General features: G+C 71.5%; 51 protein-coding genes and 1 tRNA gene (1 of these 52 running past the window's edge). 18 read left to right on the top strand and 34 right to left on the bottom strand.

Annotated elements, in window-relative coordinates; translation table 11 throughout:
* Positions 1–926 carry the 3' portion of an alpha/beta hydrolase family protein gene (locus AWQ68_RS30520; protein WP_066947017.1) on the top strand. The gene continues 280 nt to the left of window position 1, outside the view, so only the last 926 of its 1,206 coding nucleotides appear in the window; its start codon lies beyond the left edge, outside the window; the stop codon is at positions 924–926.
* An 82-nt stretch (positions 927–1,008) separates the two neighbouring features.
* Here the strand turns inward: AWQ68_RS30520 and AWQ68_RS30515 are convergent, their stop codons facing one another.
* From AWQ68_RS30515 to AWQ68_RS30505, 3 genes are all read right to left on the bottom strand, one after another.
* The gene (locus AWQ68_RS30515; protein ID WP_066946905.1) at positions 1,009–1,764 is read right to left on the bottom strand and encodes a lysophospholipid acyltransferase family protein; all 756 of its coding nucleotides are present in this window, start codon (positions 1,762–1,764) and stop codon (positions 1,009–1,011) included.
* Positions 1,765–1,847: 83 nt separating this feature from the next.
* A complete protein-coding gene (locus AWQ68_RS30510) occupies positions 1,848–3,620 on the bottom strand; it encodes a thiamine pyrophosphate-binding protein (protein WP_066946902.1) in 1,773 nt (590 codons plus the stop codon).
* Positions 3,617–4,390, bottom strand: coding sequence for a cyclase family protein (locus tag AWQ68_RS30505; RefSeq protein WP_066946900.1), 774 nt, complete (start codon positions 4,388–4,390; stop codon positions 3,617–3,619). Before AWQ68_RS30505 ends, AWQ68_RS30510 begins: the two co-directional genes overlap by 4 nt.
* Before the next feature lie 173 nt (positions 4,391–4,563).
* On the opposite strand from AWQ68_RS30505, the gene dhaK reads away from it, so the two are divergent.
* From dhaK to AWQ68_RS30490, 3 genes are all read left to right on the top strand, one after another.
* The gene (gene dhaK / locus AWQ68_RS30500; RefSeq protein ID WP_066946897.1) at positions 4,564–5,556 is read left to right on the top strand and encodes a dihydroxyacetone kinase subunit DhaK; all 993 of its coding nucleotides are present in this window, start codon (positions 4,564–4,566) and stop codon (positions 5,554–5,556) included.
* A 27-nt stretch (positions 5,557–5,583) separates the two neighbouring features.
* Positions 5,584–6,237, top strand: a complete 654-nt coding sequence (gene dhaL / locus AWQ68_RS30495) for a dihydroxyacetone kinase subunit DhaL (RefSeq protein ID WP_245656225.1) — start codon at positions 5,584–5,586, stop codon at positions 6,235–6,237.
* Positions 6,238–6,300: 63 nt separating this feature from the next.
* Entirely contained in the window at positions 6,301–6,675 is a 375-nt protein-coding gene (locus tag AWQ68_RS30490) for a PTS-dependent dihydroxyacetone kinase phosphotransferase subunit DhaM (RefSeq protein ID WP_066946895.1), read from the top strand.
* Between the two features lie 94 nt (positions 6,676–6,769).
* On the opposite strand, the gene AWQ68_RS30485 is transcribed toward AWQ68_RS30490, so the two are convergent.
* Both AWQ68_RS30485 and AWQ68_RS30480 read right to left on the bottom strand, forming a co-directional pair.
* Positions 6,770–7,273, bottom strand: coding sequence for a hypothetical protein (locus tag AWQ68_RS30485; RefSeq protein WP_066946891.1), 504 nt, complete (start codon positions 7,271–7,273; stop codon positions 6,770–6,772).
* Positions 7,274–7,842: 569 nt separating this feature from the next.
* Positions 7,843–8,097, bottom strand: a complete 255-nt coding sequence (locus tag AWQ68_RS30480; protein ID WP_066946890.1) for a Smr/MutS family protein — start codon at positions 8,095–8,097, stop codon at positions 7,843–7,845.
* A 243-nt stretch (positions 8,098–8,340) separates the two neighbouring features.
* Here AWQ68_RS30480 and AWQ68_RS30475 point away from each other — a divergent pair, with 243 nt between their 5' ends.
* Entirely contained in the window at positions 8,341–11,682 is a 3,342-nt protein-coding gene (locus AWQ68_RS30475; protein ID WP_245656223.1) for a S8 family serine peptidase, read from the top strand.
* Positions 11,683–11,833: 151 nt separating this feature from the next.
* On the opposite strand, the gene AWQ68_RS30470 is transcribed toward AWQ68_RS30475, so the two are convergent.
* Positions 11,834–12,262, bottom strand: coding sequence for a CBS domain-containing protein (locus AWQ68_RS30470; RefSeq protein WP_066947009.1), 429 nt, complete (start codon positions 12,260–12,262; stop codon positions 11,834–11,836).
* 211 nt (positions 12,263–12,473) lie between these two features.
* Between AWQ68_RS30470 and AWQ68_RS30465 the strand changes: the two genes are divergently transcribed.
* The 6 genes from AWQ68_RS30465 to AWQ68_RS30440 all read left to right on the top strand — a co-directional run bounded on the left by AWQ68_RS30465 (position 12,474) and on the right by AWQ68_RS30440 (position 18,175).
* Positions 12,474–13,865 (top strand): aminopeptidase P family protein, encoded by a 1,392-nt coding sequence (locus tag AWQ68_RS30465; RefSeq protein WP_066946887.1) that lies wholly within the window; start codon positions 12,474–12,476, stop codon positions 13,863–13,865.
* A 149-nt stretch (positions 13,866–14,014) separates the two neighbouring features.
* Positions 14,015–14,677: a 4'-phosphopantetheinyl transferase family protein gene (locus tag AWQ68_RS30460; protein ID WP_066946885.1), complete on the top strand. Its 663-nt coding sequence runs from the start codon at positions 14,015–14,017 to the stop codon at positions 14,675–14,677.
* Between the two features lie 77 nt (positions 14,678–14,754).
* Positions 14,755–15,228 (top strand): MarR family winged helix-turn-helix transcriptional regulator, encoded by a 474-nt coding sequence (locus tag AWQ68_RS30455; RefSeq protein ID WP_157545933.1) that lies wholly within the window; start codon positions 14,755–14,757, stop codon positions 15,226–15,228.
* A gap of 121 nt (positions 15,229–15,349) precedes the next feature.
* The gene (locus AWQ68_RS30450; RefSeq protein ID WP_245656221.1) at positions 15,350–16,021 is read left to right on the top strand and encodes an LppX_LprAFG lipoprotein; all 672 of its coding nucleotides are present in this window, start codon (positions 15,350–15,352) and stop codon (positions 16,019–16,021) included.
* 4 nt (positions 16,022–16,025) lie between these two features.
* Entirely contained in the window at positions 16,026–17,579 is a 1,554-nt protein-coding gene (locus AWQ68_RS30445; RefSeq protein WP_066946879.1) for an MFS transporter, read from the top strand.
* Positions 17,580–17,719: 140 nt separating this feature from the next.
* Positions 17,720–18,175, top strand: coding sequence for a DUF6220 domain-containing protein (locus AWQ68_RS30440; protein ID WP_066946876.1), 456 nt, complete (start codon positions 17,720–17,722; stop codon positions 18,173–18,175).
* Between the two features lie 6 nt (positions 18,176–18,181).
* Here the strand turns inward: AWQ68_RS30440 and AWQ68_RS30435 are convergent, their stop codons facing one another.
* The 13 genes from AWQ68_RS30435 to pyrG all read right to left on the bottom strand — a co-directional run bounded on the left by AWQ68_RS30435 (position 18,182) and on the right by pyrG (position 31,559).
* Positions 18,182–18,829: a response regulator gene (locus AWQ68_RS30435; RefSeq protein WP_066946873.1), complete on the bottom strand. Its 648-nt coding sequence runs from the start codon at positions 18,827–18,829 to the stop codon at positions 18,182–18,184.
* Complete coding sequence (locus tag AWQ68_RS30430; RefSeq protein ID WP_066946870.1) at positions 18,820–20,067, bottom strand: sensor histidine kinase; 1,248 nt, start codon at positions 20,065–20,067, stop codon at positions 18,820–18,822. Before AWQ68_RS30430 ends, AWQ68_RS30435 begins: the two co-directional genes overlap by 10 nt.
* A gap of 126 nt (positions 20,068–20,193) precedes the next feature.
* The gene (gene der / locus AWQ68_RS30425) at positions 20,194–21,615 is read right to left on the bottom strand and encodes a ribosome biogenesis GTPase Der (RefSeq protein ID WP_066946868.1); all 1,422 of its coding nucleotides are present in this window, start codon (positions 21,613–21,615) and stop codon (positions 20,194–20,196) included.
* An 85-nt stretch (positions 21,616–21,700) separates the two neighbouring features.
* Positions 21,701–22,348 (bottom strand): (d)CMP kinase, encoded by a 648-nt coding sequence (gene cmk / locus AWQ68_RS30420; protein WP_066947005.1) that lies wholly within the window; start codon positions 22,346–22,348, stop codon positions 21,701–21,703.
* Between the two features lie 167 nt (positions 22,349–22,515).
* The gene (locus AWQ68_RS30415; protein ID WP_066946865.1) at positions 22,516–23,607 is read right to left on the bottom strand and encodes a prephenate dehydrogenase; all 1,092 of its coding nucleotides are present in this window, start codon (positions 23,605–23,607) and stop codon (positions 22,516–22,518) included.
* A 206-nt stretch (positions 23,608–23,813) separates the two neighbouring features.
* Positions 23,814–24,173, bottom strand: a complete 360-nt coding sequence (gene aroH, locus AWQ68_RS30410) for a chorismate mutase (RefSeq protein ID WP_066946862.1) — start codon at positions 24,171–24,173, stop codon at positions 23,814–23,816.
* Between the two features lie 71 nt (positions 24,174–24,244).
* A complete protein-coding gene (locus AWQ68_RS41425) occupies positions 24,245–25,873 on the bottom strand; it encodes a pseudouridine synthase (protein WP_084464571.1) in 1,629 nt (542 codons plus the stop codon).
* Complete coding sequence (scpB, locus tag AWQ68_RS30400) at positions 25,873–26,460, bottom strand: SMC-Scp complex subunit ScpB (RefSeq protein WP_066946860.1); 588 nt, start codon at positions 26,458–26,460, stop codon at positions 25,873–25,875. The genes AWQ68_RS41425 and scpB overlap by 1 nt, the downstream gene beginning before the upstream one ends.
* Positions 26,447–27,274, bottom strand: a complete 828-nt coding sequence (locus AWQ68_RS30395; protein WP_218007104.1) for a segregation and condensation protein A — start codon at positions 27,272–27,274, stop codon at positions 26,447–26,449. The genes scpB and AWQ68_RS30395 overlap by 14 nt, the downstream gene beginning before the upstream one ends.
* Before the next feature lie 64 nt (positions 27,275–27,338).
* Positions 27,339–28,181, bottom strand: coding sequence for a ParA family protein (locus AWQ68_RS30390; RefSeq protein ID WP_281217791.1), 843 nt, complete (start codon positions 28,179–28,181; stop codon positions 27,339–27,341).
* Positions 28,182–28,333: 152 nt separating this feature from the next.
* Positions 28,334–29,245: a site-specific tyrosine recombinase XerD gene (gene xerD / locus AWQ68_RS30385; protein ID WP_245656218.1), complete on the bottom strand. Its 912-nt coding sequence runs from the start codon at positions 29,243–29,245 to the stop codon at positions 28,334–28,336.
* Positions 29,246–29,280: 35 nt separating this feature from the next.
* The gene (locus AWQ68_RS30380) at positions 29,281–29,892 is read right to left on the bottom strand and encodes an NUDIX domain-containing protein (protein WP_066946848.1); all 612 of its coding nucleotides are present in this window, start codon (positions 29,890–29,892) and stop codon (positions 29,281–29,283) included.
* On the bottom strand, positions 29,889–31,559 hold the full coding sequence (pyrG, locus tag AWQ68_RS30375) for a CTP synthase (RefSeq protein ID WP_066946845.1): 1,671 nt from the start codon (positions 31,557–31,559) through the stop codon (positions 29,889–29,891). The genes AWQ68_RS30380 and pyrG overlap by 4 nt, the downstream gene beginning before the upstream one ends.
* Positions 31,560–31,703: 144 nt before the next feature.
* Between pyrG and AWQ68_RS30370 the strand changes: the two genes are divergently transcribed.
* Positions 31,704–32,384 (top strand): acyltransferase, encoded by a 681-nt coding sequence (locus AWQ68_RS30370; protein WP_066946842.1) that lies wholly within the window; start codon positions 31,704–31,706, stop codon positions 32,382–32,384.
* A gap of 15 nt (positions 32,385–32,399) precedes the next feature.
* Here the strand turns inward: AWQ68_RS30370 and AWQ68_RS30365 are convergent, their stop codons facing one another.
* Entirely contained in the window at positions 32,400–34,001 is a 1,602-nt protein-coding gene (locus AWQ68_RS30365) for a phosphodiester glycosidase family protein (protein ID WP_066946839.1), read from the bottom strand.
* Positions 34,002–34,333: 332 nt separating this feature from the next.
* Between AWQ68_RS30365 and AWQ68_RS30360 the strand changes: the two genes are divergently transcribed.
* Complete coding sequence (locus AWQ68_RS30360; RefSeq protein WP_066946837.1) at positions 34,334–35,479, top strand: NAD(P)H-dependent flavin oxidoreductase; 1,146 nt, start codon at positions 34,334–34,336, stop codon at positions 35,477–35,479.
* Positions 35,480–35,563: 84 nt separating this feature from the next.
* On the opposite strand, the gene AWQ68_RS30355 is transcribed toward AWQ68_RS30360, so the two are convergent.
* Entirely contained in the window at positions 35,564–36,244 is a 681-nt protein-coding gene (locus AWQ68_RS30355; protein ID WP_157545930.1) for a response regulator transcription factor, read from the bottom strand.
* Positions 36,241–38,205 (bottom strand): sensor histidine kinase, encoded by a 1,965-nt coding sequence (locus AWQ68_RS30350; protein ID WP_066946834.1) that lies wholly within the window; start codon positions 38,203–38,205, stop codon positions 36,241–36,243. The genes AWQ68_RS30355 and AWQ68_RS30350 overlap by 4 nt, the downstream gene beginning before the upstream one ends.
* A 173-nt stretch (positions 38,206–38,378) precedes the next feature.
* Between AWQ68_RS30350 and AWQ68_RS30345 the strand changes: the two genes are divergently transcribed.
* Positions 38,379–39,119: a hypothetical protein gene (locus AWQ68_RS30345; RefSeq protein WP_066946831.1), complete on the top strand. Its 741-nt coding sequence runs from the start codon at positions 38,379–38,381 to the stop codon at positions 39,117–39,119.
* Positions 39,120–39,627: 508 nt separating this feature from the next.
* Positions 39,628–40,233, top strand: a complete 606-nt coding sequence (locus AWQ68_RS30340; protein WP_066946829.1) for a DUF4126 domain-containing protein — start codon at positions 39,628–39,630, stop codon at positions 40,231–40,233.
* 297 nt (positions 40,234–40,530) lie between these two features.
* Here AWQ68_RS30340 and uvrB read toward each other — a convergent pair whose 3' ends face one another.
* From uvrB to polA, 6 genes are all read right to left on the bottom strand, one after another.
* Entirely contained in the window at positions 40,531–42,642 is a 2,112-nt protein-coding gene (gene uvrB / locus AWQ68_RS30335) for an excinuclease ABC subunit UvrB (RefSeq protein ID WP_066946827.1), read from the bottom strand.
* Between the two features lie 60 nt (positions 42,643–42,702).
* Positions 42,703–43,386: a dephospho-CoA kinase gene (coaE, locus tag AWQ68_RS30330; RefSeq protein ID WP_084464570.1), complete on the bottom strand. Its 684-nt coding sequence runs from the start codon at positions 43,384–43,386 to the stop codon at positions 42,703–42,705.
* A gap of 90 nt (positions 43,387–43,476) precedes the next feature.
* The gene (locus tag AWQ68_RS30325) at positions 43,477–44,001 is read right to left on the bottom strand and encodes a GNAT family N-acetyltransferase (RefSeq protein ID WP_066946824.1); all 525 of its coding nucleotides are present in this window, start codon (positions 43,999–44,001) and stop codon (positions 43,477–43,479) included.
* 231 nt (positions 44,002–44,232) lie between these two features.
* Positions 44,233–45,699 carry a 30S ribosomal protein S1 gene (rpsA, locus tag AWQ68_RS30320; RefSeq protein ID WP_066946821.1) on the bottom strand — a complete coding sequence of 489 codons (1,467 nt, stop codon included), beginning with the start codon at positions 45,697–45,699 and terminating at the stop codon, positions 44,233–44,235.
* 181 nt (positions 45,700–45,880) lie between these two features.
* Complete coding sequence (locus AWQ68_RS30315; protein WP_245656216.1) at positions 45,881–46,948, bottom strand: polysaccharide deacetylase family protein; 1,068 nt, start codon at positions 46,946–46,948, stop codon at positions 45,881–45,883.
* A gap of 111 nt (positions 46,949–47,059) precedes the next feature.
* The gene (polA, locus tag AWQ68_RS30310) at positions 47,060–49,738 is read right to left on the bottom strand and encodes a DNA polymerase I (protein WP_066946816.1); all 2,679 of its coding nucleotides are present in this window, start codon (positions 49,736–49,738) and stop codon (positions 47,060–47,062) included.
* A gap of 63 nt (positions 49,739–49,801) precedes the next feature.
* On the opposite strand from polA, the gene AWQ68_RS30305 reads away from it, so the two are divergent.
* A complete protein-coding gene (locus AWQ68_RS30305; RefSeq protein WP_066946814.1) occupies positions 49,802–50,221 on the top strand; it encodes a PaaI family thioesterase in 420 nt (139 codons plus the stop codon).
* A gap of 303 nt (positions 50,222–50,524) precedes the next feature.
* On the top strand, positions 50,525–51,079 hold the full coding sequence (locus AWQ68_RS30300) for a hypothetical protein (RefSeq protein ID WP_066946811.1): 555 nt from the start codon (positions 50,525–50,527) through the stop codon (positions 51,077–51,079).
* A 63-nt stretch (positions 51,080–51,142) separates the two neighbouring features.
* Here the strand turns inward: AWQ68_RS30300 and AWQ68_RS30295 are convergent, their stop codons facing one another.
* From AWQ68_RS30295 to AWQ68_RS30270, 6 genes are all read right to left on the bottom strand, one after another.
* Positions 51,143–51,859, bottom strand: coding sequence for an ABC transporter ATP-binding protein (locus AWQ68_RS30295; RefSeq protein WP_066946808.1), 717 nt, complete (start codon positions 51,857–51,859; stop codon positions 51,143–51,145).
* Positions 51,849–52,589, bottom strand: coding sequence for an ABC transporter ATP-binding protein (locus AWQ68_RS30290; RefSeq protein ID WP_066946994.1), 741 nt, complete (start codon positions 52,587–52,589; stop codon positions 51,849–51,851). Before AWQ68_RS30290 ends, AWQ68_RS30295 begins: the two co-directional genes overlap by 11 nt.
* A 59-nt stretch (positions 52,590–52,648) precedes the next feature.
* Positions 52,649–53,785, bottom strand: a complete 1,137-nt coding sequence (locus tag AWQ68_RS30285; protein ID WP_084464569.1) for a branched-chain amino acid ABC transporter permease — start codon at positions 53,783–53,785, stop codon at positions 52,649–52,651.
* Entirely contained in the window at positions 53,782–54,750 is a 969-nt protein-coding gene (locus AWQ68_RS30280) for a branched-chain amino acid ABC transporter permease (RefSeq protein ID WP_066946806.1), read from the bottom strand. The genes AWQ68_RS30285 and AWQ68_RS30280 overlap by 4 nt, the downstream gene beginning before the upstream one ends.
* Before the next feature lie 102 nt (positions 54,751–54,852).
* Positions 54,853–56,076 carry a branched-chain amino acid ABC transporter substrate-binding protein gene (locus tag AWQ68_RS30275; RefSeq protein WP_084464568.1) on the bottom strand — a complete coding sequence of 408 codons (1,224 nt, stop codon included), beginning with the start codon at positions 56,074–56,076 and terminating at the stop codon, positions 54,853–54,855.
* 288 nt (positions 56,077–56,364) lie between these two features.
* On the bottom strand, positions 56,365–56,946 hold the full coding sequence (locus AWQ68_RS30270) for an ANTAR domain-containing response regulator (RefSeq protein WP_281217781.1): 582 nt from the start codon (positions 56,944–56,946) through the stop codon (positions 56,365–56,367).
* 118 nt (positions 56,947–57,064) lie between these two features.
* Between AWQ68_RS30270 and AWQ68_RS30265 the strand changes: the two genes are divergently transcribed.
* Positions 57,065–57,139: transfer RNA gene (locus AWQ68_RS30265), tRNA-Leu, on the top strand.
* Positions 57,140–57,289 lie beyond the last annotated feature (150 nt).

Raw genomic sequence — 57,289 nt, 5'->3', positions numbered from 1 at the left:
TGTGGTACCCGGCCAGGGCGGCCGGCGGGCGGCGAGCGCCGTACATGACCCGCGAGGAGGCCACCCTGGTGCTGAAGGGGCTGGGGACGCCCGCCCGCCCCGAGGACGCGGCCCGGCTGAGCCGTACGCGCACCAACTCCTTCCTCGACGTCCCGCCCGCCGGCCGCAGGCGCGGGCTCCCCCTCGTCGTGCTGTCGCCCGGCTTCTCGGTACCCCGCTCCTCGCTGACGAGCCTGGCCGAGGACCTGGCGAGCAAGGGGTACGCCGTGGCCGGGATCGACCACGTCAACGAGGCGTTCGGCACGTCGCTCCCCGGCGGGCGCACCGCGACCTGCGCCGCCTGCGACCACGAGGACGACGACGACTTCGGCGACAAGACCACCCGCGGCCGGGCCGCCGACGTCTCCTTCGTGCTCGACCGGCTGCTCGGCCCGCGCCCGGCCTGGGACGGCGCCGACCTGATCGACCCCTCCCGCATCGCGATGGCGGGCCACTCGATCGGCGGCAACAGCGCCTCGTGGACCATGCTGACCGACCCCCGCGTACGGGCCGGGGTCAACATGGACGGCACCTTCCACGTCCCGATCCCGGACACGGGGCTCGGGCGCCCGTTCCTCATGTTCGGAGCGGGGCGCTTCCACGAGCCCGGCGGCATCGACTTCTCCTGGGACCGCGACTGGCGCCGCATGACCGGGTGGAAGCGCTGGATCACCGTCCGGGGCATGGAGCACGTGTCCCTCTGCGACTACCCGCTGTTCGCGCCGGCGCTCGGCCTGAAGCTGGACGCCACACTGTCCGGGCCGCGCACGGTGAAGATCTTCCGTGCGTACGTCGGCGCCTTCATGGACCTGCACCTTCGCTCGCGGCCGCAGCCGCTGCTCGACGGGCCGTCCCGGCACTATCCCGAGGTGCGTTTCTGGCGGTGACGCGCCCGCCTGGTGGGCTGTCCGCCGGCGGGGACCGCGGGTTCCTTCCGGCGACGTGACCGACCCGGCCGAGCTTCGCCCGCTAGACGTCCGCGCCGGGCTTTGCGCGGCGGGTCCTGGCGGAGGCGTCGAGGGCGGCGGCCTCCTCGGGGGTGGGCGCGGAGCCGCCGAGGTGGGCGGGCTGCCACCAGACGCCCGGCGGGATCTCGGGATAGGTCCGCTGGGCCCGGTCGAGCAGCTCCGCCATGCGCCGCCGCAGCTCGGTGGTGAGGTCGGCGAGCGGCGCGTCCGGCCCGGGGAGCATCGGCTCGCCGACCAGGATCGTGACGGGCACGTGCCGCTGGAGCAGCCTGCGCGGGCGGCCCTTGGTCCACAGCCGGTGCGGCCCCCACACCGCGACCGGGATCAGCGGGACGTCCGCGTCGGCCGCCATCCGGACCGGGCCGTTTTTGATCTCCTTGACGGTGAACGACCGGCTGATCGTGGCCTCGGCGAAGTTCCCCACGATCTCGCCGTCCCGCAGGGCGCGGACCGCCGCGCCGTACGCGCCCGCCCCGGCGGAGCGGTCCACCGGGATGTGGTGCATCCCACGCATCAGCGGCCCGGCCACCGGGTTGGCGAAAACCTCCTTCTTCGCCATGAACCGGACGAGCCGCCTCGAGGGCCACGCGGCGAGCCCGGCGAAGATGAAGTCGAGGTAGCTCACGTGGTTGCTGGCCAGCACCGCGCCGCCGGTTCTGGGCACGCGCTCGGCGCCCTCGATGCGGATCTTGAGATCCAGCGCCTTGAAGAGCACGAGCGCAGTGCGGATCACCGGGGGATACACGATCTCAGCCATGACCGAACGGTAACCTACGCCACCGTAACCTCTCGATCCGGCCCCTTACGACGGCCCCGTCCGCCGGGGCGGGGCCGTACGGATCAGTGCGCGCGGAACGCCTCCTCCAGCCACCACGCGCCCCGCTCGCGGGTCACCTTGGCATGCACCACCAGGGGTGCCTCGCGCGGTCCCTTCAGCCACTCGGCGACCCCCGCCAGGTCGGCCCGCTCGCGTACGGTCACCGCCTGGCAGCCGAAACCCCTGGCGATGGCCGCGATGTCGGCGGCCGGGAAGGTGACGGTGTCCAGCGGGTGCCCCTCCGGCCCGAAGTGGTGGACCTCCGCGCCATACGCCTCGTCGTCGTAGACCACGACGATCATCGGCAGGCCGAGCCGTACCACGGTCTCCAGCTCGGCGACGCCCATCAGGGCTCCGCCGTCGCCCAGCGCGGCCACCGGCAGGCGGTCCGGGCGTGCGAGCGCGGCGCCGATCGCGGTGGCCAGGCCGAGGCCGATCGACTGGAACGCCTGGGTGAAGCAGAAGCCGTTCGCGTCCGGGACCGACAGGAACATCGTCGGATATCCCATGAAGTTCCCGGAGTCCACGGAGACGATCCGCTCGGCCGGCAGCAGATCGTCCAGCTCGATCGTGAGCGTGCGCGGGTCGATGCGCCCGCCCCCGCTCTCGTCCTGGTACGGAACGTCCCGCCAGCGGATCTCCCGTGCGATCCGCGCGGCGAGCTCGGGGCTCCGGTACCCGTCGCGGGGCGCTCCGAGGGCCTCGGTCACGGCCCGCGCGGTCTCCGCCGCGTCGCCGATCACGCCGAGATCGACCGGCCGGTGCGCGCCGAGCGCGTCCTGATCGATGTCGACCTGGACGACGGTCGCGTCCGGGCCGATCAATGAGCCGTGCCGCGTGGTCCACACGTTCAGGCCGCAGCCCCAGCCCACGACCAGGTCGGCGCCGCGGATCAGCTCGGCCGCCAGCGGAGAGGCGAAGCCGCCGCTCACGTCCAGGTCCCACCGGCTCCCCCGGAACAGCCCGCGCGAGACCGCCGACGTGGCGAGCAGCGCGCCCGACCGCTCGGCGAGCGCCTCGATGTCCCAGCGCGCGCCGCGCGCTCCCCGACCGGCGACGAAGACCGGACGCTGCGCGGCGGCGATCAGGCGGGTCAGTTCGGTCACGGAGTCGGCCGGGGCCGGCCCCGTCTCCGCCGGCTCGGCGTGGTCGGAGAACGCCGGGTCGGACGGCTCGCGCCCCTCCTCCCCGAGGTCGCGCCACGCGCGGTCCCGCAGGTCGCGGACGGCGGCCCAGGCCCGGCTCCCCTGCTCCCCCGCGTCGGCGATCCGGCTCGACCGCAGCTCCCGTACGGCCTGGGCGACGTCGTCGGGCAGGACCGCGCCCTGCACGTCGAGGGGGAGGTTGAGCAGGACGGCGCGGCGGCCGAGCAGCGCGGTGAGGTAGGCCAGGACGGTGTCCTCGACGACGCTCTCGGCCGAGTCGACCCGGGCGGCGAGCGCGCCCACGGCCGACACCAGGCCCGGCTGGTCGATGCGGAAGTTCGACCGCGGCGCGGTCGCCTCCCCGGCCAGCACCAGCAGCGGCGTGCGGCTCTTGGCCGCTTCGGTGATGCCGGTCAGCGCGTTCGTCAGGCCCGGCCCCTGGTGGACGCTGAGCACCGCCACGGTGCCGCTCATCCGCGCGTACGCGTCGGCCATGGTGGCCGCGCCGCCCTCGTGGCGGGCGGCCACGAAGCGCACGCCGTGCTCGGAGAGCGCGTTGGTCACGTGGAAGTTGCCGCTGCCGACGACGCCGAAGGCGGTGTCGACTCCCAGCGAGGCGAGGACCGCGCCCACGGCCTCGGCGACGTTCACCGCTCCACCAGGGCGAGGACGCGGGCGGGGCTGCCGGAGCCGCCGACGATGGGGAGGGGACCGGCGACGACGACAGCCCCCGTCGGGGGCAGCCGGTCGAGGTTGCGGAGCTGGGTCAGGCCGTACTTGCCCGCGCCGAGCATGAACGCGTGGCAGGGGAACGCCGGGTCGAAGGAGTGCGCCGCGCCGGCGTCGGTGCCGACCGTCTCCACCCCGATCCCGATGATCGGCGTGCGCTCGGCCAGGTGGCGGGCGCACTCGACCGAGATGCCGGGGGTGTGCGGGCCGTTCTCGTCGGCGTTGAGGATGCTCTCCTGGTCGTGCGCGCGGGCGTCCCAGCCGGTGCGGTAGAGGAGCCAGCCGCCGTCGGGCAGCGGGCCGTGCTCGGCCTCCCAGGCGGTGACGTGCTCGACCTCCAGCAGGAAGTCGGGGTCCTTGGCGGCCTCGGCGGTGAAGTCGAGAACGGCGGCCGGGGCGAGCAGCCGTCCGGGCGCGACCTGCGCGACGTCCTCGCCGTCCCGGCCGGTGACCCAGTGGACCGGCGCGTCGAAGTGGGTGCCCGTGTGCTCTCCCGTGGTGATGTTGTTCCAGTACCACGCCGGTCCCCGGTCGTCGTACCGGCTGATCTCCTGGAGGCCGAACGGGACGGTGTTGCCGAACGGTTCGGGCAGCATCAGGATCGGCGTCGACTCCGACAGCGGCGCGGTGAGGTCCACCACCTCGATCCCGCCGCCTCTGATGCCCTCCACGAGATCCCGCAACACCGACATGCGCCCCGCCTCCCATCCGTCGCAGATCTCCAGAATCCTCCTACAAGCGCCGTCGTGAGCGCCAGATCACCCGCGCTTCCGCCCGGTCCGTACGGACGGGGGAAATCGAGGCGTGCCGTCCCGTGTGACCGGGCAGGCGTAAAGGGGACGGCCCCCCACACGAGGACGGCGGCATGAAGAAGCTCATCAACGATGTCGGCTCCGTGGTCACCGACACCCTGCGCGGCGTCGCGGCGGCGCACCCCTCGCTCAGGGTGGACATCGAGAACAAGATCATCTTCAGGCGGGACGCGCCCCGGCCGGGCAAGGTCGGCCTGGTCTCCGGAGGCGGCTCGGGCCACGAGCCGCTGCACGGCGGCTACGTCGGCTACGGCATGCTCGACGCCGCCTGTCCCGGCGAGATCTTCACCTCGCCCGTCCCGGACCAGATCGTACGGGCGACGACCGGCGTGAACGGCGGCGCCGGCGTCCTGCACGTCGTCAAGAACTACACAGGCGACGTGCTCAACTTCGAGATGGCGGCCGAGCTCAGCGACGACGAGGGCGTGGAGGTGGCCCGGGTCCTGGTGGACGACGACGTGGCCGTGCGGGACTCGCTCTACACCGCCGGACGCAGGGGCACCGGGGCCGCCGTCTTCGTGGAGAAGATCGCCGGTGCGCTGGCGGAGGCCGGGGCCCCGCTGACCGAGGTGGTCCGGGTCGGCAGGGAGGTGAACGACCGCAGCCGCTCCTTCGGCGTCGCGCTGAGCGCCTGCACCACCCCCGCCGCCGGGAGGCCCACGTTCGAGCTGGGCGAGAGGGAGATCGAGCTGGGCATCGGCATCCACGGGGAGCCGGGCCGCACCCGCGCCGCGCACCGGGAGGCGCGCGAGCTCGTCCGCATCGCGATGGACGCGATCGACGACGACCTCCCGCTCTCCGGCGAGACCCTGGTCATGGTCAACGGGATGGGCGGCACGCCGCTCATGGAGCTGTACATCGTCTTCGCCGAGGTGGCCGCGTACCTGAAGGAGAAGGGCGCGACCGCCGCGCGCCGCCTGGTCGGGAACCACGTCACCAGCCTCGACATGCTGGGCTTCTCGGTGACCACGTGCGCGCTGACCGACGAACTCACCCGGCTGTGGGACGCTCCGGTGGAGACGCCGGCGCTGCGCTGGGGCCGCTGACCGACACCCGACCCTCAGGAGTCCCCCTTGGACACGCGGTTCTTCGTCATCTGGATGGAGGAGATCACGGCCGCCGTACGGGCCGGTCGCGACCATCTCACCCGGTTGGACGCCGCCATCGGCGACGCCGACCACGGGACCAACCTCGACCGGGGCTTCGCCGCCGTCGCCGAGGCGCTGGCCGCCCGTCCGCCGGACACGCCGGGCGGCGTGCTCGTCCTGGCCGGGTCCACGCTGATCCGCAAGGTCGGCGGGGCCTCCGGCCCCCTGTACGGCACCGCCTTCCGCGATATGGGCAAGGCGCTCGGCGACGCCGCCGACGTGTCGGCCGCCGAGCTCGCGTCCGCGTTGGAGGCGGGGCTCGCGGGCGTACGCAGGCTGGGCGGCGCGGAGGAGGGCGACAAGACGATGGTGGACGCGCTGGCCCCGGCCGCCCGGGCGATGGCCCGGACCGTGGACGCGGGCGGCGATCCGGAGGAGGCGTTCGCGGCCGCCGCGGCGGCGGCCGAGGAGGGCGCGAAGGCGACGGTCCCGCTCGTGGCGCGCAAGGGGCGGGCCAGCTATCTCGGGGCACGCAGCGCCGGGCACGAGGACCCGGGGGCGGCCTCGACGGCGCTCATCGTCGGCGCGCTCAGGGCCGTCGCGACCCGCCGCTCGCCGCGCTCGGAGAGTCGCCCCTGAACGGGAGATCACGACCGTGGGGCAGACTCACGGGAACACGGAAGGAGCGCACAGGAGACCGCGATGGTGGGCATCGTTCTCATTTCACACAGCGGCGGCCTGGCCTCAGAGGCGGCCGAGCTGGCCAGGAGCATCTGCGGCGTGGACGTGCCGGTGGCGGCGGCGGGAGGCGCGGACGACGGCGGGGTCGGCACGAGCGTGGACAAGGTCATGGCGGCCGTCGCCAAGGTGGACCAGGGGGACGGCGTGGTCCTGATCCCGGATCTCGGCAGCTCCGTGCTGACCGCGCGGCTCCTGGAGAGCCCCGGTTCCGTCGTGATCGCGGACGTGCCGTTCGTCGAGGGGGCGATCTCGGCGGCGGTCGCGGCGGCGGGCGGCGCCCCACTGGAGGGCGTGCTCGCCGCCGCGGCCGAGGCCCGGTCCTTCCGCAAGCTGTGACCCCGGACCTACCGGCGCCCGCCGCGAACCGTTCCAACGCGCGGAACATGCCTCCGCGCGGTCACCGCCCGGGCGCATTCGGCGTGGAGCCGGTTCAACCGACGTTCTTGGCGACGACCACCGCGATCTTGGCCGCGGTGTCCTCACTGACGCCACCTGAGGTCACCACGAGGGCCGAGACGTCCCCCTTGCTCGCGACACAGATCGCCGTCGCATCCGTGTCATGGATGCACTTGGCGCCGTTGACGTTCTTCGGCTCCGCCCCACCACCGACGTTGGAGAGCATCGAGGACCAGGTCATGTCGAAGGCCTCGCCCCTGCCCGCGAGAGCCATGGCGAACCCATTGCCCTCCTCCGCGACATAGCAGTACGAACCGATGCTGCCGGCCTCGGAAACGTCGTTCATCGCGCCCCCTCCGAGGCTGCACGCGAACCCGGTCACACCACCCTTGCTGAGGGTGAGACCGTCGATCGTCTGCGGCAGCTTGTCGGATCCGGGCGAGCCCTGACCTGCGACATCGTTGACCTTGTTCGCCAGGAACAGGCCACCGGCGACGACGCCCGCGATACCCAGGACCGCGATGATTCCGACCACCACAAGCGAGATCAGGCAGCCCTTGGACAGGCCGCTCTTCGGACTCGCCGCCGGTGGCGGCCCCCAGCCGTGCTGGACGGGCCCCGGTTGTCCCGGTTGCTGACCCCACACGTGCTGGGCAGGTCCGGGCTGCCCCGGCGGCGGCCCCCATACCTGGTCAGCAGGTCCGGGCTGGCCCGGTGGCGGTCCCCAAACCTGCTGGTCAGGTCCCGGCTGACCCGGTGACGGTCCCCAAACCTGCTCACCAGGTCCCGGCTGACCCGGTGACGGTCCCCAAACCTGCTCACCAGGTCCCGGCTGACCCGGCTGCTGACCCCAGACGGGAGACGGGCCGCCGTCCGCACCGTCCGACCGACCCGTCGGTTGCTCGCTCATCCGTCTCTCCGCCCTTCGCGTAAGGAAAGGCCGCCCCCTCGGCAAGGCCGAGTATGGCAAGACGCCCACACGGCGAGCAATGTCGCCGACACCCCTTGGCCCGGCGTCCCGGATGCGGGCCCACACCGGGCTCCGTTGCGGGCAGCCGCAACGGGACATCCGAGGTAAGCGTTACGCCTGGTAGGCGCCGCGAGCGCTCATTTCCACTGGAAGTACACGAACAGCCGGCCGTGGTTCTTCGCGTCCTTGTCGATGCGGTGATAAAGCGCCTTGATCTCCTTCTGCTCCAGGAACCGCAGCACCTTCTTCTTGAGCTGGCCCGATCCCTTTCCGGGGATGATCTCCACCTGCGTCGCCTTGATCCGTACCGCCTCCTGGATCACTCCGCGCAGCGCCCGGTCGATCTCGCGGCTGTTGTTGTAGATGTCATGGAGATCAAGCTTGAGCTTCACGAGATCGAGTGTACGGCTTGGCAACTTCCACCCAAAGAGCCACATAAAGTCGGCATAAATAGTGATCTATACCTATTTTTGATCTCTAGTTAGACTCCCAGTCAGGTCCAGTCGCCTTACGGGGCGGCCGGCCACTCGTCGCCCAGGGGGAGGGTCGTGTGCCTTCCCGCGCGTTCAGGGCGGCGGTGCACGACACCCACCTTCCGGGCGGCGATCAGCGCAGCGCCCTCATGGGAGGTGTTCGTGTCAAGGAAGACCCCGTCCACCTACTTACGCCTGGCCGCCGTCGCGAGCGGTCTCACTCTCGTCGCGGCGACGATCCCCGCGGCATCCGCGACGGCGGAGCCGACCCCCGACCCCACCGGATCCTGGTCGGCCACCGCGCTCAACGCGGATGATCGCGTCCAGGGAGCCAAGTCGCCGAGCGGGCGGCTGGCCAAGAGCGACGCGCAACTGCTGGAGTCACGCTCGTCGGCGCCGGTGAACGTCGTCGTGAAGCTGGACTACGACTCGCTCGCGGCGTACCGGGGCGACCTGCCGGGCCTGCCCGGCACGAGCCCGTCGGTCACCGGAAAGTCCCTCGACCTCAAGAGCGCCGACGCGGCCAAGTACGGCAAGCACATCGAGGAGGTCGAGAACGCCTTCCTCGGCGAGCTGTCCAAGAAGATCCCCGACGCGAAGGTGGGCCAGCGGCTCCACACCGTGTACGGCGGCGTGGCGCTCACCCTGCCCGGCGAGAAGGCCGCCGAGCTGTTGAAGCTCCCCGGGGTCGCGGCGGTGCAACAGGACAAGCTGGAGCAGCCGCTCACCGACTCCAGCGCCTCGTTCATGGGCGCCGACGCGATATACAGCCGGCTCGGCGGGACGAACTCGTCCGGCAAGGGCGTGATCGTCGGCATCCTCGACTCTGGCGTCTGGCCCGAGCACCCGTCGTTCGCCGACCCGGGCAACCTGCCCTCTCCCCCGCCGAAGGCCGACGGCACCCCGCGTACCTGCTCCTTCGGGGACAACCCGCTGACCCCGGCGACCGACGTCTTCGTCTGCAACAACAAGCTGATCTCCGGCCAGCCCTTCCTCGCGACGTACAACGCGCTGGTGGGCGGCGAGGTCTACCCCGACAGCGCCCGCGACTCCAACGGCCACGGGACGCACACCGCCACCACCTCGGCCGGCGGCCCGGTCGAGCACGCGAACCCGCTCGGCATCGACCGCGGCGCGATCCACGGCGTGGCGCCGGCCGCCCACGTGGCGGCGTACAAGGTGTGCGGCGCCGGGGGCTGCTACCAGTCCGACTCCGCGGCCGCGGTGGCCCAGGCGATCGCGGACGGCGTCCGGGTGATCAACTTCTCGATCTCCGGCGGGTCGGACCCCTACAGCGACCCGGTCGAGCTGGCGTTCCTCGACGCGTACGCGGCGGGCGTCTTCGTGGCCGCCTCGGCCGGTAACGCCGGCCCGGGCGCGAACACGACCGACCACCGCAGCCCGTGGGTCACGACGGTGGCCGCCTCGACCCAGTCGCGCACCTTCCAGTCGACGATCACCCTCTCCGGCGGCGGCGCGACCGCCACGATCAAGGGCGCGTCGATCACCTCGGGCGCTGCGACGCCGCTGCCGATCGTGCTCGCCTCGGCCCCGCCGTACAGCGACGCGCTGTGCGTGCGCACGCCTCCGGCCGGGCTGTTCACCGGGAAGATCGTCGCCTGTGAGCGGGGCCCGAACCGGGTGCTCAAGAGCGCCACGGTCAAGAAGGGCGGCGCCGCGGGGATGATCCTCTACAACTCCTCGCCGCTCGACGTGATGACGGACAACCACTGGGTGCCCACCGTCCACATCGACAAGCCGGAGACCGACGCGCTGCTGGCCTTCGTCGCCGCCCACCCGGGCGCGACGGCGAGCTTCACGCAGGGCGAGAAGGCGACGTGGCAGGGCGACGCCATGACCACGTTCTCCTCGCGCGGCCCCGGCGGCGACTTCCTCAAGCCGGACGTGACCGCGCCCGGCCTGCACATCCTCGCCGGCCAGACGCCGACGCCGGAATCGGAGGTTGAGGGTCCGCCCGGCAACCTGTACCAGGTCATCGCCGGCACGTCGATGTCGTCGCCGCACGTGGCGGGCGCCGGGGCGCTGATGGCGGCCCTGCACCCGGACTGGACGCCCGGCCAGATCAAGTCGGCGCTGGAGACGACGGCCACGACGAAGGTCACCAAGCAGGACCGGACCACCCCCGCCGACCCGTTCGACTACGGAGGCGGCCGCGTCGACCTGTCCAAGGCCGCCGACACCGGGCTGACCCTGGACGAGACCGCGGGCAACTACGCGGCCTCGGCGACCGACCCGATGAGCCGGATCGACCTCAACCTGCCCTCGGTGAACGCGCCGATCATGCCCGGTGTGATCACCACGAAGCGCACGCTCGTCAACGCGACGAACAAGACGGTCGTCTACCGCGCGAGCGGCACCACCGTCAGCGGGGCGAGCATCACGGTGTCCCCGTCGGTGTTCAACGTCAAGCCCGGCAAGAGCGCCACGATCACCATCGTCATCGCCGCGCCGGACCTGCCCGAGGGGCAGTACTTCGGCCAGGTGGACCTCAAGCAGGTCAACGGCGACCGGGCGCAGCACCTGCCGGTCGCGTTCTACCGCCAGCAGGGCGCGGTGCCGATCGACCAGACCTGCGCGCCCGACACGATCGCGAAGAACACCGGCGTCTCCACCTGCACCGTGTCCGTGAAGAACAACACCCTGCAGGACGCCGAGGTCACCGCGGTCAGCACGCTCAACACGAAGCTGAAGGCCACCGGGGCCACCGGCGCCACCCTGACCGGGAACCGCCTCGTCACCGCGAAGACCACCCTCGCGGGACGGCAGCCCGACCGGCCGGTCATCGCTCCGGGGACCAACCCGGCGGGCGGCTGGCTCCCGCTGGCGAGCCTCGGCATCACACCGACGCCGATCGGCGACGAGGAGGCGATCAACTTCACCGTCCCGGCCTTCGTCTACGCCGGCAAGACGTACACGCGGCTCGGGGTCGTCTCGAACGGCTACACGGTCGCGGGCGGCACGACCGGCGCGGCGGACATCGCGTACGTTCCGCAGACGCTGCCCGACCGGACCCCGCCCAACAACGTGCTCGCGCCGTACTGGACCGACCTGGACGGCCGCGGGGCGCCGGGCGTGTACGCGGGGACGCTGACGGACGGCGTCCACCGCTGGGTGGTCATCGAGTGGCGCGTCCGCCTGTACGGGGACAGCACCGTACGGGCCTTCCAGCAGTGGATCGGGGTCAACGGCACCGAGGACATCAGCTTCGCCTACAACCCGGCCGCGCGGCCGCCCTACCCGGGCGACGACTCCGGCCTGACGGTCGGGGCGGAGAACGCCGACGGCACGGCGGGCAGCCAGATCACCGGCGCGCCGACGAGCGACTACCGGATCACCAGCACGCCGGGCGCGCCCGGCGGCACCCTGACCTACTCGTTCACGGTCCAGGGCTCGTCCGCCGGCACCGGCGAGGTGACGACGGCGACCTCGACCCCGCAGGTACGCGGCATCACCGTGGAGGTGGACAAGATCACCATCAAATGAGGCCGGCTCGCGGTCCGGCCGCCCGGCCGGACCGCGAGGCGGGAGGCGAGGACGGTCCGGGGGCGTCCGCGAGACGCCCCCGGTTCCCGTCCGGTGAGACGAGGAGGGGCCCGGCGCGTGCCGGGCCCCTTCCCCTTTCCGATCGGGGCGGTCAGCCGCGGATGTAGCCGACCAGGGCCTCGTTCTCCGTCTCCAGTTCGTCGATGCTGCTCTTGACGACGTCGCCGATGCTGACGATGCCGACGAGCCGCCCCTCCCGTACGACCGGGACGTGCCGGACGCGGTGGTTCGTCATGGTGCGGCGGAGCTCGTCCACGTTCGCCTCGGGGGTGCAGGTGTGGACCACAGACGTCATGATCGCGGAGACGGGGAGGTCGAGGACCGCGGCGCCGCGGTCGGCCAGCCGGCGCACGACGTCGCGTTCGGAGACGATGCCGGTGATGGTCAGGCCGTCCTCCGAGACGACCACCGCCCCGATGTTCCGCTCCCCCAGGACGGCCAGCAGTTCGGTGACCGTGGCGTCCGGCCGCACGGTCACCACGTCCGTACCCTTGCGCCGCAGAACTGTTCTGATCAGCATCGGCACCACCTCGGCTCCGGCCCGGCATGTTTTCCCTCACCATTGCCCTGGACGGGCTCCCCCTATGCGCGTCGTGGATCAGGGACGCGCGGATCACGGCGGGACGGGGCCCCTGGCGGAGAGCGCCCCGACGTGAGTGGAGGAGAATCGGGTGACCACCCGAATCAGTAATGTGTGAAATACCACTATTGCCCGCCACCCGGAGACAACGATGACGGACAAGCTCAACACCGGAAGCCACGACCTTCCGGTCACCGAGGCCCTCGCGGAGTTCATGACGACCGGCTGGGCCGACACCGCCCGGACCGACGTGCAGCCGCTGCCCCTCGCCGCGTACACCGCCAAGCGCCGGGCCGCGCTGGCCGCGCGCTTCCCCGGGGAGCGGCTGGTCGTCCCCTCCGGGACGCTCAAGGTCCGCAGCAACGACGACGACTACCGGTTCCGCTCGCACAGCGCGTTCACGTATCTGACGGGGGCTCAGGAGCCGGACAACGTGCTGGTGGTCGAGCCGTCCGGCGCGGCGCGGCTCTTCATGAGGCCGAGGTCGCCGCGCTCGGAGGGGCAGGAGTTCTACCGCGACCGCCGGTACGGCGAGTTCTGGGTGGGCCGCCGGCCCGACCTCACCGAGGCCGAGGAGCTCTACCAGATCGAGTGCGTCCACATCGACCGCCTGCCCGACGCGCTCTCCGGGCCCGCACGGGTGCTGCGCGGCGGGGACGGCTCGATCGACGCCCTGGTGTCGCCCGGAGAGGGCGACGGCGAGTTCGCCGCGTTCCTGGCCGAGATGCGGCTCATCAAGGACGAGTGGGAGGTCGCGGAGCTGCAGCACGCGGTCGACGCCACCGCCCGCGGCTTCGAGGACGTGGTCCGGGCGCTGCCCGCCGCGATCGCCCACCCGCGCGGCGAGCGGTACATCGAGGGGGTCTTCGGGCTGCGCTCCCGGTTGGAGGGCAACGCGGTCGGCTACCAGTCGATCGTGGCCTCGGGCGCGCACGCCTGCGTGCTGCACTGGATCCGCAACGACGGGCGGTTGAACCCCGACGAGCTGCTGCTCCTGGACGCGGGCGTGGAGAGCGACAACCTCTACACCGCCGACATCACCCGCACGCTGCCGCTGTCCGGCCGGTTCAGCCCGCTGCAGCGGCAGGTGTACGACCTCGTCCTGGCGGCGCAGGACGCGGCGATCGCGACCCTGCGTCCGGGCGTCCGGTTCCGCGAGTTCCACCAGGCCGCGATGCGCGTGATCGCCGAGGGCCTGCACGACTGGGGCGTACTGTCCGACCCCGACCTGGAAAGCGGCCTCTACCGGCGCTACACCCTCTGCAGCAGCGGGCACATGCTCGGCCTGGACGTCCACGACTGCGCGGCGGCGCGGGCGGACGCCTACCTCGACGGCGTGCTGGAGGAGGGTCAGGTGCTCACCGTGGAACCCGGCCTCTATCTGCAGCCCGACGACCTCACGCTGCCGCCCGAGCTGCGCGGCATCGGTGTGCGCATCGAGGACGACCTCGTCATCACCGCCGACGGCGCGCGTCTCATGTCGGTGGGCCTGCCCAGGCGCGCGGACGAGATCGAGGCGTGGATGGGCGGGCTGCTCGGCTGACCCCTCCGGCCCGGCCGGAAGCGGCCCCCGCAACCACCTGGCCGGCACGGGACCGGTCCGCTCCCGTGCCTGCCGGGCCGACGACCTCGGGCGGCCACAGGAGGCCTACGATTTACGCGTTGGTCACAATGCTCGAATAAGGTGAGGCCGTGCGCTCCCCCCTGATCTTCGCCGGCCACACCGACGAGGTCCTCGACATGGTCGGGGGGACGCTCACCGACGCCGAGCGCGCCCGGGCCGACCGCTTCACCCGCGAGCGGGACCGGCTCGACTTCGTCGCCGCCCACCTCCTCGTACGGCACTGCGCGGCCGAGTTCCTCGGCACCCGCGCCTGCCTGCTCACGCTGGTGCAGAGCTGCGAGCAGTGCGGCGGGCCGCACGGCCGGCCGCGGTTCGCGGAGGAGCCGGACCTGTCCGTGAGCATGTCCCACACCAGGGGGTACGTGTGCGCCGCGGTGGGACACGGCCGGGTCGGCGTGGACGCCGAGCACGCCACGGAGGGGCCGGCCGACCAGAGCCTGGCCTCCATCGCGCTCACCCCCGCCGAGGCCCGCCTGGTGGGACAGGACAACCGCAAGCTCATCCGGCAGTGGGTGCGCAAGGAGGCCCTGGTGAAGCGGGGCGAGCTCACCCTCGACCGACTGCGGGAGACCGACCTGTCCGGCCTGCCGCTCGACGACGGCGCCGCCCTGGAGTGGGAGGGCCGGCACCTGCTCGAATGGACGGCGGGCAGCGTCATCGCGGGCGCGATCACCGACAGCCCCGCCCGGCTGCGGCTCCTCGGCGGCCGGGCCGCCGCCGCCCGGGTGTGACCCCCACGCCCCGGGTCGCACCGCGTGCGCCGTCGTCGCAGGACACGCCGCGGCGGCGTGATCTTATGCTGGTCGGCATGGACGACCCTCGCTGGCTCAGCTCTCAGGAGCAGCGGGCCTGGCGCGCGCACCTGACCGTTCACCGGCTGCTGTCCCACCAGCTCGACCGCGAGCTCCATGAGGCCGGTCTGTCGCTGAACGACTACGAGATCCTGGTCAACCTCTCGGAGAGCCCCCGGCACCGGATGCGCATGAGCGACCTCGCCGACGCCACCGTGCAGTCGCGCAGCAGGCTCTCGCACCAGATTTCGCGCATGGAGGCGGCCGGGCTGGTGACCAGGGAGCACTGCGAGGACGACCGGCGCGGCATGTTCGCCGTGCTCACCGGTCTGGGCTGGGAGACCATCCAGCGGGTCGCGTGGGACCACGTGGCGAGCGTGCGCCACCACTTCATCGACCGGCTCACCGCCGACCAGGTCACCGCCCTGGAGACGATCTACGCCCCGATCGTGGACCACCTCCAGCGGGTCCGCGCCGGAAAGGCCTCCTGACCTCTGCCGCCCGCCCGGCGTGTGCCATACGCCGGAAATGCCCGGCCGCCCTGGGTCATGGTGCCAAACCGATACGTCGCGACGCTGCGCCGGGCGGGGCCCCGATCGCTACGATCCGCCTGTGACAAGACTCCTGACACGACGCCTGGCAGGCGCCGTCTGGCTCGCCCTCGCCGTCCTCCTGGTGCCGGCGTGCGGCGGGTCGGCGGAGGCCGGCCTGCCCGCCGGACCCGACCTGATGAAGAAGGCCGCCACGGCGATGGCGGCGGTCAAGACCGTCGGGTTCACCATCGAGACCGAGGGCAAGCCGTCCGTATCGGTCAAGCACGCCGAGGGCAGCCTCACCAAGGAGGGCGACGCGAAGGGCACCCTCCAGATCGACATCATGGGCTCACTCCAGGAGCTGGAGTTCGTCCTGGTCGGGGACGCGGTCCACTTCAAGGGCCCGACCGGCGGCTTCCAGCGGATGACCCGCGAGGAGCTCGCCGCGATCTACGACCCCTCCGCCGTGCTGACCGGGCTTCCCGCGCTGCTGTCCGGCGCCACCGACGCGCGGACCGAGGGCGTCGAGAAGATCGCGGGCACGGAGGCCTACCGCGTCCCGGTCACGCTCTCCCAGCAGATCCTGGCCAAGCTGATCCCCGGCATCGCGCAGGGCGTCAACGGCACCGTCTGGCTCGACAAGGCCACCGGACGGCTGCTCAAGATGGACCTCCCGCTCACCGGAGGCAAGGTCGTCGTGAACCTCGCCGACTACGACGCGCCGGTGACGATCAAGCCGCCGGTGTCCTGACCACATGACCGCCTCCCCCTCGCCGGACGCCGTGCCCGCCGCCGCCCCCGCGTCCGCCGCCCGCAGGATCGCGCTCGGTGTCGGCGGCACCGCCGTGCTGCTCGCCGCGCTCGACGCGTACGTCGTGGTCACCGTGCTCATCGACGTCGCCAGGGACGCCGGGGTCCCGCTGAACCACCTGGAGCGGGCCACGCCGATCGTGACCGGGTTCCTGCTCGGCTACGTCGCCGCGATGCCGCTGCTCGGCGGGCTGTCCGACCGGTACGGCAGGCGGCCCCTCATCCACGCCTGCCTGGCCGGGTTCGCCGCCGGCTCGCTGGTCACCGCGCTGGCCGGGGACGTGCCCATGCTGGTGGCGGGCCGCGGGCTCCAGGGCGTCGCGGGAGGCGCGCTGCTCCCGATCACGATGGCGCTCATCGGCGACCTGTGGGAGGAGCGCTCCCGCCCCGTGGCGCTGGGCGCGGTGGGCGCCGCGCAGGAGCTCGGCAGCGTCCTCGGCCCCCTGTACGGCGTGGCCCTCGCCTCGCTGATCCCCGCCGGTACGGCCTGGCTGGGCCTGCCGACCGGCGGGTGGCGGCTCATCTTCTGGGTCAACATCCCGCTGGCCGCGCTCGCCGCGGTGGCCGTCCAGCGCGGCGTCCCCGGCGGGCGGGCGCCGTACGGCGGGGCCAGGGTCGACGTCACCGGCGGTCTGCTCCTCGCCGCGGCCCTCGGGCTGCTCGTCGCCGGGCTGTACAACCCCTCGCCGGACCGCGGCGTGCTCCCGCCGTGGGGCGTGCCGTGCCTGGTGGCCGGGCTGGTCGCGGCGGCGGCGTTCGCCGTCTGGGAGGCCCGCTCTCCGGTCCGGCTGCTCGACCTGTCGGGGACGGCGCGGCGACCGGTGATCGCGACTCTCGGCGTCAGTTTCCTCGCGGGCGCGGCGCTGCTGGTCACGTTGGTAGACGTGCAGTTCACCGCGCAGACCCTGCTCGGCCTGGACACGGTGGGCGGCGCGCTCGTCCTGACCCGGTTCCTCGTCGCGCTCGCCGTCGCCGCGCTGCTCGGCGGCCTGCTGGCGGGGAGGTTCGGCGAGCGCGCGATCGCCGCGTGCGGCCTCGCCGTCGCCGCCGTCGGCTACGTGCGGATCTCCCAGTGGCCGCTGGACCTCGCCGCGGCGGGCTCGCGCATGGACGTCGACCTGGTCGTCGCGGGGCTTGGGCTCGGCCTGGTCGTCGCGCCGGTGTCCTCGGCGGTGCTGCGGGTCGTGCCGTCCGCGCGGCACGGCGTCGCCTCGGCGGCGGTCGTGGTGGCCCGGATGATGGGCATGCTGCTGGGGGTGGCCGCGCTGTCCGCGTGGGGCTTCCACCGGTTCCAGTCGCTCACCGCCCACCTCGACACGCCGCTCCCGATCGGGGTGGACGCCGCCGAGTACGCCCGGAGGCTCGCCGAGTACACGGCCAAGGTGCACACCGCGCTGCACACGGAGTACAGCGAGATCTTCCTGATCACCGCGGTGCTGTGCGCCGCGGGCGCGCTGTGGGCCCTGCTCCTCCCCGGACGGGCCGCCAGGCGGCCGTAGCGGTCCCGAGACGGCCGGGCGTCCTTCCCGGACCGCAGGGGCGCCGGTCCCGTGCGCACGGGACGCGGCACGGCGCAGGATGAGCGTGATCGCCCCGTCCACAAACCCCCGGGGCCCGTTCCACTCATCCGAGGAGCCCCATGCGCAAGGTCTACTACGGCTTCACGGTGGTTCAGTTGGTCACCGTGCTCGCCCTTTTCTATCTCGTCACGTTCGGCGCGTTCGAGCGGCCCGCACCCCTGCCGGGAACAGAGGGCGCGTTGATCGACTACCACATCATGGTCGGCGAGATGGTCGTCCCGCTGCTGTCCCTGCTGACCACGATCGTCGCGGCGATCGCCCGGGCCGGTGCCCGGCTGGTCACCCTGTCGATCACGCCGTTCGCACTGATCGCGGTCCAGCTCTTCGTCATCTTCTCGCTCGCCGAGATGGCCGGGCACACCGACGAACGGAGCACCACGGGCGGGCTGATCGTCCTCGGGTTCCACTCCCTCGTGGGCGTCACCATCCTCGGCGTCGCCGCCGTCCTGGTCCACCGGGCACGGGCGCTCGCCAAGGGAGCCGTCCGCGCCACGCCCTCGGCCGTACACGCCTGACGCGGCTCAGGAGCGCAGGTAGGCCAGCACCGCCAGGACACGGCGGTGCTGGTCGGTGTCCTCGGCGTACAGGCCGAGCTTCTGGAAGATGCCGCGCACGTGCTTCTCGACCGCGCCCTCGGTGACCACGAGCTGGCGGCTGATCGCCGGGTTGGACCTGCCCTCCGCCATCAGGGCGAGCACCTCGCGCTCGCGCGGGGTGAGCGAGACCAGGGGGTCGTCCCTGCGGCGGCGCACCATGAGCTGGGCGACCACCTGCGGGTCGAAGACGGTGCCGCCCCCGGCGACCCGGCGCAGCCCCTCCATGAACTCCTCGACGTCCACGACCCGGTCCTTCAGCAGGTAGCCGACCGCGCCCCGGGCGTCGGCCAGCAGGTCGTCGGCGTAGGAGACCTCGACGTACTGGGAGAGGATCAGCACCGGCGCGCCGGGCACCTTCTGCCGGGCCTCGACCGCGGCCCGCAGCCCCTCGTCCGTGAAGGACGGCGGCATCCGCACGTCCACGACGGAGACGTCCGGCCGGTGCTCGACGACGGCCCGCACGAGATCCACGCCCGTGCCGACCGCCGCCACCACCTCACAGCCGAACTCCTCCAGAAGGCGGACCAGGCCCTCCCGGATCAGGACGGCGTCATCCGCCACGACTACGCGCACGGCACCTCCGCGACGATCAGCGTCGGCCCACCGGCCGGCGAGTTGACGGTCAGCTCACCCTCGACGACGCGGACCCGGTCGGCCAGGCCGGCCAGGCCGTGCCCCTTGGCGACGTGCGCGCCGCCGACCCCGTCGTCGCCGATGGTGAGCAGCAGCGAGTCCCCGACCCTGGTGAGGGTCACCGAGCAGATGGTGGCCCGGCTGTGCTTGGCCACGTTGGTGAGCGCCTCGGCGGTCAGGAAGTAGACGGTGTTCTCCACCAGCGCCGGGAACCGCTCCTCGACCTGCACGTCCAGCTCCACCGGCACGGTGCAGCGGCTCGCCAGGGCGGCCAGCGCAGGGGCCAGCCCCCGGTCGGCGAGGATCGGCGGGGCGATGCCGCGTGAGAGCGCCCGCAGCTCGTCGAGGGTCTCCCGGGTCGCGGTGATGGCCTGGCCGATGGTCTCGTGCGCCGCGCTCGCGTCCCGCTGCAGCTCCCGCTGCGCCCGGGACAGCTCCATCGCCAGGTGCACCAGGCGCTGCTGCGGCCCGTCGTGGATGTCGCGCTCCAGCCGGCGCAGCGCGTCCGCCTCGGCGTGGACGGCGGCGTTGCGGCCCTGGGTCAGCCCCTCGATGCGCTCCTGCAGCTCCGCCACCCCGCTCAGCAGCGTCCGGCCCAGCGACGCCTGCAGTACGGCGCAGCCCCGCATGACCGGGACGAGGGTGATCGCGAAGACGAGCCCGACGATGACGTAGAAGACGCTGTCGACGGCGTATCCCGTGCCGAACCCGAGCAGCTCGGGGAGCTGGTGGTTGCCCGGGATGCTGGAGGTGATCGAGCCGTAGAGGGGGTACAGCAGGCCGAAAAGCGCGGTCGCCCACCAGACGATGGTCACGACGAACGTCACGATCGCCACAGGGAAGATCAGGAACGCGTGCAGCGCGTCCAGCCAGGACTGGCCGCTCAGGATCGGGTTGGCCGTACGGCGCAGCCAGCCGGCGCCCGCGGGCGCCTCCGGGTAGCGCGGCCGGGACACCGGCTTGCGGAGCACGCCGCTGATCCGCACCCGCTCGATGTCGCCGAAGGTGCGAACCCCGAGCAGGGTGAGGGCGAGCAGCGGGATGCCGATCACCGTCACCGCCATCCCCAGGCCGGCCGAGATTCCGACGATGAGCACGCAGAAGACGGCGACCGCGAGGGGCAAGCCCAGCAGCAGGTAGGCGGAGTCGGCGCCGAGCCGACGCAGAGATCGTCGCATGTCAATAAAACTAGGGATTCCCAGGCCGGCGGACGAACCTGCCCACCGGCGTCCGGTTGGTAGGGCCAGCCCTACCAACCGGCCCGGCACGCCCCGCGGCCGTCGGCCGCGGAGCGCACCGCGGGGTCACTTGCCCTTGCGCTTCTCCCGGATCTTCATCGTGACCTCGATCGGAGATCCGGCGAAGCCGAACTCCTCGCGGAGCCGGCGCTCGATGAACCGGCGGTAGGTCTCCTCCAGGAAGCCGGAAGTGAACAGCACGAACTTCGGCGGCTCGGTGGACGCCTGGGTCGCGAACAGGATCTTGGGCTGCTTGCCGCCGCGCACCGGCGGCGGCGTCGCCTGCACCAGCTCGGTGAGGAACTGGTTGAGCCGCGCGGTGGGCACCCGCGTCCCCCAGGAGTCGAGGGCGCGCTCGATCGCCGGGGTCAGCTTCTCGACGTGCCGGCCCGTCTTGGCGGAGATGTTGACCCGCAGCGCCCACGGCGTGCGGACGAGCTGCCGGTCGATCTCCTTCTCCAGGTAGTAGCGGCGGTCCTCGTCGACCAGGTCCCACTTGTTGAAGGCGATCACCATGCAGCGGCCGGACTCGATCACCAGGCTGATGATGCGCAGGTCCTGCTCGGTCAGCGTGTCCGAGGCGTCGATCAGCACGATCGCCACCTCCGAGCGCTCCAGCGCGGCCCGCGTACGCATCGCCGCGTAGAAGTCGGCGCCCTTGAGCTCGCGGTCACGGCGGCGGATGCCGGCCGTGTCGACGAAGCGGTACGTCCGGCCACCCAGCTCGACCAGTTCGTCCACCGGGTCGCGGGTCGTGCCGGCCATCGGGTCCACCAGGACCCGCTCCTCGCCCGCCACCTTGTTCAGCAGGGACGACTTGCCGACGTTGGGCTTGCCCAGCAGGGCGACCCGGCGCGGGCCGCTCTGCGCGCCGAACGTCTGCGGCGGCGTCTCGGGCAGCGCGTCGAGCACCACGTCGAGCAGGTCGCCGCTGGCCCGGCCGTGCAGCGCCGACACCGGGTACGGCTCGCCCAGGCCGAGCGACCAGAGCCCGGCCGCCTCCAGCTCCATGAGCTGGTTGTCCACCTTGTTGGCGGCCAGCACGACGGGCTTGCCGGAACGCCGCAGCACGGCGCCGACCGCCTCGTCGGAGTCGGTCACGCCGACACTGGCGTCCACCACGAACAGGATCACGTCGGCCAGCTCGGCCGCGATCTGCGCCTGCTCGGCGATGCGGAGCGCCATGCCCGTGGCGTCCGGGTCCCAGCCGCCCGTGTCCACCAGGGTGAACCGGCGCCCCCGCCAGGTCGCCTCGTAGGTGACCCGGTCCCGCGTGACGCCCGGCACGTCCTCGACGACCGCCTCGCGGCGGCCGATGATCCGGTTGACCAGCGTGGATTTGCCCACGTTGGGGCGGCCGACCACGGCCACGACCGGCAGCGGCCCGCTGTCGGGCGCCTCCTCGGTCTCGTCTGCGGCGAGATCGGCGAGCTCGGCCTCGATCCAGCCGGCCTCGTCTCCGTATTCCCCCGTCACGTCCCTGCTCATCGCTTCCTCTCCCGATCCGGAGAGGATCAGGTTCGCTTCGTGCCCTCCTGCCCGTCGGGGCCGGGGATCCCGGCCCTTTCGGCGATCAGGCTCGTTCCTTTACCAGCCGCAGCACCTCGGCGATCACCTCGTCGAGGTCCAGCGGCGTCGTGTCCAGTTCGACGGCGTCCGCCGCCTTGGCCAGCGGGTCCGCCCGCCGGGTGGAGTCCAGCGTGTCCCGCCGCGCCATCTCGGCCTTCTGCGCCTCCACCGTGGTGCCGGTCAGCTCGGCCGTACGGCGGGTGGCGCGGGCCTCGGCGCTGGCGGTCAGGAAGACCTTGACCGCGGCGTCCGGGGCCACCACGGTGCCGATGTCGCGCCCCTCCACGACGATGCCGCCGGAGGCGAGCGTCCCGGCGATGATCTCGCGCTGCAGGGCGACCATTCGCGCGCGCACCTCGGGGACGGCGCTCACCGCGGAGACGGCCCCCGTGACCTCGGCCCCGCGGATCGGGCCGTTCACGTCGACGCCGTCCACGGTGACACCCGGGGCGTCCGGGTCGGTGCTCATGACCAGCCGCGGCTCGGCCGCCCGGCTCGCGATCGCCTCCGGGTCCGCCAGGTCGATCCCCTGCTGGAGCACCCACCAGGTGACCGCGCGGTACATCGCGCCGGTGTCGAGGTAACGCAGCCCCAGCGCCCGCGCGACGCCGCGCGACGCGCTCGACTTACCCGACCCGGAAGGCCCGTCCATCGCGACGACCAGACCCGACACGATCGCTCCTCTGCCTCAAGAGCGCGTCAAGATGCACTCCGACGTTGTCCGCCCCCGAGAGTACCGGCACTCGCCGATCCCCCGCGCATCGGCGGCGATCGCCGGCGATCACGAGACGGCCACGACGCCGGGGCATCGGCCCCGTGTCAGGGCACCTGCCAGCCGCGGGCGCGCAGCTCCTCGGCCAGCCCGGCCGCCGCCTCCGGCTGGACGTACAGCTCGGCGGCGCCGAGAGGCAGCCCCGGCGCGTGCTCCAGCCGGATGTCCTCGATGTTGACCCCGGTCTCGCCCGCGGCCTGCACCAGCCGGGCCAGCTCGCCCGGCCGGTCGCCGATCACGACCTGGACGACCGCATAAGTACGGGCCGGTCCGCCGTGCTTGCCGGGGATCCGCCCGGTGCCCACCACGCCGCGGGTCAGCAGGTCGGTCACCTCGGAGACGGCCGCGCCCTCCCCCGCGTGGCCGCGCAGCGAGCGCGCGGCGGCGGCGAGATCGGCCGCCACGCGTTCGAGCACCTCGGCCACCGGTACGGCGTTGCCGGACAGGATGCCGGTCCACAGCGCGGGGTCGCCCGCCGCGATGCGCGTGACGTCCCGCACGCCCTGCCCGGACAGCCCGAGCGCCGTCTCCGACGCCTCGGCCAGCCGCGCGGCCACGGCCGCCGCGGTCACGTGCGGGGCGTGGGAGATGACGGCCACCGCGCGGTCGTGCTCGGCGGCGTCCACCGTGACGGCGTTCCCGCCGCACAGCGCCACCAGCTCCTGCACGGTCCGTACGGCGTTCGCCGACGTGTCGGGAGTGGGGCACAGCGCCCAGGGGCGGCCCAGGAACAGGTCGGCCCGGGCGGCCGCGGGTCCCGACCGCTCGCGCCCGGCCAGCGGGTGGCCCGGCACGAACGCGGCCAGGTCACACCCGAGCTCGTCCGCCTGGCTCACCGGGAGCGCCTTGACGCTCGCCACGTCGGTGTAGCAGCGGGCGGCGCCGTTCTTCTGCAGGTCGAGCAGCTGCGCGGCGACGAACTGGGGCGGCACGGCGATGACCGCGAGGTCGGCGGTGGCGCCGGGCGTCCACTCCTCGCCCGCGCCGAGCTCCCGCGCCAGCCGTACGGCGGCGGGGTCGCGGTCGGCGAGGTAGACCCGCACGTCGCGCTCGCGCAGCGCCAGCGCGACAGAGGTGCCGATCAAACCGGTGCCGACAACGACGACGCTGCCGATCGTGCCGTCCTGGATGGGAGTCATGATGCTCGCCCTACCGTGCCGTGTCGTAGGGGCCCCGGCTCGCCGGAGGCCCTTCAGGTCCCTGTCGCCAGGTTCCGTCGTACCCGAGGCGCTTTGTGCCGCCCTCTCCGGCTGCGATACCTGGCCCAACTTATGGTGCTCGCTTCACCCGAGCGGCGTGCCCGCCTCTCGGGGGCCCGGGCCGGCCTCGTCGGCCCCCGGACGATCTACTGGGCGATGTCGACCCTGAGGGCGACCGCGCCCCGGAGATAGACGTGCTGGATCTCCTGCCGGGGCCGGTCGGTGGCCACGTGGGCCATCAACCGGACCACGCGCGGCAGGGCACCCGGCACGTCGATCTCGCTCGCGCAGAGCAGCGGCACGTCGTGGAAGCCCAGCTTCCGCGCGGCCAGCGCGGGGAACTCCGCCGTCAGGTCCGGCGTGGCCGTGAAGATCACGCTGATGACGTCGTCGGTGGTGAGCTTGTTGCGCGCCATCACCTCGGTCACCAGCTCGGTCGTCCCGGCCAGGATCGACTCGCGATCGTTGCCGTCGACCTGGATGGCTCCCCGGATCGCCCGCACCATGTCATCCCCTTCTCGTTCCACCGCGCTCCCGCGTCGCCGCTGGGCGCGCCGGCCTCTGTCGTCCGGTCAGGCTACAGGCCGACCGCCGCGTAGAGGTCGCCGACCTCCTGCAGGCTGAGGGTGCGGACCGTGCCCGGCTTCAGCCGGCCCAGCTTGACCGGGCCGAACTCGATGCGGGCCAGGTCGATCACCCGGTGGCCGGTCTCCTCCAGCAGGCGGCGGACGATGTGCTTGCGCCCCTCGTGCAGGACCACCTCGACCAGCGCCTGCTGGCCGTGCTCCTGGACGACGCGGAACTCGTCCACCTTGGCCAGGCCGTCCTCCAGCTCGACGCCCTTGCGCAGCACCCGGTGCAGGTCGCGCGGGACCGGGCCGGGGACCTTCGCCCAGTACTTCTTCTTCACGCCGTAGCTGGGGTGGGTGAGCCGGTGGGCGAGCTCGCCGTCGTTGGTGAACAGCAGCAGGCCCTCGGTCTCGGTGTCCAGCCGCCCGACGTGGAAGAGACGCGGGGCGAGATCCTGCACGAAGTCCTGCAGGCACGGCCGTCCCTCGGGGTCCTCCATCGTGCTCACCACGCCGATCGGCTTGTTGAGCGCGAAGTAGACGAGGTCGGACGCGGTCGGGATGCGCTTGCCGTCCACGTGGATGACCTGCTTGGACGGGTCGACCCGCGCGCCGAAGCGGCGAACGACCTGCCCGTCGACGGTGACGCGGCCGTCGCCGATCATCTCCTCGCAGGCGCGGCGGCTGGCCACGCCCGCCTGGGCGAGGACCTTCTGCAGCCGGGCGCCGCCGGGCACCTCGGTGGTGTCGCGCTCGTCGGTGTAGCCGGGCTCGTAGAAGTCCGGGTCGCGGCGCGGCTGCCTGGCGCTCTTGAACGGGTTCTCGCCCGCGGCGGCCTGGCGGCCGCCGGGCCGCCCGGCCGGCGATCCGGCCCGGGAGTCGGGGCGCCCGCCCTCGCGCAGCTCGCGACGCGAGCTGTCCCTGCCGTAGCGGCCGCGGGAGCCGCCCCGCTCCCCACCGCCGCCGGTGCGGCCGATGGTCTGCACGTCGTCGCGGCGCTCACGGCGTTCGCGGCGCTCGCCCTCGGGGCGGCCGAACCGCCCGCGCGATCCGGACGGGCGCCCGTCGCGCTCGCGGGTGTCGTCGCGCCGGACGTCCCGCGGCTCGCGGTCGCGGAAGTCACGGTCACGGCCGTCCCGGCCGCGGAAGTCACGCTCGCCGAAGTCGCGGCCGCGTGAGCCGCGGTCGCGGTCCCGGAAGTCACGGTCGCGATCGCGGGAGTCGCGGGAGTCGCGGGAGTCGCGGGAGTCGCGAGAGTCGCGGGAGTCGCGGGAGTCGCGATCGCGGAAGTCGCGATCGCGGTCGCCGGCCGGCCGGCCGAACCGCCCCCCGCGGAAGGAGTCCCGCTCGCCCCGGCCGGCCCCGGCGGGGCCGCGGTCGCGGGAGAATCCGCGGGAGCCGTCGCGCTCGCCGCCCCGAGCGGGCTGGCGGTCGTCCGCGCGGAAGGACCCGCCGCGGTTGTCGTCGTACCGGCGCTCACGGTCGCCGTATCTGTCAGAACGGGGTGCCTGGGAACGGAACCCGCCGCCGCTTCCGGCGCGGGACCCACCCTGGGATCCGCCTCGCGCTCCGCCGCGCCCGCCGGTGTTCCGGCTCCGACCGCGTCCATCACCGGACGGGGTACGCCTGCTGTCCACTACTTCTGCTCCTCTAGGGTTTCCACATCGTCGGGGAGGAAGGGGGCGAGCTCCGGCAGTTCGCCGAGGTCCCGCAGGCCCAACCTCTCCAGGAAGTAACTCGTCGTCCGGTAGAGCACGGCCTGGCTCTCCGGATCGGTGCCGGCCTCCTCCACGAGGCCGCGCGCCACCAGGGTCCGCATGACCCCGTCGCTGTTGACGCCGCGGACCGCCGCCACCCTGGCCCGGCTGACGGGCTGGCGGTAGGCGACCACGGCGAGGGTCTCCAGTGCGGCCTGGGTGAGCCGCGCCTGCTGGCCGTCCCGGACGAAGCGCTCCACCACGGGGGCGTAGTCGGCCCGGGTGTAGAAGCGCCAGCCTCCGCCGACCTCCCGAAGGTCGAAACCCCGCCCGGCGGCGGTGTATTCCGCGGAGAGATCGCGCAGGACGGCCGCGACCTCGACGGTCGGGCGCTCCAGGACCTGCGCGAGCGTCACCTCGGCGACCGGCTCGTCCACGACGAGGAGGATGGCCTCGATCGCCGATCGGAGGCCGGGCCCGGCCAGGGCCGTCGCGTCCTCGACGCGCTCGGACTCACTCGGACTCATCGTCGGTCCTCTTGCCCTCGTCGTAGTCGTCGCCGACGGTCACGTCCCCGTCGGCGGCGCCGGTCCAGGTCACGTACAGCTCGCCGAGGGGCTCCAACTGCTCGAAGGAGACAGCGGCCTCCCTGAACAGCTCCAGGACGGCCAGGAAACGCGCGACGACCTCGTACGTGCCCGCGCAGTCGGCGGTCAGCGACCGGAAGGTGGCCGTGCGGGCCAGCCTGAGCCGCTCGACAAGGATAGCGGCCTGTTCGCGGACGCTGGCGAGCGGTTGGTACATGTGGTGCACGGACACCGTCGGCGGCGCCTTGGGCGTGAAGACCTTGACGGCGATCTTGGCCAGCCGTTCCGGGCCGATGCCGAGGATCAGCTCGGGCAGCAGGTTGGCGAACCGCTGCTCCATCGGGACGATCCGGGGGAAACGCAGCGCCTCGTCGGCCATCCGCGCCGAGAAGATCTTCGCGACCTCCTTGTACGCCCGGTACTGCAGGAGCCGGGCGAACAGCAGGTCACGCGCCTCCAGCAGGGCGAGGTCCTCCTCGTCCTCGACCTCACCGGTGGGCAGCAGCCGGGCTGCCTTGAGGTCCAGGAGGGTCGCCGCGACGAGCAGGAAGTGACTCGTCTGGTCGAGGTCCCACTCCGGCCCCCGGGAGCGGATGTAGGAGATGAACTCGTCCGTGACCTTGTGCAGGGACACCTCGGTGATGTCCAGCTTGTGCTTGGAGATCAGCCCGAGCAGCAGGTCGAAGGGGCCCTCGAAGACGTCCAGATGCACCTGGAACGCGTCGGTGGCGGGCTGCTCGGTCACGCCGCCCATTGTCCCGTACGACATCACTCCCCGGGGACGGATCGGCCCGCCGCGCCGGGGTTTCGGGACGGGGTCAGACGCGGGCGGGCCAGCGCGCGAGCAGCTCGCGAGCGAGCTCCCGGTACGCGGTGGCGCCCATGGAGCCGGGGTCGAACTGGGTGATCGGCTCGCCCGCCAGGGTCGCGTCCGGGAAGCGGACGGTCCGGTTGATGACCGTGTGGAAGACCTTGTCGCCGAAGCCCTGCATGATCGTCTGGAGCACTTCCCGGGCGTGCAGCGTGCGCGGGTCGTACATGGTGGCGAGCAGGCCGTCGATCTCCAGGTTCTTGTTGAGCCGCTCCTGGACCTTGCCGATGGACTCCATCAGCAGGGCGACGCCGCGCAGCGCGAAGAACTCGCACTCCAGCGGGATCATCACGCTGTGCGCGCAGGTCAGCGCGTTGACGGTGAGCAGGCCGAGCGACGGCTGGCAGTCGATCAGGCAGATGTCGTAGTGCGGCAGCAGCGGCTCGAGCGACCGCTGCAGGGCGTACTCCCTGGCGACCTCGTTGACGAGCCTGATCTCCGCGCCGGACAGGAAGATGTTGCTCGGCAGCAGATCCATGCCCTCGACCGTGGTGTTGAGCAGGACGTCCTCGGTGGTGACGTCGGGCTCCTCCATGAGGAGGTCGTAGATCGTCATCTCGAGCGGGCGCGGGTCGATGCCGAGGCCGACCGAGAGGGCGCCCTGCGGGTCGAAGTCGACGAGGAGGACCCGCTGCCCGACCTCGGCGAGCGCGGCGCCCAGGTTGATCGTGGTGGTGGTCTTGCCGACGCCGCCCTTCTGGTTCACCATCGCGACGATGCGCGCCGGGCCGTGGGTCTCCGGCGGGCTGGGGTCGGGGAAGACCGGACGCACGCGGCCGGTGGGCCCGATCTCACCGCCCGGGGGTCCCGCGGTCCACGTCGCATCGGTGGTCGCAGTCACCTTGATGAACCTCCCTGACGGTCACGAACTCGACCGAATTTAAAGGCTTGGCACGTATGCGGCAAGGCGCCGCGCCCTTACACGCGATATTCGGCCGCCTTTCAGCGCAGGGCGCGGGGGTGGGCGGCCGCGTAGACTTCGCGGAGCTTGTCGACCGTGACCAAGGTGTACACCTGGGTGGTGGTCACCGAGGCGTGCCCGAGCAACTCCTGCACCACCCTAACGTCAGCCCCTCCGTCAAGGAGGTGGGTTGCGAACGAATGTCGCAACATATGCGGCGAAACCCCGGACAGCCCGGCGCGCTCGGCGGCCTGCTGCAGGACCTCCCAGGCTCCCTGACGGGTCAACCGGCCGCCCCGGGCGTTCAGGAACAGGCCCGAGGTCCCCCGGCCGTGCGCGGCGATCTGGGGCCGCGCCCTGACCATGTACGCGTCGAGCGCCTGGCGGGCGAACCGCCCGAGGGGGACGATCCGCGTGCGTCCCCCCTTGCCGCGCAGCCGGACCTGGTCCTCCGCCCCGGCGCCGAGCGACACGTCGTCCACGGCGAGGCCGACCGCCTCGGAGATGCGCGCGCCGGTGCCGTACAGCACCTCCAGGAGGGCGCGGTTACGGAGGGCGAGCGGCGAGTCCTCGGGGCCGGACGCGGCGATGAGCCGTTCCACCTCGCCGACCGTGATCGCCTTGGGCAGCCTGCGGAGCTGGCGCGGCGGGCGGACCTCGTGCGCCGGGTCGTGGCCGGCCACCCCCTCGCGCAACGCGAACCGGTGCAGGCCGCGCACGGCGGACACGGCCCGCGCGGCCGAACTGGCGACCAGCGCGGGGTGCTCGTCGTCGCCCTCCCGCAGCGCGGTCAGGAAGGCGACGACGTCGGACTCGCCCACGTCGGCGAACGTGTCGAGCCCACGCGACCGGAGATGGTCGACGTAACGCCGCAGGTCACGCCGGTAGGAGGCGAGCGTGTTGGCGGCCAGGCCCCGCTCCACCGCCAGATGGGCGAGGTAGCTGGACAGCACGGCCTCCGTCTCGCTCAGGACGTCCCCCTACGGACTCAGGCCTCCGGCGCGTCGGCGGGGCGGAGCCCCTTGAAACCGTCGGCGGAGGCGGCGTACGCGGCGAGGATACCGGCGATGGCGGGGGAATTGTGGATCATTCCCGTCATCGCCTTCTCCACCGCCTCCCCCAGGGGAACCCACTCCACCGGCATGCCGATCTCCTCGTGCCGGTGGACGTAGTCGTTCTCCTCCTCGGGGATCGGCGACAGGTCGCGGGCGAGGAAGATCCGGATGCGCTCGTCGCACATGCCGGGCGAGGTGTAGATGTCGACCAGCGTGTGCCAGGTGCGCGCCCGGTAGCCCGCCTCCTCGGCCAGCTCGCGGGCGGCGCAGTCCACCAGCGGTTCGCCCGGCACGTCCCTGATCCCGGCGGGCAGCTCCCAGAGCAGGCGCCGCACCGGGTGGCGGTACTGACGGATCATCAGCACCCGGTCGTCCTCGTCGATGGCGAGCACCGCCACCGAGCCCGGGTGGACGACGTAGTCACGGTCGGCCGTCTCGTCGCCCGGCATGCGGACCGTGTCGGTCCGTACGGAGATCACCCGGGCGGTGAAGCGCTCCTTGGAGTCCGTGACCTCCCACGACTCCTGGACGTCCTCGATCCTCACTTGTTCCGGCCCGCCTTCACCGCGGTCCCGCGCGCGTCGGCGTACGCGAGCGCGGCGCCGACCAGCCCCTTGAACAGCGGGTGCGGACGGGTGGGCCGTGACCGGAACTCGGGGTGGGCCTGGGTGCCGATGAAGAACGGGTGCTGGTCGTTGGCGAGCTCGGCGTACTCGACGAGGCGGCCGTCCGGCGAGAGGCCGGAGAACACCATGCCGACCTTCTCCAGGCGCTCGCGGAAGGAGTTGTTCACCTCGTAGCGGTGGCGGTGCCGCTCCTCCACCTTGGCCTTGCCGTAGAGCTGGCGGGCGAGCGAGCCCTCGGCCAGCTTGGCCGGGTAGAGGCCGAGCCGCATCGTGCCGCCCATGTCGCGCTCGCCGGAGACGACGTCCTCCTGGTCGGCCATGGTGGAGATCACCGGGGCGGCGGTCTCCGCGTCGAACTCGGTGCTGCCCGCGCCCTCGACGCCGGCCAGGTTGCGCGCCGCCTCGATCACCATGCACTGCATGCCGAGGCAGATGCCGAGCAGCGGGACGGCGTTCTCGCGGGCGTGCCGGATCGCGCCGACCTTGCCCTCGATGCCGCGCACCCCGAACCCGCCCGGGATCAGCACGCCGTCGACGCCGTCGAGCTCGCGCGCCGCCCCCTCCGGGGACTCGCAGTCGTCGCTCTTGACCCAGCGGATGTTGACCCGCGCGTCGTTGGCGAAGCCGCCGGCCCGCAGCGCCTCCGTGACCGAGAGGTAGGCGTCCGGCAGGTCGATGTACTTGCCGACCAGGGCGATCGTGACCTCCTTGGCCGGGCGGTGCACCCGGCGCAGGAGCTGGTCCCACTGCGTCCAGTCCACGTCGCGGAACGGCAGGCCGAGCCGGCGCACGACGTACGCGTCGAGCCCCTCGGCGTGCAGCACCTTGGGGATGTCGTAGATCGAGGCGGCGTCCACGGCGGAGACGACGGCGTCCTCGTCCACGTCGCACATCAGGCTGATCTTGCGCTTGAGGCTCGTCGTGATCGGCCGGTCGGAGCGGCAGACGATCGCGTCGGGCTGGATGCCGATGCTGCGCAGCGCCGCCACGGAGTGCTGGGTCGGCTTGGTCTTCAGCTCGCCGCTCGGGCCGATGTACGGCAGCAGCGAGACGTGGAGGAAGAAGACGTTGTCACGGCCCACCTCGTGGCGGACCTGCCGGACGGCCTCGAGGAAGGGGAGCGACTCGATGTCCCCGACCGTGCCGCCGACCTCGGTGATGACCACGTCGACGTCCGGGCCGGCCATGCCGCGGATGCGGTCCTTGATCTCGTTCGTGATGTGGGGGATGACCTGGACGGTGTCGCCGAGGTACTCGCCGCGCCGCTCCTTGGCGATCACGTTCGAGTAGACCTGGCCGGTGGTGACGTTGGCCGAGCCGTGCAGCTCGGTGTCGAGGAACCGCTCGTAGTGGCCGACGTCGAGGTCGGTCTCGGCTCCGTCGTCCGTGACGAACACCTCACCGTGCTGGAACGGGTTCATCGTGCCCGGATCCACGTTGAGGTACGGGTCGAGCTTCTGCATCGTGACCCGCAGCCCGCGGAGTTTCAGAAGGCGCCCGAGGCTCGAGGCGGTAAGCCCTTTGCCGAGACTGGAGGCGACGCCGCCGGTGACGAACAGATGCTTGGTGTGTGCGGCGCTGCGCAAAGTGGCTCCCGTGGTCGTTGTGATCCCCGGCCGTCCAGATGGACGGCCGTCATGCCCACGGGCTCTCAGAATAACAAACCTTGTCCACTACGTGCACGAACCCGCCATAGCCCGCACTTCGACCGAGGAGTAACTTGTCCCGTTATGTCGATCGTGAAGCGCGCCGTCGGCCATTTGCTCCACCGCGGGTGGGCGTACGCGAAGGCGGCCGGGGCCGTGAGCCCGCTCTCCCCCGCGGGCTATCGGTTCCGCCGTCTCGGTGACGGAGCGTGCATCTCCTTCCCCCTCGGCGCGATCTTCGGCGAGGCGTGGATCGAGATCGGCGACCACACGCTCGTCGGGGAGCGCGTGTCGATCTCGGCGGGCATGGGACCGGGCGTCGACCTCGGCCCCGACTCCATCGTCAGGATCGGCCGCGGCTGCTCGATCGGCAGGGGCAGCCACATCGTCGGCCACCAGTCGATCGACATCGGCGACGACGTCTTCACCGGGCCGTACGTGTACATCACCGACCAGAACCACGTCTACGACGACCCCGAGACGCCGATCGGGCGGCAGTGGCCGCGCAACAACCCCGTCTCCATCGGCTCGGGCTCCTGGCTCGGCGCGGGAGCGATCATCCTGCCCGGCACCCGGCTCGGCCGCCAGTCGGTGGTCGCCGGGGGCGCGGTGGTGCGCGGCGAGTTCCCCGACCACTCCGTCGTGGCCGGGGTTCCCGCCAAGCTCGTCCGGACGTACACGCCGGATGAGGGCTGGCACGCCCCGCGCGGCCCGGAGGCGGCGCAGGACGAGCCGTCCATGCGCCTCCTGGCCTCGAACGAGTGACCGGCTTCGCCGAGATCAGCGCGTACGCGGCAGGACCTGGATCGTGTCGCCGACGGCACGCTCACCGGTCGCGTCCGAGGGGCGGTTGACCAACTCGCCCTTCACCGCCATCGCGGTGGAGCCGCCGCCGTCCAGGTTCAGCGCCTGCACCGCTCCCAGGGACTTCATGAAGTCCGCCGCCTCGGCGAGGGTGAAGCCCTCGCTGCCGCCGCTCAGCCGGCCGTCCACGGTGACCAGCAGCAGGCGGCCCTGCCGGTCGAGGCCCGCCATCGTCCGAGGCTGGCGGGTGTTCGACCAGGCGTACCCGAAGGACAGGTCGGCCGGGTCGACCGTGCCCTCGGCGGCGGCGTCGATGCTGATCTTTCCGTTCTCCACCAGGGTCGGGGCGCCGCTGACGATGGTGTCGTCCGCGCCGAGCTTGATCTGCCGGCCGTGGGTGTCGCGGACGACCTCCTTCACGGTGATCTTCCCGCCCGTGGCGGCGTGGCCGCTGAGCCAGTCGGCCGCCTGGCCGACGCCCTGGAGCACGGTCTGTCCGGGGGCGACGACGCCGCCCCGGTCGCCGATCGCGACCACACGGCCCTTGGCGTCCAGCGACACCTGCCTGCCGGGACCGGCCGGCAGGGCGCGCCCGTACTCGGAGGTGAACTCGACCAGGTCGTCGGCCATGGTGCAGGTGACGTCCTGGCGCGGCTCAGCGGTGGGGCTTCCGCCGTCCTGACCGCAGTCCCGTACGAGTCCGGGGGTGCGGTTGATGCCCCGGACGGCGTAGGTTGAGCCGCCGACACGGGCGGTGACGGTGGTGGTCAGGTCGGCGATCCGGCTGTGCCGTCCGCCGTCGGTGAGGACCAGCGCGGCGCGCGACCCCACCGCCATCGACGCCAGCCTGCCGTCGTGGGCGCTGACGCCCGCCTGGATGCCCTGCGCTCCGTCCGCGTCGGAGGTGACGAAGAAGCCCCCGTTGACCCCCACCAGCGATCCGAGCTTGGCGGCCACCGAGGAGGTCGTCTCCCGCTGGGCGACGTTGCCGTCGTGGGTGGCGGTGACCGAGCCGTCGAAGGCGCGCGGGTCGATGACGGCGACGTGGATGTTCTCCCGGTCGGCCGGCTGGTCCGCGTCGTAGCCGGTCCACTCGACCGCGGTGCGGAAACCGGCCGCGGTGACCTTCGCCGCCACGCTCTTCGCCTCATCCTGGGTCGGGTGGGAGCCGACCCGGACGCGTACGCCCATCGGGCCGTGCGGCGTGTCGCTGTAGTCCGGCCAGTCGATCCTCGTCAGGTTCGGCTCGAAACCCGCGGCGCGCAGCTTGTCGGCGGTCTGCGCGGCCCACGCCTCCGTGCCGACCGCGGCCCAGGCCTGGGCGCCGGTGAAGCGGGCCGTGACCGGGGCCTGCACCGTGACGGCCCAGCCGGGCGCCGCGGTGGGATCGGTGATGACGCCGGTACGCACCTCCACGCCCGGCGCGACGGTACGCGTCGTCCACTGCGCGGTGGGGGCGGCCTTCGCGGCCGACGTGGAGGGGGCGTCCGCGGCGGCGACCGTGGTCATGGACAGCGGTGCCGCGGCGACCGCCACGGCCGCGACAGCGAGGGCAAGCCGTGCTCGGCGGTAGTTCATTGCACATCCTTGTGACTCGGTGAACGGCCGAAGACCCCAGACATATGGGGGCTTCCGCCCGAAATGACCAAGTCGGGAGTCCACCGTGGCCGGGCGAACGGCAGGATCTGATCACGGGTGCGCACGTGGACGAGTGGATGAACGCTTGGTGGTGGCGACGAGCCGCCCGCCCCTCCCCACGCGGGCTTCGCGTCTCCCGGCCGCACAAGGACCGTGATCGACACACCCGGCAAAGAGCACCGCCGCTCACAGTTGCCGTCTCCCCCGCGTCCCCGGCGCCGGATGACCGCCGGCTCTGGACCGAACATCGTTCTGGGGCGTAGGTTCGCGACATGCGCACCAGGCTCACCGAGCGCTTCGGCGTGGAGTTCCCGCTGTTCGCCTTCAGCCACTGCCGCGACGTCGTGGCCGCGGTGACCAACGCGGGCGGGTTCGGCGTCCTCGGCGCCGTCGCCTACTCGGCCGAGCGGCTGGACGAGGAGCTGACCTGGATCGACGCCCAGGTCGGCGGCCGGCCGTACGGCGTGGACGTGCTGGTCCCCGGGAAGATCGACGCCGCGGCCGCCGTGCCCGGAGCGCGCCTGCCCGACCTCATCCCGGAGGCACACCGCGACTTCGTGGACCACCTGTTCCGCAAGTACGGCGTCGGCGGTCCCGGCGAGACCGGCGTTGTCGGGGCCGGAAGCCCCGAAGACGCGGGAGACGTGGGCCGGAGGGTCACGCACGAAGGCGCGACCAGGCTCATCGACGTCGCGCTCAAGCACCCCATCGACCTGATCGCCAGCGCGCTCGGGCCGCCGCCGCCGGAGATGGTCGAGCGGGCGCGGGCGGCCGGAGTCCCGGTCGCCGCGCTGGTCGGCACGGTCGAGCACGCGGCGCGGCAGGTGGCGGCGGGCGCGGACATCATCGTCGCCCAGGGCACCGAGGCGGGTGGGCACACCGGCGAGGTCTCCACGATGGTCCTGGTCCCCCAGGTCGTGGACGCCGTCGCGCCGGTCCCCGTCCTCGCCGCGGGCGGCATCGCCGACGGCCGCCAGGTCGCCGCGGCGCTCGCCCTCGGCGCGGAGGGCGTGTGGTGCGGGTCGGTGTGGCTCACCACGGACGAGGCCGAGACGCCCCCGGCGGTGAAGCGCAAGATGCTCGCCGCGACGTCGCGCGACACCGTCAGGTCGCGCTCGCGCACCGGCAAGCCCGCCCGGCAGCTCAGGTCCGCCTGGACGGAGGAATGGGACGGCGCCCCGGAGAGCCCCGGCCCCCTCGGCATGCCGCTCCAACTGCTCCTCGCCGAGGAGGCGATGGCCCGGGTGGGACGCGCCGCCGAAGCGGGGGCTCCGGGAGCCCGCGAGCTGGCGAACTACTTCGTCGGACAGGTCGTCGGCCAGATGAACCAGGTCAAACCGGCCCGCCAGGTGGTCTACGAGATGATCGAGGAGTACGCCGACGCCGTCGAGCGGCTCCGCGCGATCACCGATTCCTGATCGCCGTCGGCCCCCGATTCGTCATCGACGTCCCGGGCCGCGTTCGTCGGAGTGATGTTCGCCGCACTCACCGGGCTCGGCCGGTCACGGACCTCCGGGGGGTGATTCCGTACCGAGTCCGGCCTGGCGGGCCCGGACGATGGCCTCGGCCCGGTCGGCGACCTGCAGCTTGGCGAAGATCGCCGAGATGTGGTTGCTGACGGTCTTGACGCTGATCAGGAGACGCCGGGCGATCGCGGCGTTCGCGTGACCGGCGGCGATCAGATCGAGGACCTCGCGCTCGCGCGCGGTCAGCTCGGGGAAGGGCTCGGCGGCCGGCACGGGCCGGGACGCGCCGGCGAAGAAGTCGATGATCCGGCGCGCGACGCTCGGCCCGAAGACGGCGTTCCCCGCGGCGATGGAGCGGATCGCACGGACGATCTCGTCCTGCTGCGCCCCCTTGACCAGATATCCGGAGGCGCCGGCCCGCATGGCCCCGAAGACCGACTCGTCGTCCTCGAACATGGTCAGCACCAGGATCCGGGTCGCGGGCGCGCTCCGCAGGATCGCCCGGGTCGCCTCCACCCCGTTGATCCCGGGCATGTGCAGGTCCATGACCACGACGTCGGGGGCGGCGAGCAGCGCTTCGCGCCGGGCGGCCTCACCGTCTCCGGCCTCGCCGACCACGTCGATGTCGGGCAGGGAGGCGACCAGGGCGCGCAGCCCCTCGCGCATCAGCGGGTGATCGTCCACGACGACGATGCGGATCGTGCCGTCGGCGGTCATGCGCCCTCCAGTGGTAGCAGGGCGTGGACGAGTCCCCCCTGGTTGGTCGGTCCGGCGGTGAGCGTGCCGCCCAACTCCGCGGCGCGCTCGCGCATCGAGCGCAGGCCCACGCCGTGGGACCAGGCGCCGGAGGCGCCGCTCCCGTTGTCGCGGACCTCCAGGTGCAGCGCGCCGTCGGCGCGCAGCGAGACTTCGCAGGCACTCGCCCGGCTGTGGCGCAGGGCGTTCGTGACCGCCTCGGTGGCGATCCGGTACGCGGCGACCTCGACGGCAGCGGGGAGCGGCGGCAGGTCGTCGGGAATGTCCACGGTGACCACGAACCCGGCCTGGTCGCGACGCCAGGACTGCTGGGCGCGCTGCCGCAGCGCTCCCACGAGCCCCAACTCGTCCAGATCGGGCGGGCGCAGGTCGTAGACCAGCCTCCGGATGTCCGCGATCGCGTCGGTGAGGTCGCCGCGCAGGTCGAGCAGCAGCCGCCCGCAGTGATCCGGATCGCTCCGCAACAAATTGTGCGCGGCGTCGGCCTTGAGGGTGACCGCGGCCAGCGCGCTGCCCAGGCCGTCGTGCAGGTCCCGGCGCAGCCGCCGCCGCTCCTCCTCCCTGGCCGCCACGATGTGCCTGCGGGACTCGCGCAGCCGCTCCGACAGGCGTACGGCCTGGAGAGCGAGGCCGACCGGTGCGGCCAGCAGGTCGAGGGCGCGCCGGTCGGCGGCGGGCAACCGCGTCTCGCCCGCCCGGAGGCCGACGAGCAGGTCGGCCTTCTCTCCTCCGGCCACCTCGAGGGCGACCACGTGCCAGGCGGGCGTGGGGAGGCCGCACGCCGCGATCAGGCGGCCGTCCGATCTGACGGCGGCGTAGGGCAGCCGCAGCGCCTCGCAGACCGCGTTGAGCACGCCGTCCAGCCCCGTCGCCAGGCGCGTCCCCACCCGCGCCACCGCCTCGGCCGGATCGCGCCCCCGGCCGTACACGAGCCGGTCCACGAAGGACTGCAGGGCGGACCTCGCCGGGGCGAACGCCACCGCGATCACGCCGGTCGCCACCAGCGGGCTGGCCGACAGCCACTCCCGGGCCAGCGGGGCCAGGCCCGCGACGATGCCCAGGTACGCCCCCACCACGCCCACGGTGAGCAGGCCGTACACCAGGGAGCGGTTGACGATCAGCCGGATGTCGTAGAGCTGGTGGCGCACGATCGCCACCGTGGCCGCCGCCGGGACGAGCGGCAGGGTGAGCAGGAACAGGACCGGGCCGTCAGTGGTGACGATGCGCTGCAGGTTCAGCACCACGAACAGCACCACCGCCCACAGCAGCCACATCACCTGCAGCCGCTCCGCACCGTCCGACCGCCGGGCGCGCAGGCCGAGCGCGACGAGGCTGCCCAGCAGCACCAGAGCCGCGGCGGCGGCGAACACGGGCACCAGGCCCGCCGCCACCCGTCCCATGGCCGCAGGCAGCAGCGGGCTGTGATCGGCCGTCGGCTCGACCGCGTCGCCGCCCGGCTGCAGCGTCACCGCCGGGGCGAGCAGAGCCAGCGCGAGCGTCACCGCCGCCAGCGGGCGCCACCGGGGCGACAGCGGGCGACCGTCGGGGAAGAACTGCAGGATCAGGGGCAGGCAGACCACCGGCGCCGGGATCCACACGGTGATGCCGACGAAGTCGATGGCCCGCTCCCACCCGGGCGACAGCGCGAAGAGGCCCGACAGCAGGCCCAGGCAGGCCACGCTCACGGTGTAGCAGACGCCGTAGGCCACGAAGAGCAGCCCGATCCGATGCCGCGGCCGGTGGGCCAGCACCAGCGCGCCGAAAGCGGTGAACATCACCGACATCGCGGTGTTGGTCAGCAGGTATGACCCCGCCGCGTCGGCCACGCTGAGCCCGCCCGCGAACCACGACCCCCAGGCCGCGGCGTCCAGGAGACCCGTGACCGCGACCACCGCGACAGGTCCGGCTCGTTTCACCGCCATGCGCCAATCATCGGGGGCCGCCCGCCCCGATGACCATGGGTGCGCACTCCCATCTCGTCTGGGGGCATCCGGGACCGATCCGGGGGCCGGCGCCCACGACGGCGGGAGCGAGCGCCCTCCATGCTCCGAAGCGCAGGAAACCGCAGGAAGAACGACATCCCTCGGAGGACACCATGCAGCCCGGCACCCGGCCCGACCCGGCGACGAGCGACCGCACGCCGCCCACCGCGCCGCCGCGCGACGTGCGCGGCTTCTGGCGCGTCCTTCTCGCGGTGATCGCACCGCTGCCCATGCTCGCGCAGGCCGTGTACTACCTGCTCAGCCCGGTCGACGGAGGGGCCTCCTTCGCCGAGACGGTGACGGCCTACACGGCCAATCCGCAGCTCCTGGACGTCCTCAGGTTGGTCGGCGCCGTCTTCGTCGTCGGACTCCCGGCCGCCACGTTCGCGGTCATCTGGGCGGCCCGTCGCGGCGCCCCGAGGCTCACCTCGTTCGGCGCCTTCATCTCGCTGTTCGGCTCCTTCTCCGGGATCGCGCTGATCACCGGTGGCGGCCCGCTCGCGTACTACACCGTCCGATCGGGACTCGACGTGGGCGCCATGACCAAGCTCTCCGATGACGTGCTGGAGAACGATCCGGTGCAGATGGTGGCAGGCCTGCTGTTCATCCTGGGCATCGTCATCGGCCTGCTTCTGCTGGGCCTCGCACTGTGGCGCAGCCGTGTCGCCCCGGCCTGGATGGGAATCGCCCTGGCGGTGGGCGGCTTCACCCACCCGTTCCTCCCCGGCCACGTGGCCCAGGGCGTCGGCCTGCTGGTCGCCGCAGCCGGCTTCGCCGGGGCCTCGTACGCGCTGCTGCGGATGCGGAACGACGACTTCGACCTTCCCGCCTTGCGTCCCGCCACGAGCAAGTAAGGCTCCGTTGCAGGCTCCGTTGCGTCCGCACACGAGCGAGTGAGGCCTCCTTGCGTCCCGCCGTACGCAAGCGAGGCCTCCTCGCGCCCCGCCACACGTGCGTGAGACTCCTTGCGCCCCGCCACACGCGAGCGGGACCTCCTCGCGTCCCGCCACACGCGAGTGGGGCCTCCTCATCTCCCGCCATACGCAAGTGAGGCCCCCGCCGTCCACGGCCTCTCGCCCCCGAAACCCTTCGTACACCGCTCACCCGGACTCCCAGCCGTGCCTCGGGGCCACGGATCGCCACTTCCCTCAGCCCCTGTATGGCTCGCCTCGTCCAGGGCGGCCGACGGCCTCGTGCCTGTCGCCGCGACCTTCCTCGCGCCGCGCCGCACCCGTCCTCCCGCTCGCCGACGAGCGCGAGGATGGCCGCGCCGGGCTGTCCGCCCACCGGGGATGATGGTCCCCTGCCGGATTTCCGCGCCGCACCAGGCACCGGCACGCGGACACGTTCGTTGGAGGGGTGATGTTCGCCGCACTCACCGGGCTCGGCCTGTCTACCGCCGCGGGGCTCAATGCCTACATCCCGCTGCTCGTCGTCGGGCTGGCCGCCCACTTCACCGACGCCGTACGGCTGCCGCAGGGCTACGAGTGGCTCTCCAACGGCTGGGTCCTGCTGATCGTCGCCGTCCTCCTGGTCGCGGAGATCGTGCTCGACAAGGTGCCGGTCGTCGATCATGTCAACGACATCATCCAGACCGCCGTACGGCCCGCGTCCGGCGGAGTCGTCTTCAGCGCCACGGCGGCCGCCGCCGAGCTGGACAACTCGGCCTGGATGGCGGAACATCCCGCCGTCGGCTGGGTCCTCGGCATCGCCGTCGCCCTCGTCGTCCACGCGGTCAAGGCGAGCGCCCGCCCAGTGGTGAACGTCACGACCGCCGGCGTGGGCGCCCCGGTGGTCAGCACGGTCGAGGACGCGGGCGCGCTGGGCATGAGCCTCATCGCGATCTTCCTGCCGGTGCTGGTCATCGTGGCGGTCGCGGTGCTCGCCTTCGTCGGCTGGCGCCTCCTCCGCCGTGTGCGCCGCTATCGCGCCTCCCGCCGGGCCTCCCGTACAGGCGAGCCCGCCTGAGACCGGCTCGCCTCCCGCACTGAACCACCCGCGCCCGTTACGGAACGTCGCCGGGCTACCGCGGAGCAGACGTCGGGCCGCCGGCGAGCAGGCGTCAGTTATCGTGCGTGACCGGCCACCCACGGCGGGTCGCACCCCGGACAACGCCCCGACCGGCCACCCGCGCCGGTCACACCCCGGACAACGCCAACGCCCTGACCGGCTGCCTGCGGCCGGTCACGCGCTCTCAGCCCATATCGGCGAGGCACCCGCCGGAAGCCGTGGTCGGCCGCCCGGCGGGGCGGCGTGCCGGAGCGGTCACTTCACCCCGGCCTCGCGCATGTCGCGGAGCTCGCGCTTGAGCTCCTTGATCTCGTCACGCAGCCGCGCGGCCACCTCGAACTGCAGGTCGGCCGCGGCCGTGTGCATCTGCTCGGTGAGCGACTCGACCAGGGACTCCAACTGGGCCCGGGGCATCTCCCCGGCGATCGCCTTGGCGTGCTGCCCCGCCGGACGCGACGCGAGCCCGGGCACCGGAGCCTTGCCGCGCGACTGCTGACGCCCCCCGCCGCCGAGCAGCTGGGCGGTGTCCGCGTCCTCCCTGGCCAGGCTGTCCAAGATGTCGGCGATCTTCTTGCGCAGCGGCTGGGGGTCGATCCCGTTCGCCTCGTTGTAGGCCATCTGCTTGGCTCGCCGCCGGTTGGTCTCCTCGATGGCCCGCTCCATGCTGGGGGTGACCTTGTCGGCGTACATGTGGACCTGGCCGGAGACGTGCCGCGCGGCGCGGCCGATCGTCTGGATCAGCGACGTCTCCGAGCGCAGGAAGCCCTCCTTGTCGGCGTCCAGGATGGCCACCAGCGACACCTCGGGCAGGTCGAGGCCCTCACGGAGCAGGTTGATGCCGACCAGCACGTCGAACTCGCCCATGCGCAGCTCGCGCAGCAGCTCGATCCGCCGGAGGGTGTCCACCTCGCTGTGCAGGTAGCGCACGCGGATGCCGTTCTCCAGGAGATAGTCGGTGAGGTCCTCGGCCATCTTCTTGGTCAGCGTCGTGACCAGGGCCCGCTCGTCCTTCTCGGTGCGCACCCGGATCTCGTGCATCAGGTCGTCGATCTGCCCCTTGGTCGGCTTGACGACGACCTCGGGGTCGACCAGCCCGGTCGGGCGGATGACCTGCTCGACCACGTCGCCCTTGCACCGGCCCAGCTCATATGGCCCCGGCGTGGCCGACAGGTAGACCGTCTGGTCGATCCGCTCCAGGAACTCCTCCCACTTGAGCGGACGGTTGTCCATCGCCGACGGCAGCCGGAACCCGTGCTCGACCAGCGTGCGCTTGCGCGAGGCGTCCCCCTCGTACATCGCGCCGATCTGCGGCACGGTCTGGTGCGACTCGTCCAGGACGAGCAGGAAATCCTCGGGGAAGTAGTCGAGCAGCGTGTTCGGCGCGCTGCCCGCCCCCCGGCCGTCGATGTGACGGGAGTAGTTCTCGATGCCGGAGCAGGTGCCGATCTGGCGCATCATCTCGATGTCGTACGTGGTGCGCATGCGCAGCCGCTGGGCCTCCAGCAGCTTGCCCTGCTGCTCCATGCGGCTGAGCGACTCGGCCAGCTCAGCCTCGATGTCGCGGATCGCCCGCTCCATCCGCTCCGGCCCGGCGACGTAGTGCGAGGCCGGGAAGATGTACAGCTCCTCGTCCTCGGTGATGACCTCGCCGGTCAGCGGGTGCAGCGTGGCGAGCTTCTCGATCTCGTCGCCGAACATCTCGATCCGGACGGCGAGCTCCTCGTACTGCGGGATGATCTCGATCGTGTCGCCGCGCACCCGGAAGGTGCCCCTGGTGAAGGACAGGTCGTTGCGCGCGTACTGCATGTCGACGAGCTTGCGCAGGAGCTGGTCGCGCTCGACCTCCTGGCCGACCTTGAGCCGGACCATGCGATCGACGTACTCCTGCGGGGTGCCGAGGCCGTAGATGCAGGAGACCGACGCCACCACGACCGTGTCGCGGCGGGTCAGCAGCGAGTTGGTCGCGGAGTGACGCAGCCGCTCGACCTCCTCGTTGATCGAGGAGTCCTTCTCGATGTAGGTGTCGCTCTGCGGAACGTACGCCTCGGGCTGGTAGTAGTCGTAGTACGACACGAAATACTCGACGGCGTTGTTCGGCAGCATCTCGCGCAGCTCGTTCGCGAATTGCGCGGCGAGCGTCTTGTTCGGCTGCATGACGAGCGTCGGTCGCTGCAGGCGCTCGATCAGCCAGGCGACGGTCGCTGTCTTGCCGGTGCCGGTGGCTCCGAGGAGGACGTTGTCCTTGGTTCCCGCCTTGACCCGGCTCTCCAGCTCCGCGATCGCGGTGGGCTGGTCGCCGGACGGCGTCATCTCGGTGAGCACCTCGAAGGGCGCCACTTTACGCTGCAGGTCGGTTACGGGCCTCACGTCTGCATAACCTACGCCGGGCCACCGACATTTCCCGCCTCGGGTCCGCCCCCGCCGCCCTCACGACGACGGCGCCTCCGAGTCGACCACGGGGCGCGGCCCGGACGTGGGCCTGCTCCCCCGCCCCGCGTCTCCGGAGTCCGCGCGTCCGGCGGCCCTGGCGCGCAGGTCCCCCCACAGCTCGGCGACCCGGGCGTCGAGGTCCTCCAGCGGCCCCTCGTTGGCGATCACCACGTCGGCGACCTTCAGCCGGTCCTCCCTCGTGGCCTGCGCGGCGATGCGCGCCCGCGCGTCCTGCTCGGACATGCCCCGCAGCCGCGTCAGCCGGTCCAGGCGGGTCTCATCCGACGCGTCCACGACGACGACCAGGTCGTACATCGGCGCGAGCCCGTTCTCCGCGAGCAGCGGGACGTCGTACACCACGATCGCGTCCCGCGGCGCGGCATCCTGGAGCTCCTGCACCCGCGCGCCGACCTTCGGATGGACGATCCCGTTCAGCACGGCCAGCTTGCCGGCGTCGGCGAAGACGATGGCGCCGAGCCGCTCCCGATCGAGGCTGCCGTCCGGGCGGAGCACGTCCCCGCCGAACGCCTCGACGATCTCCTTGAGCCCCTCGGTGCCGGGCTCCACCACCTCGCGGGCGACCTTGTCGGCGTCGATGACGATCGCCCCGTGCTCCGCGAGGCGCCGGGAGACCTCGCTCTTACCCGACCCGATGCCGCCCGTGAGGCCCACCTTCATCACGCCCGCAGCCTATCGGGACCCCGCTATATCCGGCAGTCGCCCCATATCGGTCGTCGGCCCGTGATTCCGGACGTACGGGGGGTGAGGCCGTCAACGCGGCGAGGCCGTACGCCGCATATGGATCAGCGTGAGGTGGTCCTGCACCCGCTCCCGGCGCGTTTCGCGGTATCCCAGGCGGCGGTACAGCCGCAGGTTGCCCTCCGAGAGGTGCCCGGTGAACAGGTCGAAGGCGGCGGCCTCAGGGACCGCCTCGTGCAGCGCCTCCAGCAGGGCGGTGCCGATGCCGTTCCCCTGCCGGTCGGGGGCGACGACGAGACGGCCCACGAGGCACGTGGGGCCGGATGAGGGCGCCTCGTCCCGTCCTGGCCGTCCCCGGTCGCCCACCTGCCGGAGGGGGACAGGCAGCCTGCCGCGCACCGACCCGACGACACGGGCGCCCTCGACGGCCTTGAGCACCACGCCGGTCTCGATCGCCTGGCGAAGCTGCTCGTACGACTCGATGAGGGGGGCGATGAAGGGGTCGCCGTACATCTGGGCCTCGGTCACGTACGCCGCGCGCTGCAGGGTGAGGATCTCCCCCGCGTCCTCGGGCGACGCCCTCTCGATGTCCGTCACGGGGGCACCCTATCGATCTCGGCTCGCGGCATCGGGATGGGACTGAGCGGATCGGCCGGGCCACCCATGACGGGCGCGCGGACGCGGAGCCCGGACATGAGGAGCGCGGACATGAGGAGCGCGGGCACGAGGAGCGCGGGCACGAGGAGCTCGGCAGACGCGAGGAACGCAGACGCGAAAAGGCCCCGCCGAAGCGGGGCCTTTCCTGTGCTTACCTCATGTGCCGAGCGGTCAGCTCTGGCCTCCGGCCAGCTTCTCGCGCAGGGCGGCGAGCGCCTCGTCCGAGGCGAGCGCGCCGCCGGACTGGGACGAGCCCGTGCTCTCACCGGAGTAGGACGACGGGGCGGCCTCGCTGGCCTCCGCCTCCTCCGCGCGCGCCTTCTCGACCTGCGACTTGTGGGCCTCGAAGCGGGCCTGGGCCTCGGCGTACTGCCGCTCCCACTCCTCGCGCTGCTTGTCGAAGCCCTCGAGCCACTCGCCGGTCTCGGCGTCGAAGCCCTCCGGGTAGATGTAGTTGCCCTGATCGTCGTAGGTCGCCGCCATGCCGTACAGCGTGGGGTCGAACTCGACGTCGGCGCCCAGCGCGCCCTCGTTCGCCTGCTTCAGCGAGAGGGAGATGCGGCGGCGGTCCAGGTCGATGTCGATGATCTTGACGAAGATCTCGTCGCCGACCTGAACGACCTGCTCCGGGATCTCCACGTGGCGCTCGGCCAGCTCGGAGATGTGGACCAGGCCCTCGATGCCCTCCTCGACCCGGACGAACGCACCGAACGGCACCAGCTTGGTGACGCGACCCGGCACGACCTGGCCGATCTGGTGGGTGCGGGCGAACTGCTGCCACGGGTCTTCCTGCGTCGCCTTGAGCGAGAGGGAGACGCGCTCGCGCTCCATGTCGACGTCGAGAACCTCGACGGTGACCTCCTGGCCGACCTCGACGACCTCGGAGGGGTGGTCGATGTGCTTCCAGGAGAGCTCGGAGACGTGGACCAGTCCGTCGACGCCGCCGAGGTCCACGAACGCACCGAAGTTGACGATCGAGGAGACGACGCCCTTGCGGACCTGACCCTTCTGCAGGGTGTTGAGGAAGGTCTGGCGGACCTCGGACTGGGTCTGCTCCAGCCACGCACGGCGGGAAAGAACCACGTTGTTGCGGTTCTTGTCCAGCTCTATGATCTTGGCCTCGAGCTCGCGGCCGACGTACGGCTGCAGGTCGCGGACGCGACGCATCTCGACCAGGGACGCCGGCAGGAAGCCACGGAGGCCGATGTCGAGGATGAGACCACCCTTGACGACCTCGATGACGGTGCCGGTGACGATGCCGTCCTCGTCCTTGATCTTCTCGATCGTGCCCCAGGCGCGCTCGTACTGCGCGCGCTTCTTGGACAGGATGAGGCGGCCTTCCTTGTCCTCCTTCTGGAGGACAAGGGCCTCGACGTGCTCGCCGACTTCGACGACGTCGGCAGGATCGACATCGTGCTTGATCGAGAGTTCACGCGAAGGAATGACACCCTCGGTCTTGTAGCCGATGTCGAGCAAGACCTCGTCTCGATCGACCTTGACGACGGTGCCCTCAACGATGTCGCCGTCGTTGAAGTACTTGATGGTCTCGTCGATCGCGGCGAGGAAGGCCTCCTCGGAACCGATGTCGTTGACCGCTACCTGCGGGGTGCTCGAGGTGGCCTCAGTGCTGCTCGTCATGTGTGGAATTGCTCCGAACCGGACAGATGTCGTTGTGACCGAGGCGCAATGGGCTTGTTTTCCGTTCAACCAAGGCGATGGATGACCGGGCGTGAACCCGCTCCGTCCGAGGCGCACGCGAGCCCACAGCGCAGCGATCAGCATATGAGACGACGCGTCCCAGGTCAATCCGGCCGCAGCACTAGTAAGCGATGACCTTTTTCGCAGCCTTTGAAATGATATTACCTCGAAGCCTCTTCGGTATGGAGATGTGCTCAGGATCCCCATCTGACGTGTAGCGCGCCTCTGGATGCTCGTCCAGCCAGTCCAGCCAGTAGGCCGAACACCAGCGGCGGCATTCTCCCTGTTTGCCGTTGGACTGGATGCGCCAGATCGCGGTGCGGTCGAAGCTTTTCGCGTACGGCGGAACCGACGGCTCGGCTCCCGCGAGGAAGACGCCGTCGAAGCGGTAGCTCGTTCCGTCCCACTTCCCCTCGCGGGCGATCTTCGCCTTCCGCGGGCGGGAGCCGTACGGCAGGGCCATCGTGGTGGACGACGGAACGCCGAGCTTCTTCAGCAGCCGCTCCTGCCTGACGATCTGCTCGGCCACCCCCTTAGGGGACAGCCGGCGCAGGTCGGGGTGCGTGTAGGTGTGGTTGCCCACTTCGAATCCGTGGTCCACCAGCCACTTGACCGCCGCCTCCTGCTGCGCCTGGTCCGGCAGCCCGAACGGCGCGCGGTTCACCCAGAAGGTCGCGACCGGACGGAAGTCCGGGTACTTCGCCGCGACCTCGTAGATGATCCCGACCGCGGTGTCGCGCTTGGGCTGGCTGTCGGCGTCCAGTGCGAAGTGCGAGGGGTGTCCGTCGTCGAAGGTGAGCACGACCGGATGCGCTCCGGCCGGGATGTCGATCCTGCCGCTGACGAACTCCGCCGCCGTGATCGGCACGTAGCCCGCCTTGGCCAGCTTCACCAGTTCGGCCCGGAGCTGGGCGGGCGTCCGGTCGATGGACGCGATCCGCTTCGTCAGCAGCCGGTGATACATGATCACCGGCACCAGGCCGAGCTCGTTCGCGCCGACCGCGCGGGCCGACTCCACGGTCGCGACGACCGGCGGAGGCGGGTCGGGTTGACTCGCCGGCGCGGGCACCGCAGGCTCCGCCCTGGTCGGGATCCTCCTCTCCCCGGACTCGTCGTCTCTCGCGGAGAGCAGCAGCGTCAGCGCCACCAGCCCCACCGCGACCACCGTCGCATTGGCGACCACTGTCACCCGAGCAAGTTTTCGCACAATAATTTGACCTTACTGCGGCAAAATCGCAGAAGGTCATCTCTGGCCGACTTTCCGGGCGAATAGCGGGCAATCTCACGCAACGGGGAGGTGCTAGTGGCCGGCGTCCTCCCAGGTCGGGCCGACGCCCACGGACACGTCGAGCGGGACGCGGAACTGGAACGCGCCGCACATGTGCTCGACCACGACGCGCTTGAGCTCTTCCAGCTCGCCCGGGACGACCTCGAAGACGAGTTCGTCGTGCACCTGGAGCAGCATTCGTGAGCGCATGCCCTCGATCGCCCGCTGCACGTCGAGCATCGCCACCTTGATGACGTCCGCCGCGGAGCCCTGGATCGGCGCGTTCAGCGCCATCCGCTCCGCCATCTCGCGGCGCTGCCGGTTGTCGCTGGTCAGGTCCGGCAGATAGCGGCGACGGCCGAGGATGGTCTCGGTGTACCCGTCCTTGCGGGCCCGGGAGACGACCTCCTCCAGGTAGTCGCGGACCCCGCCGAACTCCTGGAAGTACTCGTCCTTGAGCGCGCGCGCCTCCGCGACCGGGATGCCGAGCTGGCCGGACAGCCCGAAGTCGGACAGGCCGTAGGCCAGGCCGTAGTTCATCGCCTTGATCCGGGCCCGAAGGTCAGCGTCCACCTGCTCGGGCGGGAGGTCGAAGACCCGCGCCGCGGTCGCCTGGTGGAAGTCGTGGCCGGACTCGAAGGCCGCGATCAGCGACTCGTCGCCGGACAGATGCGCCATGATCCGCAGCTCGATCTGGCTGTAGTCGGCGGTGAGCAGCGTCTCGTAGCCCGCGCCCACGACGAAGCCCTTGCGGATCCGGCGGCCCTCAGCGGTGCGGATCGGCACGTTCTGCAGGTTGGGCTTCTCCGAGCTGAGCCGCCCGGTCGCCGCCTTGATCTGGTTGAACGTGGTGTGGATGCGCCCGTCGTCGCCGATCTCCTTGATCAGACCCTCGACGGTGGTGCGCAGCTTCATCTGGTCGCGGTGCCGCAGCATGATCGTCGGCAGCTCGTGGTCGGTCTGGCCCGCCAGCCAGGCCAGCGCGTCGGCGTCGGTGGTGTAGCCGGTCTTGGTCTTCTTCGTCTTGGGCAGGTTCAGCCGGACGAAGAGGATCTCCTGGAGCTGCTTGGGCGACCCGAGGTTGAACTGCTCGCCCACCGAGGCGTGGGCCGCCTCCACCGCCTGCTTGACCGCCGCGCCGAACTCGGCTTCGAGCGCGGCGAAGTACTGCCCGTCGGCCGCGATGCCGGCCCGCTCCATCGAGGCGAGCACCCGCATCAGGGGCAGCTCGACCTCGGTGATCAGGCGGGTGCCGCCCCGGCTCGACAGGCGCGCCTCCAGTTCGTCGGCGAGGTCGCGTACGGCGTGGGCGCGCAGCGCCAGCTCGGCCGCGGCCGCGTCGTCCTCCTCGAAGAGGCTGGTCTGGCCGTTGGCCTCGGTCACGCTGCGCAGCTCGCGGTGCAGGTAACGCAGGACCAGGTCGTTGAGCGGGAACGAGCTCTGCCCCGGCAGCGCCAGGTAGGCGGCCACGGCCGTGTCACAGGTCAGCCCGCGCAGGTCCATGCCGAGCTCCCACAGGGCGAGCAGCGGCCCCTTGGCGTCGTGCACGGCCTTCGGGCGGGACTCGTCGGCGAGCCACGCGTTCAGGGCCGCCTCGTCCTCCGGCGTGAGCTGGGTGGGGTCGATGTAGGCGGCGCCCGTCTCGCCGGCGACGGCGATGCCGTCCAGCCGCCCGGTGCCGCTGCCGTAGGAGCCGCGGAACTCCAGGCCGGCGCGGCCCTCGGGCAGCGCGGCCAGCCACGTGCCGACCTCGCCGGGGCCGAGCACGGTGACCTCGACCTCGAAGCCCTCGCTCGCCTCGGGCTCGGCCGTGCCGAGGGTCTTGAAGAGCCGGTCACGCAGCTCGCCGCGGATCTGCAGCGCGTCGAGCAGCTTGTTGATCTCCTCGCGGTCCCACTCGCCCATGGTGAGCGCGTCCGGGGCGGCGTCGAGGGGGACGTCGCGCCGCAGCTCGGTCAGCATCCGGTTGTGGATCACCTGGCCGAGGTGCTCGCGAAGCTTCTCGCCGACCTTGCCCTTGACCTCGTCGGCCCGGCGGACCAGCTCGTCGAGCGAGCCGTACGTGGAGATCCACTTGGTGGCGGTCTTCTCACCCACGCTGGGGATGCTCGGCAGGTTGTCGCTCGGGTCTCCGCGCAGCGCGGCGAAGTCGGGGTACTGCGCCGGGGTCAGGCCGTACTTGTCCATCACGGCCTCGGGCGTGAACCGGGTCATGTCGCTGATGCCGCGCCGCGTCATCAGCACCGTCACCCTGTCGTCGACGAGCTGCAGCGCGTCGCGGTCACCGGTCACGATCAGCACGTTCATCCCCGCGCCGGACGCCTGGGTGGCGAGCGTCGCGATCAGATCGTCGGCCTCGTAGCCCGCCAGCGACAGGCGCGGGACGCGCAGCGCGTCGAGCAGCTCGAAGATGAGCTGCACCTGGCCGCGGAAGTCCTCCGGTGTCTCTGCCCGGTTCGCCTTGTACGCCTCGAACGCCTCGTGGCGGAAGGTCGGCTCGCTCCGGTCGAAACAGACCGCGACATGGCTCGGCCGCTCGTCGCGCAGGACGTTGGTCAACATCGAGGTGAAGCCGTACACCGCTTCCGTGTGCTGACCGTCCGTCGTCATCAGATTCGCGTCCTTCAGGGCGTAGAAGGCGCGGTAGGCAAGGGAATGACCGTCCAGGAGCAACAGGCACGGACGGTCGGGGGTCGCTTCGGTGTTCGGCACATCCGCAGCCTAGTCTCCATCTACGACAGAAACCGCAGGCTCTTGCGTACAGGAGGCATCCCCTTGACCCTGACCAATCCCGACGACTCCGTGACTTTCCTCAACCAGATCAGCCGCGGGCACCTTCCGGATCGGATGGGCATCGAACTCCTGGAGGCGACCGCCGAGAAGGTCGTCGGGCGGATGCCGGTGGAGGGCAACACCCAGCCGTACGGCCTGCTCCACGGGGGCGCCTCCTGCGTGCTGGCCGAGTCGGTCGGCTCGATGGGGGCGGCGCTGCACGCGGGGCCCGGACGGGTCGCGGTCGGCATCGAGATCAACGCCACGCACCACCGCTCGGCCACGTCGGGCCACGTCACGGCGGTGGCCACCCGGGTCCACGGGGGCCGCAGCCTCGCCACCTACGACATCGAGATCAGCGACGACGAGGGTCGCCGGGTCTGCACCGCGCGGCTCACCTGCATGCTGCGCGACGCCGGCTGACCGACGGCCGTCCCCCGGCCCGATCGGAACGGATCGCGCCGTTTCTTTGCACGACGGGCGGTGCCGTCGCTAGCCTGGTCCGGCTCGGAGCCCGTGGCGAGCTGAGTAGACAACGTGCGGAGCCGGGGAAGCTGCGCACGGTCCCAAAGGCCGCCACGGGCTCGTCGAGACGGAACGGCGCCGCCCCGCTCTCCCCCACCGGCCACGGCTCCGGAGACGCCCGGATCGCGTCGAGGAAACGATCCGGATACGCCTGATCGCATGCCGGTGCGCCGACGCCGGGCACGGATCTATCGTGCGGTAATGCCGTGGTTTGCCCGGGCCCGACTGCTCGCGGTCGTCACCGTGACCGCAGCCGCCCTCACGACCGGATGCTCGGATCCTCCGGCGAAACCGGTCGCGACCGCCCACACCTACATCCTCCCGACCGAGACCGCCCGCCCCGGCGAGAGCGTGCTCCGCCCCTCCCTCGTGACCGACGGCGCCACCCGCTTCTGGCTCATCGGCTTCCAGGACGGCATGTCGAGCCTGATCGGCAGCCACGCCGAGTGGAACGCCAAGGGGAAGTTCGTCAGCGCCAGGATCGTCGTGCAGAACGTCGACCGGACCAATCAGAAGTTCGAGGCCAAGCGCCAGCTCCTCGTCGCCTCGGACGGCCGCGTCTTCCACGTCGACTCCTTCACCCAGGCGATGAAGCGGCAGCCCGACGAGATGATGATGGGCAGCTTCGTCCGCACGGAGTTCGACCTGTGGTTCGACGTGCCGAAGGACGCGCAGATCACGAAGGTCCGGCTCTTCGGCGAACCGCCGTTCGGCTCGGTCACGCCGTCCAAGGGCGTCGAGTTGCCCGTCCGCTGAGCGTGCGCACACGGAAGGCCGGCCGGTGAGCGTCCCCCGGCCGGCCTCCGCCGCGTCGCGCCGTCAGTGCTGCCCGAGCGCCCCGCCCAGGTACGCCTCGCGCACCTGCGGGTCGTCCAGGAGATCGGCGGCCGGGGCGGACTTGACCACCCTGCCGGTCTCCAGGACGTACGCCCGGTGGGCGAGCTGGAGCGCCTGCTGCGCGTTCTGCTCGACCAGCAGGACCGTGGTCCCCCGCGCGTTGATCTCCTTGATGATCGAGAAGATCTGGGCCACCAGCATCGGCGCCAGCCCCATCGACGGCTCGTCGAGGAGGAGCACCTTGGGCTTGCTCATCAGCGCGCGGCCGATGGCGACCATCTGCTGCTCGCCGCCCGACATCGTGCCGCCGGCCTGGTCCTTGCGCTCGGCCAGCCGCGGGAAGAGCTCGAACACCTCGGCCAGGTCCTTCGAGAAGTCGCCGCGCCGGGCGTACGCGCCCATGAGGAGGTTCTCGGTGACCGTCATGCCGGGGAAGACGCCGCGGCCCTCCGGAGACTGGCCGATGCCGACGAGCACCCGCTTGTGGCCCGGCAGGCGGCTGATGTCCTTGCCGTCGAAGAAGACGCTGCCGGACGACAGCCCGCGCAGGCCCGAGATGGTCTTGAGCGTCGTGGTCTTGCCCGCGCCGTTGGCGCCGATGAGGGTGACGATCTCGCCCTCGTCGACCTCCAGCGACACGCCCTTGAGAGCCTCGATCTTGCCGTAGTGGACGTGGATGTCCTTGATCTCAAGAAGCATCTGCGGGAGCTCCCAAGTACGCCTCGATGACCCGCGGGTCGTTCTGCACCTCGGCCGGGAGACCGTCGGCGATCTTCTGCCCGAAGTCCAGGACCGCGATGCGGTCGCTGATGCCCATGATCAGGGCCATGTCGTGCTCGATCAGCAGGATCGTGCGGCCCGCGTCGCGGATGGCCTTGATGAGCTTCTGCAGCTCGATCTTCTCCGCCGGGTTCATGCCGGCTGCGGGCTCGTCGAGCAGCACGAGCTTGGGCTCGGTCGCGAGCGCCCGGACGATCTCCAGCCTGCGCTGGTCACCGTAGGGCAGGTTCTTCGCCGTCTCGTCGGCCCGGTGGGCGATGCCGGCGAACTCGAGCAGCTCCATCGCCCGCTCGCGCCCGCGCTTCTCCTCGCGGCGGTGCCAGGGCAGCCCGAGCGCCGCGCCGACCGCGCCCGTCCGGTGATGCGCGTCCGCGCCCACGAGGACGTTCTCCAGGGCCGACATGTTGTGGAACAGCCGGATGTTCTGGAACGTGCGGGCGACACCGCTCTTGGTCACCTTGAACCGCTTCATGCCGCTGATCTTCTGACCGTCGAAGACGACCTCGCCCGAGGTCGGCCGGTAGACGCCGGTGATCGTGTTGAAGACCGTGGTCTTGCCGGCGCCGTTCGGGCCGATGAGCGCGAAGATCTCCCCCTCCTTGACGGCGAGGTCGACTCCGCCGAGCGCCTGCACGCCGCCGAAGCGCATGGTGACCTGGCGGAGCTCCAGGAGCGTCTTCGCCGGCTGGCTCGCGTTTTCCGGCTGGCTCACTTGGCCACCTCCTCGGCGGGCCGGTCGTCGCCGGCCTCGTCACCGCCCGCGGGGGGCGTCTCGGGCTTCGTGACGGCTCCGCTGACGGCGCGGCGACGGCGGGGCGGCAGCAGGCCCTCCGGACGCAGCGCCATCGTCAGCACGAGCGCCGCGCCGAAGATGAGGATCCGGTAGTCGGCGAAGCCCCGGAAGCGCTCGGGCAGCCAGGCGATCAGGAACGCGCCGATCATCACGCCGGGCAGGTTGCCCGAGCCGCCGAGCACCACGGCGGCCAGGATCGTGGCCGACAGGATGAACGGGAAGTTGGGCGGCTGGATCGCGATGACCTTGCTGGCCCAGATGACGCCGGTGAGGCCGCCGATCATCGCCCCGATGAAGAAGGCGAGCAGCTTGAACTTGAACGTCGGCACGCCCATCAGCTCGGCCGCGTCCTCGTCCTCGCGGATGGCCTCCCAGGCCCGGCCGACCCGGCTCCGTTCCAGCCGCTTCGCGAAGATGACGACGAGGATGATCGCCGCGAGCAGCAGGTAGTAGTACGGCAGCGGGTCGAGGAAGAACTCCACGCCGAAGATGGGCTGCGGGTGCGGGATGTTCGTGATGCCGCGCGAGCCGCCGATGTACTCCGTGTTCTGCGCCGTGATCCGGACGATCTCGCCGAATCCCAGCGTGACGATCGCGAGGTAGTCCCCGCGCAGCCGCAGCGTCGGCGAGCCGAGGATGATGCCCGACACCGCCGTCATGAAGATGCCGACGACCAGCACCGGCCAGAAGTCCCAGCCGTACTTGGTGCCGAAGATCGCCATGGTGTAGGCGCCGATGGCGTAGAAGGCGACGAAGCCGAGGTCCAGCAGGCCGGCCTGCCCGACCACCACGTTCAGGCCCACCGCGAGCAGGACGTACGTCCCGATGGGGCTGAACAGCAGCGACGCCCAGTGCGAGTGCGGGGACATGAACGACCCGATGGCGTCGCTGGGCGCGACGATCGCGAGCGCGATCAGCAGGGCGTACACAGTCCAGCGGGCCCAGCGGGGGGCGGTCGCCCACCAGTCGCGCACGCCGTCGGTGTAGCCGCCGACCGTCCGTCTGAGGGCCGTCAGCGGGTTTCCGTCTCGGACGTTGGAGTTAGCGTTCATGCGCGCGCTCGCTGGAGGGATTCACCGAGGATGCCGGTGGGACGGAACAGGAGGACGAGGACGAGGACGGAGAAGGCGATGACGTCCTTCCACTCTGAGCCGAAGAAGATCGAGCCCCAGTTCTCGATGAGACCGAGCATGAGCCCGCCGAGGAGCGCCCCGCGTAGGTTGCCGATGCCGCCGAGCACCGCCGCGGTGAACGCCTTGACGCCGAGCAGGAAGCCGACGTTGAAGCGGAGGTTCTCGAACTCCATGGCGTAGAGCAGCGCGGCCACGCCCGCCATGGCGCCGCCGACGAGGAAGGTGGTGCGGATGATGCTGTCGATGTTCACGCCCATGAGCACGGCGGTCTCGGGGTCCTGGGAGGTCGCCCGGATGCCGCGGCCGATCCTGGTGCGGTTCACGAAGACGTCGAGCAGGACCATCATCACCACGGCGGCGACGATGATGAACAGGTGGTCGTTCCTGATGTCGGTGTTGCCGATCGAGAAGACCGTCTCACGGTCGAAGAGCCGCGGGACGGGGACCTGGTTGCGGCCCTGCGAGGGACGGTCGAACACCTCGGGGATGATCACCAGGGCGAAGAGCTCCTGGAGGAAGATCGAGGCGCCGATCGCGGAGATGAGCGCCGCGAGCCGGGAGGCGCCGCGCCTGCGCAGCGGCCGGTAGGCCACCCGCTCCAGCACGACGGCCGCGCCGCCCGAGGCGGCCATGGACGCCAGCAGGAGCAGGAGCATCGTGCCGACCAGCGCGATCCCGCTGAGCGGGCCGGTGATCCCCATCAAGTTGATCACGAACAGCGCCGCGAAGGAGCCGATCATGAAGATTTCCGAGTGGGCGAAGTTGATCAGGCGCAGGACGCCGTACACCATCGTGTAGCCGAGGGCGATCAGAGCGTAGATGGCGCCGCTGGCCAGACCTCCGACTGTGGACGGCCCGACCTGGCTGATGAAGTCGTTGAGCACGGTGGTCGCTTTCGAACCGGGGCAACCGGGGTCGCCGGGCAGTGAGGAGCGGGAGCGGGGTCACTCCCGCTCCTCAGCGTTCTCAGGTCGCTACTCGTCGCCTCAGCTCAGCTGAGCCTTCGAGGTGTCGCCCAGCCAGGTCACCTTGCCGTCCTTCACCTCGTAGATGTGAATGACGCTCGCGGCGATCTCACCGTTCGGGTTGAACTTGATCTGCTTGGAAACACCCGGGAAGTCGATCGTCGAGAGGTACTCGTTGATCTTCTCGGAGGTGGTGTTGCCCGCCTCGATCGCCTTCAGGAAGGCGGTCATCGCGTCGTAGCCCTCGGTGGCGTAGATCAGCGGGTCGGTGCCGAACTTCGCCTTGTAGTTGTCGCTGAAGGTCTTCAGCTCCGGCACGTCCGAGCCGAACGGGATGAGGCAGGGGCAACCGAGGACCGCGCCCTCGGCGGCGTCCTTGCCCGCGCCCTCGACGAGCGCCTGGTCGACCGAGCCGTCACCGGAGGAGACGACCGCCTTCACGCCGCCGTCGCGGAGCTGCTTGAGCAGCCGGCCGAGCGGGGCGTAGTAGCCGCCGAAGAAGATGACGTCCGGCGCGGACGCCTTCACCTTGGTGACGGTCGAGGAGTAGTCCGAGCCCTCGGGGTCGATCTTGTCCCGCTCGACCTTGACGCCCTGGGACTCGAAGCCCTTGGCCACCGCGTCACCGAGGCCGGCGCCGTACTCGGCGGCGTCGTCGATGACGAAGGCCTTCTTGGCCGACTTGGCCTTGACCAGGAACTCGGCGACGGCCGGGCCCTGGACGTCGTCGTTGGCGACGACGCGGTGCCAGAACTTCCAGCCGTTGTCGGCCAGCGCGGGGTTGGTCGCCGAGGCCGAGATGCTCGGAATCTTGGCCTGCTCCAGGATGGGGCCGACGTTGCGCGACTCGCCGGAGAAACCGGGGCCGACGAGGGCGGTGATCTTGTCCTGGGTGATGGCCTGCTGGACCTGGGTGACGGCCTGGTCGGGGTTGCCCTGGCTGTCGTACTTCACCATCTCGACCTTGACCTTGGTCGACTTGGCGTTGAACTCGTCGACGGCGAGCTGGGCGCCCTGGGACGGCGGGATCATCAGCGCGGAGTTGGCCCCGGTCAGGTCACCCATGAACCCGATCTTGAGGGTGGTGACACCGTCACCGTTCTGAGCACCGGTCGGCGAAGCCTCCTCAGTGCCGCTCCCACAGGCCGCGAGGCCGAGGACAAGCGCTGTACCGGCAGCGACGACGCCACCGAGGCGAGCGATCGTGGATCGCAAGGTTGCCTTCCTTTCGCTTGATCCCCCCATGGGGATCGGATACGCGTCCGCCCCAAGACAGCGGTCAGCCCAGGGGTCGTGAGCGGTAGTACAACCTCGCGAAGTCACAGGTCGGTACAGAGGCCATCACGGTTATGGCTTTGTTATGTAAACCGGTCCAGCCCAAAATCGATCTGGTAACAAACCTGGCAAAAGATGTTAATTACGCTTTTTATCGGGGCTGGACAGTCGCCAAGATAGTGCTTTTGTCCATGTACGCACCCGTCTGCGGCGAACGCCCGGCGCCGCAGAAAGCGCCGGGCGGAGCCGTCCCCGTCGTCAGCTCCCGGCCGCGTCGTCGACGACGATCTGGGCAACCTGCCGCATGCTCAGGCGGCGGTCCATCGACGCCTTCTGGATCCAGCGGAACGCCTGCGGCTCGGTCCAGCCGTGCTGCGCCATGAGCAGGCCCTTGGCCCGCTCGACGAGCTTGCGGGTCTCCAGCCGCTCCGAGAGGCCGGAGACCTCCTTCTCCAGCGCGGCGATCTCCTCGTGGCGGCTGACCGCCATCTCGATCGCGGGGATGAGGTCCCCCTTGGTGAACGGCTTGACCAGGTAGGCCATGGCCCCCGCGTCCCTGGCCCGCTCCACGAGGTCGCGCTGCGAGAACGCGGTGAGGATGAGGCAGGGCGCGATGCGCTCGGAGACGATCCGCTCGGCGGCCGAGATCCCGTCGAGCACGGGCATCTTCACGTCGAGGATCACCAGATCGGGACGCAGCTCGATGGCCTTCTTGACGGCCGTCTCACCGTCGCCGGCCTCCCCCACGACGGCGTAACCGTCCTCTTCGAGCATCTCCTTGAGATCGAGGCGGATCAGGGCCTCGTCTTCCGCGATCACCACTCGCCGCTGCGTAGTCACGCACAAGAGGTTACCGATGTCCACTACAGTAGGACCACGCCCGGGGCGTGTGGTTGATCGTTCATCCGCTAAGCTCCGAGCGACGGGTTCGGACGCGTCACATAGAGTCCGGATTGAAGCCCCGGTACCCCAATTGGCATGAGGGAGCGGATTCAAAACCCGTACAGTGTGGGTTCGAGTCCCACCCGGGGCACCTTTCACCAGTCACCGAGCCGGAACACCGGTTCCGCCCGGCACGGCCGCGCCTCCGGCTCTCCCGTACGGCCGCCCAGGCGCGGCGCGTACGGTCAGGCGAGGCTCTCGACCCAGGCGCGGTGCAGGCGGGCGACCCGGCCCGCCCCGC

Origin of the sequence: Microtetraspora fusca (genome assembly GCF_001570365.1) — a bacterium.
GTDB classification, from domain to species: Bacteria; Actinomycetota; Actinomycetes; order Streptosporangiales; family Streptosporangiaceae; genus Microtetraspora; species Microtetraspora fusca.
Note: the sequence above shows the minus strand (reverse complement) of the source record. Positions and strands in the feature narration are given on the sequence as shown.

What these genes read in the sequence shown, in the direction of transcription:
- AWQ68_RS30515 (WP_066946905.1), bottom strand. Translation starts at nt 1,764, where the DNA reads ATGGCTGAGATCGTGTATCCCCCGGTGATCCGCACTGCGCTCGTGCTC.
- AWQ68_RS30505 (WP_066946900.1), bottom strand. Translation starts at nt 4,390, where the DNA reads ATGTCGGTGTTGCGGGATCTCGTGGAGGGCATCAGAGGCGGCGGGATC.
- dhaK (WP_066946897.1), top strand. Translation starts at nt 4,564, where the DNA reads ATGAAGAAGCTCATCAACGATGTCGGCTCCGTGGTCACCGACACCCTG.
- AWQ68_RS30490 (WP_066946895.1), top strand. Translation starts at nt 6,301, where the DNA reads ATGGTGGGCATCGTTCTCATTTCACACAGCGGCGGCCTGGCCTCAGAG.
- AWQ68_RS30470 (WP_066947009.1), bottom strand. Translation starts at nt 12,262, where the DNA reads ATGCTGATCAGAACAGTTCTGCGGCGCAAGGGTACGGACGTGGTGACC.
- AWQ68_RS30465 (WP_066946887.1), top strand. Translation starts at nt 12,474, where the DNA reads ATGACGGACAAGCTCAACACCGGAAGCCACGACCTTCCGGTCACCGAG.
- AWQ68_RS30455 (WP_157545933.1), top strand. Translation starts at nt 14,755, where the DNA reads ATGGACGACCCTCGCTGGCTCAGCTCTCAGGAGCAGCGGGCCTGGCGC.
- AWQ68_RS30445 (WP_066946879.1), top strand. Translation starts at nt 16,026, where the DNA reads ATGACCGCCTCCCCCTCGCCGGACGCCGTGCCCGCCGCCGCCCCCGCG.
- AWQ68_RS30440 (WP_066946876.1), top strand. Translation starts at nt 17,720, where the DNA reads ATGCGCAAGGTCTACTACGGCTTCACGGTGGTTCAGTTGGTCACCGTG.
- AWQ68_RS30430 (WP_066946870.1), bottom strand. Translation starts at nt 20,067, where the DNA reads ATGCGACGATCTCTGCGTCGGCTCGGCGCCGACTCCGCCTACCTGCTG.
- der (WP_066946868.1), bottom strand. Translation starts at nt 21,615, where the DNA reads ATGAGCAGGGACGTGACGGGGGAATACGGAGACGAGGCCGGCTGGATC.
- cmk (WP_066947005.1), bottom strand. Translation starts at nt 22,348, where the DNA reads ATGGACGGGCCTTCCGGGTCGGGTAAGTCGAGCGCGTCGCGCGGCGTC.
- AWQ68_RS30415 (WP_066946865.1), bottom strand. Translation starts at nt 23,607, where the DNA reads ATGACTCCCATCCAGGACGGCACGATCGGCAGCGTCGTCGTTGTCGGC.
- aroH (WP_066946862.1), bottom strand. Translation starts at nt 24,173, where the DNA reads ATGGTGCGGGCGATCCGGGGAGCCATCCAGGTCGACGGCAACGATCGC.
- scpB (WP_066946860.1), bottom strand. Translation starts at nt 26,460, where the DNA reads ATGAGTCCGAGTGAGTCCGAGCGCGTCGAGGACGCGACGGCCCTGGCC.
- AWQ68_RS30395 (WP_218007104.1), bottom strand. Translation starts at nt 27,274, where the DNA reads ATGGGCGGCGTGACCGAGCAGCCCGCCACCGACGCGTTCCAGGTGCAT.
- AWQ68_RS30370 (WP_066946842.1), top strand. Translation starts at nt 31,704, where the DNA reads ATGTCGATCGTGAAGCGCGCCGTCGGCCATTTGCTCCACCGCGGGTGG.
- AWQ68_RS30365 (WP_066946839.1), bottom strand. Translation starts at nt 34,001, where the DNA reads ATGAACTACCGCCGAGCACGGCTTGCCCTCGCTGTCGCGGCCGTGGCG.
- AWQ68_RS30360 (WP_066946837.1), top strand. Translation starts at nt 34,334, where the DNA reads ATGCGCACCAGGCTCACCGAGCGCTTCGGCGTGGAGTTCCCGCTGTTC.
- AWQ68_RS30355 (WP_157545930.1), bottom strand. Translation starts at nt 36,244, where the DNA reads ATGACCGCCGACGGCACGATCCGCATCGTCGTCGTGGACGATCACCCG.
- AWQ68_RS30350 (WP_066946834.1), bottom strand. Translation starts at nt 38,205, where the DNA reads ATGGCGGTGAAACGAGCCGGACCTGTCGCGGTGGTCGCGGTCACGGGT.
- AWQ68_RS30345 (WP_066946831.1), top strand. Translation starts at nt 38,379, where the DNA reads ATGCAGCCCGGCACCCGGCCCGACCCGGCGACGAGCGACCGCACGCCG.
- AWQ68_RS30340 (WP_066946829.1), top strand. Translation starts at nt 39,628, where the DNA reads ATGTTCGCCGCACTCACCGGGCTCGGCCTGTCTACCGCCGCGGGGCTC.
- rpsA (WP_066946821.1), bottom strand. Translation starts at nt 45,699, where the DNA reads ATGACGAGCAGCACTGAGGCCACCTCGAGCACCCCGCAGGTAGCGGTC.
- AWQ68_RS30300 (WP_066946811.1), top strand. Translation starts at nt 50,525, where the DNA reads ATGCCGTGGTTTGCCCGGGCCCGACTGCTCGCGGTCGTCACCGTGACC.
- AWQ68_RS30295 (WP_066946808.1), bottom strand. Translation starts at nt 51,859, where the DNA reads ATGCTTCTTGAGATCAAGGACATCCACGTCCACTACGGCAAGATCGAG.
- AWQ68_RS30290 (WP_066946994.1), bottom strand. Translation starts at nt 52,589, where the DNA reads ATGCGCTTCGGCGGCGTGCAGGCGCTCGGCGGAGTCGACCTCGCCGTC.
- AWQ68_RS30285 (WP_084464569.1), bottom strand. Translation starts at nt 53,785, where the DNA reads ATGAACGCTAACTCCAACGTCCGAGACGGAAACCCGCTGACGGCCCTC.
- AWQ68_RS30275 (WP_084464568.1), bottom strand. Translation starts at nt 56,076, where the DNA reads ATGGGGGGATCAAGCGAAAGGAAGGCAACCTTGCGATCCACGATCGCT.